43 protein-coding genes and 1 other annotated feature (2 of these 44 running past the window's edge) are annotated in these 57,671 nt (G+C 52.9%); of the genes, 7 read left to right on the top strand and 36 right to left on the bottom strand.

Translation table 11 applies throughout. The annotated features are described in order from the left end of the window. From BCV73_RS10090 to BCV73_RS10050, 9 genes are all read right to left on the bottom strand, one after another. On the bottom strand, positions 1-1,610 hold the start of the coding sequence (locus BCV73_RS10090) for an OmpL47-type beta-barrel domain-containing protein (RefSeq protein WP_089546985.1). The gene continues 1,675 nt to the left of window position 1, outside the view; only the first 1,610 of its 3,285 coding nucleotides appear in the window; it begins with the start codon at positions 1,608-1,610; its stop codon lies off the left edge, out of view. 14 nt (positions 1,611-1,624) lie between these two features. Beyond that, positions 1,625-2,626 carry a zinc-dependent alcohol dehydrogenase gene (locus tag BCV73_RS10085; protein ID WP_089546984.1) on the bottom strand — a complete coding sequence of 334 codons (1,002 nt, stop codon included), beginning with the start codon at positions 2,624-2,626 and terminating at the stop codon, positions 1,625-1,627. Positions 2,627-2,644: 18 nt separating this feature from the next. Then, positions 2,645-4,909, bottom strand: a complete 2,265-nt coding sequence (locus BCV73_RS10080) for a helix-turn-helix transcriptional regulator (RefSeq protein ID WP_089546983.1) — start codon at positions 4,907-4,909, stop codon at positions 2,645-2,647. A gap of 43 nt (positions 4,910-4,952) precedes the next feature. After that, the gene (locus BCV73_RS10075; protein ID WP_076166805.1) at positions 4,953-5,816 is read right to left on the bottom strand and encodes a carbohydrate ABC transporter permease; all 864 of its coding nucleotides are present in this window, start codon (positions 5,814-5,816) and stop codon (positions 4,953-4,955) included. Further along, a complete protein-coding gene (locus BCV73_RS10070; protein WP_089546982.1) occupies positions 5,810-6,739 on the bottom strand; it encodes an ABC transporter permease in 930 nt (309 codons plus the stop codon). The genes BCV73_RS10075 and BCV73_RS10070 overlap by 7 nt, the downstream gene beginning before the upstream one ends. A 22-nt stretch (positions 6,740-6,761) precedes the next feature. After that, positions 6,762-8,384 carry an extracellular solute-binding protein gene (locus BCV73_RS10065; protein ID WP_076166810.1) on the bottom strand — a complete coding sequence of 541 codons (1,623 nt, stop codon included), beginning with the start codon at positions 8,382-8,384 and terminating at the stop codon, positions 6,762-6,764. A gap of 263 nt (positions 8,385-8,647) precedes the next feature. Next, positions 8,648-9,736 carry a dihydrodipicolinate synthase family protein gene (locus BCV73_RS10060; RefSeq protein ID WP_089546981.1) on the bottom strand — a complete coding sequence of 363 codons (1,089 nt, stop codon included), beginning with the start codon at positions 9,734-9,736 and terminating at the stop codon, positions 8,648-8,650. Between the two features lies 1 nt (position 9,737). Further along, a complete protein-coding gene (locus tag BCV73_RS10055; RefSeq protein ID WP_089546980.1) occupies positions 9,738-10,754 on the bottom strand; it encodes an NAD-dependent epimerase/dehydratase family protein in 1,017 nt (338 codons plus the stop codon). Positions 10,755-10,920: 166 nt separating this feature from the next. Next, on the bottom strand, positions 10,921-11,838 hold the full coding sequence (locus BCV73_RS10050; protein WP_089546979.1) for an alpha/beta hydrolase: 918 nt from the start codon (positions 11,836-11,838) through the stop codon (positions 10,921-10,923). Positions 11,839-12,008: 170 nt separating this feature from the next. Between BCV73_RS10050 and BCV73_RS10045 the strand changes: the two genes are divergently transcribed. Beyond that, positions 12,009-12,554, top strand: a complete 546-nt coding sequence (locus tag BCV73_RS10045) for a TetR/AcrR family transcriptional regulator (RefSeq protein WP_089546978.1) — start codon at positions 12,009-12,011, stop codon at positions 12,552-12,554. Positions 12,555-12,729: 175 nt separating this feature from the next. Here BCV73_RS10045 and BCV73_RS10040 read toward each other — a convergent pair whose 3' ends face one another. The 7 genes from BCV73_RS10040 to BCV73_RS10010 all read right to left on the bottom strand — a co-directional run bounded on the left by BCV73_RS10040 (position 12,730) and on the right by BCV73_RS10010 (position 28,136). Continuing rightward, positions 12,730-14,115 carry a hypothetical protein gene (locus BCV73_RS10040; RefSeq protein ID WP_256992802.1) on the bottom strand — a complete coding sequence of 462 codons (1,386 nt, stop codon included), beginning with the start codon at positions 14,113-14,115 and terminating at the stop codon, positions 12,730-12,732. 24 nt (positions 14,116-14,139) lie between these two features. Beyond that, positions 14,140-16,341 (bottom strand): DEAD/DEAH box helicase, encoded by a 2,202-nt coding sequence (locus BCV73_RS10035; protein WP_089546977.1) that lies wholly within the window; start codon positions 16,339-16,341, stop codon positions 14,140-14,142. After that, positions 16,338-17,657, bottom strand: coding sequence for an ATP-binding protein (locus BCV73_RS10030; protein WP_089546976.1), 1,320 nt, complete (start codon positions 17,655-17,657; stop codon positions 16,338-16,340). Before BCV73_RS10030 ends, BCV73_RS10035 begins: the two co-directional genes overlap by 4 nt. A gap of 5 nt (positions 17,658-17,662) precedes the next feature. Further along, a complete protein-coding gene (locus tag BCV73_RS10025) occupies positions 17,663-19,384 on the bottom strand; it encodes a TerB N-terminal domain-containing protein (protein ID WP_089546975.1) in 1,722 nt (573 codons plus the stop codon). Between the two features lie 273 nt (positions 19,385-19,657). Beyond that, positions 19,658-25,909: an S-layer homology domain-containing protein gene (locus BCV73_RS10020; protein WP_179231944.1), complete on the bottom strand. Its 6,252-nt coding sequence runs from the start codon at positions 25,907-25,909 to the stop codon at positions 19,658-19,660. A 280-nt stretch (positions 25,910-26,189) separates the two neighbouring features. Continuing rightward, positions 26,190-27,248 carry a Gfo/Idh/MocA family protein gene (locus BCV73_RS10015; RefSeq protein ID WP_089546973.1) on the bottom strand — a complete coding sequence of 353 codons (1,059 nt, stop codon included), beginning with the start codon at positions 27,246-27,248 and terminating at the stop codon, positions 26,190-26,192. 12 nt (positions 27,249-27,260) lie between these two features. Then, positions 27,261-28,136, bottom strand: a complete 876-nt coding sequence (locus BCV73_RS10010) for a sugar phosphate isomerase/epimerase family protein (RefSeq protein WP_084203837.1) — start codon at positions 28,134-28,136, stop codon at positions 27,261-27,263. Positions 28,137-28,272: 136 nt separating this feature from the next. On the opposite strand from BCV73_RS10010, the gene BCV73_RS10005 reads away from it, so the two are divergent. Next, on the top strand, positions 28,273-29,160 hold the full coding sequence (locus BCV73_RS10005; RefSeq protein ID WP_089546972.1) for a helix-turn-helix domain-containing protein: 888 nt from the start codon (positions 28,273-28,275) through the stop codon (positions 29,158-29,160). A 221-nt stretch (positions 29,161-29,381) separates the two neighbouring features. Here BCV73_RS10005 and BCV73_RS10000 read toward each other — a convergent pair whose 3' ends face one another. From BCV73_RS10000 to BCV73_RS09980, 5 genes are all read right to left on the bottom strand, one after another. Then, positions 29,382-29,495, bottom strand: a complete 114-nt coding sequence (locus BCV73_RS10000; RefSeq protein ID WP_089546971.1) for a sporulation protein YjcZ — start codon at positions 29,493-29,495, stop codon at positions 29,382-29,384. Between the two features lie 114 nt (positions 29,496-29,609). Beyond that, a complete protein-coding gene (locus tag BCV73_RS09995; protein WP_089550187.1) occupies positions 29,610-30,338 on the bottom strand; it encodes a ThuA domain-containing protein in 729 nt (242 codons plus the stop codon). A gap of 54 nt (positions 30,339-30,392) precedes the next feature. Then, positions 30,393-31,997, bottom strand: coding sequence for an extracellular solute-binding protein (locus BCV73_RS09990; RefSeq protein WP_089546970.1), 1,605 nt, complete (start codon positions 31,995-31,997; stop codon positions 30,393-30,395). A 40-nt stretch (positions 31,998-32,037) separates the two neighbouring features. After that, positions 32,038-32,946: a carbohydrate ABC transporter permease gene (locus BCV73_RS09985; protein WP_089550186.1), complete on the bottom strand. Its 909-nt coding sequence runs from the start codon at positions 32,944-32,946 to the stop codon at positions 32,038-32,040. A 25-nt stretch (positions 32,947-32,971) separates the two neighbouring features. Next, positions 32,972-33,937, bottom strand: a complete 966-nt coding sequence (locus BCV73_RS09980) for an ABC transporter permease (RefSeq protein WP_076166856.1) — start codon at positions 33,935-33,937, stop codon at positions 32,972-32,974. Positions 33,938-34,169: 232 nt separating this feature from the next. Here BCV73_RS09980 and BCV73_RS09975 point away from each other — a divergent pair, with 232 nt between their 5' ends. Continuing rightward, a complete protein-coding gene (locus tag BCV73_RS09975) occupies positions 34,170-35,897 on the top strand; it encodes a sensor histidine kinase (RefSeq protein ID WP_089546969.1) in 1,728 nt (575 codons plus the stop codon). A gap of 11 nt (positions 35,898-35,908) precedes the next feature. Beyond that, a complete protein-coding gene (locus tag BCV73_RS09970) occupies positions 35,909-37,513 on the top strand; it encodes a response regulator (protein WP_089546968.1) in 1,605 nt (534 codons plus the stop codon). 58 nt (positions 37,514-37,571) lie between these two features. Here the strand turns inward: BCV73_RS09970 and BCV73_RS09965 are convergent, their stop codons facing one another. From BCV73_RS09965 to BCV73_RS09940, 6 genes are all read right to left on the bottom strand, one after another. After that, positions 37,572-38,144: a restriction endonuclease gene (locus BCV73_RS09965; RefSeq protein WP_256992801.1), complete on the bottom strand. Its 573-nt coding sequence runs from the start codon at positions 38,142-38,144 to the stop codon at positions 37,572-37,574. A 185-nt stretch (positions 38,145-38,329) separates the two neighbouring features. After that, positions 38,330-39,235: an RNA polymerase sigma factor RpoD gene (rpoD, locus tag BCV73_RS09960; protein WP_240913186.1), complete on the bottom strand. Its 906-nt coding sequence runs from the start codon at positions 39,233-39,235 to the stop codon at positions 38,330-38,332. Between the two features lie 302 nt (positions 39,236-39,537). Continuing rightward, positions 39,538-40,491 carry a LacI family DNA-binding transcriptional regulator gene (locus BCV73_RS09955; RefSeq protein WP_089546965.1) on the bottom strand — a complete coding sequence of 318 codons (954 nt, stop codon included), beginning with the start codon at positions 40,489-40,491 and terminating at the stop codon, positions 39,538-39,540. Between the two features lie 97 nt (positions 40,492-40,588). Continuing rightward, positions 40,589-41,272: a VOC family protein gene (locus BCV73_RS09950; RefSeq protein ID WP_179231943.1), complete on the bottom strand. Its 684-nt coding sequence runs from the start codon at positions 41,270-41,272 to the stop codon at positions 40,589-40,591. Positions 41,273-41,397: 125 nt separating this feature from the next. Beyond that, positions 41,398-43,083 carry a glutamine--tRNA ligase/YqeY domain fusion protein gene (locus BCV73_RS09945; RefSeq protein ID WP_089546963.1) on the bottom strand — a complete coding sequence of 562 codons (1,686 nt, stop codon included), beginning with the start codon at positions 43,081-43,083 and terminating at the stop codon, positions 41,398-41,400. 71 nt (positions 43,084-43,154) lie between these two features. Next, positions 43,155-43,418 (bottom strand) — a binding site (T-box leader). A gap of 85 nt (positions 43,419-43,503) precedes the next feature. Continuing rightward, a complete protein-coding gene (locus tag BCV73_RS09940; RefSeq protein ID WP_089546962.1) occupies positions 43,504-44,586 on the bottom strand; it encodes a glycoside hydrolase family 172 protein in 1,083 nt (360 codons plus the stop codon). Between the two features lie 202 nt (positions 44,587-44,788). Between BCV73_RS09940 and BCV73_RS09935 the strand changes: the two genes are divergently transcribed. Further along, the gene (locus tag BCV73_RS09935) at positions 44,789-45,691 is read left to right on the top strand and encodes a helix-turn-helix transcriptional regulator (RefSeq protein ID WP_089546961.1); all 903 of its coding nucleotides are present in this window, start codon (positions 44,789-44,791) and stop codon (positions 45,689-45,691) included. A 258-nt stretch (positions 45,692-45,949) separates the two neighbouring features. Here the strand turns inward: BCV73_RS09935 and BCV73_RS09930 are convergent, their stop codons facing one another. The 6 genes from BCV73_RS09930 to BCV73_RS09905 all read right to left on the bottom strand — a co-directional run bounded on the left by BCV73_RS09930 (position 45,950) and on the right by BCV73_RS09905 (position 52,599). Next, on the bottom strand, positions 45,950-47,320 hold the full coding sequence (locus BCV73_RS09930; protein WP_089546960.1) for a glycosyltransferase family 2 protein: 1,371 nt from the start codon (positions 47,318-47,320) through the stop codon (positions 45,950-45,952). A gap of 153 nt (positions 47,321-47,473) precedes the next feature. Beyond that, on the bottom strand, positions 47,474-47,779 hold the full coding sequence (locus BCV73_RS35400) for a hypothetical protein (protein WP_089546959.1): 306 nt from the start codon (positions 47,777-47,779) through the stop codon (positions 47,474-47,476). 142 nt (positions 47,780-47,921) lie between these two features. Then, positions 47,922-48,080 (bottom strand): hypothetical protein, encoded by a 159-nt coding sequence (locus tag BCV73_RS09920; RefSeq protein WP_256992800.1) that lies wholly within the window; start codon positions 48,078-48,080, stop codon positions 47,922-47,924. A gap of 214 nt (positions 48,081-48,294) precedes the next feature. Then, a complete protein-coding gene (locus BCV73_RS09915) occupies positions 48,295-50,010 on the bottom strand; it encodes an alpha-keto acid decarboxylase family protein (RefSeq protein WP_089546958.1) in 1,716 nt (571 codons plus the stop codon). A gap of 212 nt (positions 50,011-50,222) precedes the next feature. Further along, positions 50,223-51,002 carry an alpha/beta hydrolase gene (locus BCV73_RS09910; protein WP_089546957.1) on the bottom strand — a complete coding sequence of 260 codons (780 nt, stop codon included), beginning with the start codon at positions 51,000-51,002 and terminating at the stop codon, positions 50,223-50,225. Positions 51,003-51,174: 172 nt separating this feature from the next. Further along, complete coding sequence (locus BCV73_RS09905) at positions 51,175-52,599, bottom strand: aminotransferase-like domain-containing protein (RefSeq protein WP_089546956.1); 1,425 nt, start codon at positions 52,597-52,599, stop codon at positions 51,175-51,177. Between the two features lie 129 nt (positions 52,600-52,728). On the opposite strand from BCV73_RS09905, the gene BCV73_RS09900 reads away from it, so the two are divergent. Next, positions 52,729-53,661, top strand: coding sequence for a DMT family transporter (locus BCV73_RS09900; RefSeq protein ID WP_089546955.1), 933 nt, complete (start codon positions 52,729-52,731; stop codon positions 53,659-53,661). A 260-nt stretch (positions 53,662-53,921) separates the two neighbouring features. Continuing rightward, complete coding sequence (locus BCV73_RS09895; protein ID WP_089546954.1) at positions 53,922-55,169, top strand: stalk domain-containing protein; 1,248 nt, start codon at positions 53,922-53,924, stop codon at positions 55,167-55,169. A gap of 108 nt (positions 55,170-55,277) precedes the next feature. Here BCV73_RS09895 and BCV73_RS09890 read toward each other — a convergent pair whose 3' ends face one another. From BCV73_RS09890 to BCV73_RS09880, 3 genes are all read right to left on the bottom strand, one after another. Beyond that, positions 55,278-55,955 carry a M14 family metallopeptidase gene (locus BCV73_RS09890; RefSeq protein ID WP_089546953.1) on the bottom strand — a complete coding sequence of 226 codons (678 nt, stop codon included), beginning with the start codon at positions 55,953-55,955 and terminating at the stop codon, positions 55,278-55,280. Between the two features lie 101 nt (positions 55,956-56,056). Further along, positions 56,057-56,647: a TetR/AcrR family transcriptional regulator gene (locus tag BCV73_RS09885; protein ID WP_089546952.1), complete on the bottom strand. Its 591-nt coding sequence runs from the start codon at positions 56,645-56,647 to the stop codon at positions 56,057-56,059. A 66-nt stretch (positions 56,648-56,713) separates the two neighbouring features. Continuing rightward, a protein-coding gene (locus BCV73_RS09880) for an alpha/beta fold hydrolase (protein WP_256992799.1) crosses the window boundary here: on the bottom strand, positions 56,714-57,671 show its 3' portion. 86 nt of this gene lie beyond the right edge of the window; only the last 958 of its 1,044 coding nucleotides appear in the window; its start codon lies beyond the right edge, outside the window — the gene reads right to left on this strand; it ends in the stop codon at positions 56,714-56,716.

The following is a 57,671-nucleotide window of genomic DNA, read 5'->3' as shown; positions in this document are numbered from 1 at the left end:
TTCGCTTCATCCGCCGATGGCTCCGAACCGAGTCCCCCGCGAATCGTCGTCGATCCGAACAATTTGCCGTCTTTATAGGCAAGGCTCAGGACGCTTTGATCCTGCACGACGTTGCGGTGAACGCGGCTGTCCCCCGTAGCGGGATCATATACCGTAACCGATCCGCCAAGGGTACCGTAACCCGGGATGGTCGCGATATAGAGCTTGCCGCCTCCCGATGTCATATTCACCAGGCGTTCCTGCCCATTTTCCAGGACGAACGTCTTCTTCGGGTTTTCTGTCCCCGGCGGCTTGGTCATGTCGTATTCGAACAGCGCTCCTTCAGGATAGACGCCCATATACATTTTATCGCCGAGCGGATACACGCTGTCCGCCTGACCAATGGAGAATGCCGAGGAAGTCAGGGTATTCGGGTCGATAATCGAACCCCGGCTCGTTTGTACCCCGGTGACGAACAGATTCCCGTCCGGAGCAGACTGGATCCGGTTCACCACGCCCGGCAAACCCGGAACGACGGATGGCATCAGGTGCACTAGCTTGGTCTCGATGTTCATGATCGCCACTCCGCCGTCATAGCGGACGGTAACCAGGTTTTTACCCGGGAGGTCGGGGTTGTTCGGAAACTCTACCCAATCGGCTCCCCGGAATCCGCTGTTGTACTCCATTCCTGTTTCACTGACTTCATGCGTGGCAAGATCGAAGGTCTTCAATTTTTTGTCGGACATAAAATAAATTTTACCGTCCAAGGAATCGGTCTCGTGCAGTCCGGTCACGTTGTCCAGCACCGTATCCAGCCAGGAACCGGTTTGTGTATCATAAATGTACGCCGGACCCGGCACACCACTGCCATCCGTATAACGGGCGAACAGGTAGCGGTTGTCGATGGTGTCCAAATCGTATACCGTATCGTCCCCTTCCGGAACATTCAGTGACGCGGCAATGTCCGTCTTCTCGCCGGTTTCCAGGTTAACGCGGACAATCTGATGATGCGCCGTTCCCGCATAAATGTTACCGCCCTGATATGCGATGGAGCGGACATATTCTTGGGCAATGTTACCGATCACGCGGCCATAGTCCTTCGTTTGACCGGTGGCTGGATCGTACTGAATCACCTTGCCTCCAGGATACGTACCGACGTATACCCGGCCCGCCTCATCCGTTGTGATACAGATTGGCCACGATTCGCCGGCAAAGGAGGCGGCCTGTTCAACGGTATGCGTCACCGGAGAATATTTCCACAACCTGGCCCCGCTGCCGTCGGCCGCAACGTACAGCGTGCCGTCCGGCGCAACCGTATGCGCCCATGAGCTCTCCGAGGGCGGGATCGGAATGCTGCGCAGTAGCTTGTAATCCTCCAGGTCAATGACATTCAGCTGGCCCGGTTTCCCTTTAGACACGGTATACATGACCGGCCGTCCTTCTTCATAGCCTACGGTCCCGTTAAAAATCGAAACGGTGTAGTTCAGCGGCGGCAGCAGTTCTTCCGGGCTGCCATACACTTTCTGCGACAGACGGCTGTCTTCCGCCTTTGCCGTGCCGCTGCCTCCCATTCCAGTCCAGCCTGTTAACAATACAACACATGCCAATAGTGCAAACCATGACTTTCGCATTCACACATCCTCCTTCAGGATTCGTATTCGAGAATCGTTCCCAGACAATCCGTAGGATTCAAATAGTTGGCGTAAGCCGCTTCCGCTTCACCTAGCGGGTAGCGGTGCGATATGAGCGGCAGTACCGATATCCGTCCTTCTGCGAGGAGGCGGACGTATTCCGCTACGTTTCTGCCCTCGGTCCACCGCACATAACCGATCGGATAATCCCGGTTATCCTTCTCATATCCGCTGTCATATCTGCCGGGTCCGCCGGCCCGGGAGATGAGCACCTGTGCCTCCTTGCCGAACATCTGACCACGGGAAAACGTAGTGGTCAAGTCGCCGACAACCACGATATTGCCCCGGTCGCGAATCCAGGTGAGCGACCGGTTGATCAGCTCCTCCCCCGGCCCCCCTGCGCACAAGATGACACTGTCCGCCCCATGGCCGTCCGTGAGGATCTGCAGCTGCTCCTCAAGCTGTTCATGCCGGTTATACGCATGACGGATTCCTTGTTCCTGCAGCATCAGTACGCGCTGCGCGTTCAAATCGAGCGCTGCGACGCGAACTGCAGCCGCTGAAGCGATTTGGGCAATGATCTGGCCCAGAATGCCAAGTCCTACGACCACCGCCGACTCCCCGAACCGCAGATCCGCCGTCCGCAGGGCATGAATGGCTATCGCCCCAAGGCCCGCAAAAGCGGCTTCCTCCGGCAGGACGTGGTCCGGTACCGCGGCCACCAAATTGGACGGAACCGTGAGACGTTCCGCATGCCGGACGTAAGGGGCTCCATAGCAGGCCACCCTTTGACCGGGCAGCAAGCCGGTCACGCCTTCGCCGATTTCCTCGACGATGCCGGCCGCGCTGTACCCGAGCAGGGACGGATGATCGCCGCCCTTTTTCAGAAAAGACAGCTCCGTGCCGGGACTAATGGCCGAATATTCGGTCCGGATCCGGACATGCCCCCTCTCCAGAGGCAGGTCTTCCGTATCCGTGACTACAATGCTTCCTCGTAATGCGGCAACGGCTTTCATGACGATGGTTCGCTCCTTCTACCCCTCCCCCGCCATTTTCCGGTATTCGCTGGGGGAGATGCCGTAGTATTTTTTGAACGTCGTGGTAAAGGTTGACGCGTTCATGTACCCCGTCTTTTCCCCGATTTCCGATATGTTGTAATCGGTGTTCTTCAGAAATTCGCGGGCGTGCGCCAGCCGCACCTTGTTCAGGTATTCGACGTAGTTGATGCCGAACGTTTTCTTGAAATAGTTCGAAAAGTATTTCGGGCTCGTATCCAGCACCTCCGCCATATGGTCGAGGTACAGGTTGTTCATATAATGAAGTTCGATGTACTGTGAAATGAAGGCAGGATTCAGCTTGCTTTTCGGCTCGCCGCCGCGGCTGCCGGCAACCTTCTTCACCACTTCCAGGAGCGCCTCCGTGATTTCGCGGTGATCATATGCCTGCTCTACCCGCCGGATGAACCGGGACTCCAGCTGCATAAGTTCCTGATCGCCTTCCGCCGTAGCTTTGGCCGGCTTGATCAGATAGAGGAACATGCTTTTGGCCACATGGGCCAGATGGTAATGATGAATGTTCCGGCGTGCATTTTCATGAATAATGTCCGTCACGATTTGGATGCTCTCCTCGGTCAGTCCGGCCGTCAGGCAGCGGGCCAAATGATCCATTTTCTCCAGTGGAAAATAAACGTCACCCACATACTGTACCGCCGCGGTATCGATCACGGTCTGCGCCTCATCCTGTACGTTCCGGTAAAGCATCCCGTTCAAGATGTCCTGATAAGCGGACAGAAGATTCGGGACATGAGCCTCATACTCCTTGCTGACAAAGGAACGGAGCACATATCCAGGCAGCACATCGCGGTTCGCTTCCTGAATGAAGGCAGCCCAGCCGGATATCACCGTCTGCCGGTCGCCGCCTTGCGGTATGCCCAGCAGGATAAGAAACTGCATCTCCCGCTGGTGAAACACTGCTGTATAGCCCGCACCCGCCATGCTGCCAAGTTCCTTTCGAAGCAGCTCAGTCACTTGCCGGGGCTCCATCGCGGGATGAGAACGATCCCCCTTCTGGGAAAGCCTCAAATCAAGGGATGCCATCACAAAGCTGCGGTCCCGGAAGAAAAACGGCTCATACTTCAGCACATCCCGCGCGATGTCGCTGGAGCGTTGGCTTTCCAGCACCCGGAAGAACGCGTTCCTGCACATATCGGCCTCGGCTCTCTCCATCCGCTGCCTTAGCGCCTCGTTCTCGCGCTGGACTTTGACGATGCCGCTGTAGATTTTCCGAAAGTCATTCCCTTTGACGCGGCCCTCTCCGAACAGCTGAAGAATGCCTTTGACCGGCAGGTACAGATAGACGCTGAGCAGCCCTGACAGCATCACCGCGCTCACAATGGCGATAACCATAATGATCCGGCTGCCGCTGGCCACGGTATCGATATTCTGGAATTGATAAGGCATCTTATCAATGTAAATGAAATCGTTGTAATCCGACTGGTACACATGATACTCGAAGTCACCGCGGGTCAGCGAGTCTTCCTGAGACTGGTTAAAATAGACGTCGTTCAGCACTTCGACCAGGTCCCAGTTTTTTTCCGTGCTGAGCACGATTTTCCGGTCGCCGTCCAGCACGATCATGGACGATCCCGGAATCATGGAGGACATGTTCACATGCTGCAGCAGCTTTTCCGCATTGATCAGGATAATCACGTTTTTATCCGACAGCCTGTATTTGTTACCGTCCATGACGGCGATGAGCTGCCGGCTTTGCGGTTTGGACCCTTCCGTCTGCATCATGTAATCGGAAGAAGGAAATACCGTAAACGGACGTTTGGATTTGGAAAAGCTGCGCCAGTACGAGGCATTGTACGTATCGTGTCTGTACTTGTTCTGGAAGAGCAGCTTCATGTCGCTCGTTCCATTAGCCGTAATGGCCAGATCCTGGTTGTCGTAAAAAACGATGACATCTTCGATATAATCGACAGAAGAAATCAGCGATGCCAGATTATCTTGCAAATTATAGACCTGTGCCATATCCATGCGGCCGCCGTCTCCGGATTTGACCGGATCAAATGGCAGTCCGTGGATCGTAAAAATCAGGTTGTTGACCGTCGTAAAGCTGCTGTCGAACGCCTGGATGATATTTTTAACGACGAGCCGATTGTTTTGCGTAACTTTGTCATAGATGCCGGAAATGGATTTTTTGTAAACGACATAGCTTGATGCAGACATGATCATGATGACTAACAGCAGAGAGCAGAAGATTTGCAGTAGTCCCCGGTTTGCAAGCAGCCGATTCATTGGCGTCACCTCTCATGATGACAACTATTCCACATCCGTCCGCTTAACCCTTCTCGGAACCTAACATGACCCCTTTGGCAAAATACTTTTGGGCAAAAGGATAGATCAGCAGCACCGGAATCATCGACAGCACGATTGTGGCGTTCTTGACCGCCTGCGGTGCGAGGGCCGCCCGGTCCACGAGTCCGGCATCATTTTCGCTGTTAAAAATGAGCATATCGCGCAGGACCACCTGAAGCGGATACATCTCCTTGTCGTTCAAATAAATGAGCGGAAGGAAGAAGCTGTTCCAGTGGCCCATGAAAAAGAACAGGCCGATCGATGCCAGCGCCGGCTTGGAAAGCGGAATGACGATACTGAACAGAATCCGCGTCTCCGATGCGCCGTCGATGAGGGCCGCCTCACGGATCTGCGACGACATATTCTCATAGAAGCTCTTCAGTATGATCAGCTCCATCGTCCAGATTGCGTTTGGCAGCACAAGCGACCAGACCGTATCCGTCAGTCCCAGCTTCTGAACGACGATGTATGTGGGGATAATGCCGGGATTGAGAAACATCGTGACAATGATCCCCAGCATGAACACCCTCCGCCCGAAGAAATTGGGCTGGGACAACGGATACGCAGCCACCGCCGTAAACAGCAGATTGATGAAGGTACCCAATGCCGTATAGTAAATGGAATTCAGATAAGCTCTGGGAATCGTGTTGTTGCTCAGCACTTCTTTGTAGGCATCGAGATTAAAGCCTTTAGGAAACAGGAATACCTTGCCCTGAATGACCGAAGCCGTGTCGCTGAACGAAATGACCGTGATGTAGAGCACCGGATAGAGCGTCGCAATCGCGATGCAGGCCAGGATCAGGGCGTTGACGATGCTGAAGACCGATATTTTGCGTTCTCCTACCATAGCCCTTTCCCTCCGATCTTCCGGCTGATTGCGTTTGCACCAAGGAGCATCGTCATGGCCACCAGCGCTTCAAACATGCCGACCGCGGCGGCATAGCTGTAATTGGATTCGAGCAGTCCTTTCCGGTACACATATGTCGAGAAGACGTCGGCCACGTTGTAGGTCATCGGATTGTACAGCAGCAGTACCTTTTCGTAGCCGATTCGGATCATCGAGCCTGTTTTCAGGATGAACATAATGAGCATCGTCGGCATGAGACCTGGAATCGTAATGTGCCGGATCATGTGAAACCGGGAAGCGCCGTCAACACGGGCCGCTTCATACAGCGTCGGATTGATTCCCGCAATCGCGGCCAGGTAGATGATCGACTCGTAGCCGATCGTGCCCCAGATCTCGGAGATCACATAGATCGGACGGAACCAGCCGGGATCGACGAGAAAGTACTTTTTCTCAAAGCCGAACGCAGAAAGCAGCTGGTTGAGCAGTCCGTTCGTCGGCGACAGGAAATCGATGATCATGCTGCTGATTATGACGACTGACAAAAACGCCGGCAGGTAACTGAGCGTTTGCACCGATTTTTTAAACCACTTGGTCCGGACCTCGTTCAGCAGGATCGCCAGCAGAATCGGAAACGGGAAGCCGAAGATCAGCGTGTAAAATCCAAGCAGCAATGTATTGCGGAACAGCATCCAAAAGTCCTGATTGCTGAAAAATTTAACAAAATGCTTCAGGCCGACCCAATCGCTGCCCATCACCCCGGAGAATACGCTGTAGTCCTTAAAAGCGATAATCAAGCCGTACAGGGGACCGTAGCGAAAAATGATATAAAAGAGAATACACGGGATAAAGAGCAGCAGCAGTTCACGGTCCCGCCGGATGTGCTTCAGCGTTTCGTTCAAACGTCCCTTGTTCGGTTTCTTCATAAGTCTTCAAATCCTCATTGATTTATTTCGCCGCGTCGTAACGTTTTTGGGCATCATTATAAATTTTCATCAGGTCGTCCAGGCCCTGCTTGGCGATTTGCTTCTTGAAATTTTCGAACTGTGCGTCGCCGTAAGATTTATCCAGAATATATTTGGCGTTGAATTCCTCCGCCGCTTTCTGAAGCGATGTTTGCAGCTCCGCCATCGTGGAAATTTCATCATCGGTGAAGTTCAGGATCGGATCCATCGGTTCTCTCTTGTCCTCTTTCATGATTTTGTCCTGGGCTTCCTGTTCTTTTTCGGAGAACTTATAGTACACGCTGCGTTTATCCGGTCTGAGGTAAGCTCCTTCCAGCCACATGCCGTAGCGGTCTTCCAGCACGCCGATATCGACAAGCGGGAGATCCTTGAGCTCCGGATACACCGGACGGCCGTCCTGCCCCCATTCGAAGTTGACGCCCTCCACACCGACGGTCATCAGCTCGCCGCCCGAAGGACTGGTGAGGTAATCGAGCAGTTTAAGCGCCGCTTCCTTGTTCTTGTTGTTGGCAACGGCAATGCTGAAGTCGGATACTTTCGGAAGGGTTCTGACATGGCCCGTTGGGCCGACCGGGTTCGCGTATCTTAAATCATAATCCGGATTTTTGTCCTTCACCTGGTTGTAGAACAAGTCGAGTCTGCCGATCCAATCCCAGGTCACAAACGATTTGTCGGTCGTCATTTTCGTCGTCCAGGAATCCTGCGTATCCGTCAGAAACTCGGGATCCATCAGCCCTTCGTTGTACAGCTTTTTCATAAAATCAAGCATATCCTTGTGCTCCGGCTGAACCGTCGCATATTTCCACGTTCCGTCCTTTTCGTCGTAATACGCCGGATAGTTGTCGCCATTGCCGATGCCCCATCCGAAGGACCAATCTCTGAAGATGTTGGCCAATCCTTTGGAAGCATACGGATAAGAATCCGGGTAAATCTCCTTGAGCTTCTTCAGAGCCTGGTAGAATTCTTCTGTATTTGTCCATTCCTTGATGCCGTTCTTGTCAAAAATGTCTTTCCGGTACAGGAAGCCGTGATTGACATCCCGGTTAAGATCGTAGATCGGCCACGTATAAATGTTGCCTTTTTCGTCGCCAAACGATTTAATGACCCAGTTGTTTTCCTGCAAATACAATTTGGAGAAGTTCGGCAGCATGTCGGCATATTCGTTGATTGCGACTACGCCTTTTTGCTGGCCGATTTTTTTCAGTTCAGCCGGCTTCAGCCCGATAAAAATGTCCGGAAGTTTGCCGGAGGCCACCACAACCTTCAATTTGTCCTGATACGTTTGCGGGGAATACGTTTGGAACTCGACCTTGATCCCCGTACGCTTCTCCAGCTCCTGGACGATCAGCTTGTCGTCGCCGATTTTGGCCGAGTTGCTCGACAACATAAATTTAATCGTCGTCGGCTTATCAACCAGCGGCAGCTTTAATCCGCCGGTGTCGCCATACTGCTCGGTGCTGCTTCCGGCTCCGGCGCCTCCGGTTGTTGCAGGTTCCGCTGCCGGTGCTGCTCCCTCATTGGAAGTTTTGCTTCCACCGCTGCAAGCGCTGAGTACGAAGATGAGCATCGTGACTGCCGCAACCATACTGATCCACTTCTTTGCCATACTCTTTCCTCCTTCATGTTTTGGGGCTCATCTTGGGGGTGTTACGATTTTCGGTGTTCGTGATTCACCGGTAATCCCATCATAAAAACGCTTCCACCTGCGGTAAACAGCGTGATTTCCTTGGGCTTGGAATTTACCGAACCACGAGCACCGAAATGGCTGAAAATGCTGCTGCATCAAGCTTTTGAGCGGTGTGGAAAATGCTAAATCGGTAGAAATATATCAAATTCTCCGCTTTCGGGATGTCAGGTTTTTATCATTTTCTACGCGTGATTGGATTTCGTTTCCAGCCACAGGTTCAGTTGCCCGCGGACAAAATCGTCGTCGTTCAAATGGGGATAATCCCGATATATCCGGTCGATTTCTTCCGCCTGCCCAGGAGAAAGCGTCTCTTCCGGATTCAGGCACCAGATCCCTCGCATCAGCCCCTGCCTCCGCAGCACTTCGTGAATGCCCGGAATACAACCGGCAAATTGGTGGGCGGGATCGAAAAATGCAGCATTGGTGTCGGTCACCTCCACATTCCGTCTCAACCATTCTTCCGCAATGGTGCCTCCATCGCGAACCTGCTTGATTTCCTCCAGCAGCTCTACGGCTTTCCGCGTCCATACCGCCCAATGGCCGAGCAGTCCGCCGACAACCTTCTTCTCCACGAGCTCACCGTCCACCCGGAACCGGTAAGTCGTGAGTAGATCAACAATGATATTGTCGTCGTTGCCTGTGTACAGGGCGATTTCGTCGCGGCGGCTGGAATAACAGACGGCCCTGGCAACATCGAGGGTTTGATACCGGTTAAACGGCGCCATCTTGATGGCGACAACGTTGGGAATTTCGGCGAATTCCCGCCAGAAGTCAAAGCTGAAAATTCGCCCGCCCACGGAGGGCTGGAGATAGAAGCCGATGACGGGTATCTTTTGAGCTACTTCCCGTGTGCGCTCCAGCAGCTCTTCCTCGCTCCAATTCGCCAGTCCTCCCATGCTGAGCAGACCTGCATCATAGCCGAGCTTCCGCGCAGTTTCCGCCTCCCGGAGCGCTTGGGCGGTCGGACCGCATATGCCAGCCACCAAAATGAAGGGGCGCTGAAGCTGTGCGCGCTGGACCTCCTCGGCTGCCATCCGAAGGACAGGCTCGAACAAATCGACACCGGGGTCCCGGATTTCAAACTGGGTGGAATGGACGCCTACGGCGATTCCTCCTGCGCCTGAGTCTATATAGTAACGCGTCAATGCCCGCTGATGCCGCTCATCCAGCTTACGGTTTTCATCCAGTGCCAGAGGGTGGGCCGGGATGACCAGGCCGTCGTGCAGCGCTGCGATTTGCTCTGCGGTTAGCGAATGCTCCGGATTTTTCATATCAGAACTTCCCCTTTCTTTCCTGAAAATGCGTAGGTTTGCTCCATGTCGCCCCGCCCTGCCGAACCCAGTCCGCGATCCAGCCGATCATTTGCAGGAGGGATACCCTCGGATAGCCGAACAGCTGATGGGACTTCGACGCGTTGCTGAGCAGCGCAGTATCCGCCTCCGTCCCCGTAAACACCACTTCTTTGCCTAAACGGCGCGCCAACTCTTCCGCCGCCCAGCGGATCGACATCGTTTCCGGTCCCGTCACGTTGATGATCTGCGGCGGGTTGGCGCATTGGGTCAGGCAGCGCAGCGCCATTTCGTTCGCGTCCCCCTGCCAAATGACATTGGCGTAGCCCATCGTCACATCGACCGGCCTTCCTTCGTTGACGGACTTCGCCAGCTCCAACAGCACGCCGTACCGCATGTCGATCGCATAGTTCAGCCGGTAAATCGCCATCGGTGTACCGTACTGATGCGAGAAATACTCGAAGATCCGCTCCCTGCCGAGGCAGGACTGCGCATATTCTCCAACCGGTTCCGGTGGAGTATGCTCACTGGCTCCACCGCTGGCGACCGGGGTGAAGGGATACACGTTGCCGGAAGAAAACACAACGATCCTGGAATCGCGGTATTTCTCGGCGACCCTGCCGGGCAAATAGCTGTTCATCGCCCATGTAAAATGCTCCCTTCCCGTCGTTCCGAATTTATGTCCGGCCATGAAAATGACGTTCGGCACGTCGGGCAGCTGCCGGAGCTCCTGATCATTCAGCAAATCGCACGAAATCGTAGTCACCCCGGCATCCTCCAGTTCCTTGCGGGTCTCTTCATTCGAGAAGCGCGATACCCCGATGACCTTCTTGTTCATGCCCCCCATTCGTATCGCATTCGCGGCCAGTCTGGCCAGACTCGGACCCATTTTGCCACCAACGCCCAGCACGAGAATATCTCCTTCGACAGACATGAGGTCGGCAATGAGCGCTTCCGACGGCTGGGCCAGCCGTGCTTCCAATTCAGCTACATTTTTCATCCTTGTTCTTCCTCCCATTCAATCGTTTTCCACTTCATCATAAAGACTCGGCCTATATAAAGACAAATCTTTTAATTGTCTTTAAATTAGCGGGATTTTGGCGCAAAATAAAAGCGATACAGGTTCATTGCCTGTACCGCTAAGGTTCCGAATATTTAGCTGTTTGCTAAAGATTTTCTTTATAGAAGGCACCTAATTTTTCAACGGCTTTATTCACTGGCTCTGGTCTGTCGTACAGGTCATAATGGCTTGCCCCTTCAATAACGAACAAATCTTTTTTCACTGAAGCTGCTCGGTTATAAAGCTCGTGGCCATCCTTATATGATCCAAACGCTCCTTGTACACCACCGACAATGATTTGCAAAGGTTGAGTCAGTAAAGTTTCTGCCAAATGGAAAGCATCAAAGGCAATGATTGAATCTACACTGGTGAATTTCAATTTGTTTGGAGAGTTAGGGCTCTGACCTCTTGGTGTTCTATAGTAATCAACCGCTTGTACAAGATCCAGTTCAGTCATTCCCGCTTCTTCTCTTTCAGCATGACTGTTAGGAATCCACTGAACAACCAGAGGCTCGGCTCCACGTGCTTCAGCCGTACGTTGCAGGGCAACCTGCTCTAACATTTGGATTGGATCGTTTTCACGATATCCTCGACCTATATTCGCAACGGAAACTGCACCTACAGCTTTGATGCGCCGTTCTGTCATCGAAGCATTTACAGCATACCCGCCTCCTGCACAAATGCCTAACACGCCAATACGATCTTCATCGACATCATCCAAAGTCGTTAAGTAATCAACCGCAGACCGGATATCCTCAACACGTGAAGCCGGGTATTCAGCATAACGAGGCTCGCCATCGCTTTCTCCTTGATAGGATGCATCGAATACAATCGTTACGTACCCAAGCTCAGCAAGTTTCTCCGCATAAATGCCCGCCGTTTGTTCTTTACAGCTGCTGCCCGGATGAACGCAAACTATAGCTGGATTTTGTTTCTTGTCTTCAGCAAGTTCAGGTACATTTAAACTCGCGGCTATTTGCAGCCCATGTGCATGAAATTTCACATTCCTTTTGGTGACTGTCACCGTTAAAACCACCTTTATTCATATTTAATATACACTTGTGCGTATTAATCACCTCGTGTATATTTACTTTAAAATAAGGGGTCTGTTGATTCAATGACCACATCGCGCAATATGCGTGTTAATACACAAGTTGTTTTCATTGTGTACTATTAATGAAGGAGGACTGCTGCATGGTTAAAATAGATCGAAGAATTTTAAAGTCTCGGGAAGCTATTCAATCGACGTTTTTGCAAATGTTACTTCAGGAAGGGTTTGACGAAATTACGGTTAAAAAACTTACGGAAAAAGCTGACATTGGCCGAAAAACATTCTACCTGCATTATACTGATAAATATGATTTGTTAGACAAGATGGTGGACGACCATATAGCACAATTGCGAGTAATATGTGATCAAAAACAAGACATCGGGCTTATCGAAGGTTCGATATTATGGTTTTCTTATTTTGAGCAGCATAAACCATTTTTTGCAGCATTGTTTAAAAGTGAAGGTGCCTCAACATTTCGCAAAAAGCTATTGTCTTTTACTATGGCGGAGATAGACAAAAAACTTAATGAGGATTCGCTTCCGATTATTGATAAGCATATTTTTTTGAAGTTTTTAGGAACGGCAACCATGGGAGTTTTGGAATCCTATGTATTAGGAGAATTAGATAGTGATATTGAAGCTGTAGCAACGCAAGTTGTGCAGCTATATAAAACGCAATTAATCGGTTAACAAGATCGTTCATATCGTCAAACACGATGCCCAGGCATCCCCAAAAAAAAGGAGAATCTTCTTTAAAAGATTCCCCGCAGGTAAACATCTTTTATCGTTCTGGTGTTCGTTAGGCATTCAATCTTCCTTCCTGTTTAGTAGCTAATTGTTCTCATAACCATTTTCTCGAAAAAATTCAATCAGGCGCGTCTCCTGCTTCAGGCGAAGTCCTGTCCAAACAGATAAACCTGAATATTTGCCGCGGCCGCCCGCGCGGCACCTTCTCCATGCCGGCAATGGCCACCAGCCCATGATCGATCCACTGCAGCAGCAGCCGATGCGCGCTTCGTACCGTAATGCCGAGCAATGACGCCAGCTCATGGACCTTATAATCGGTTTGGCCGTACTTGGCCCGGTTATGAAGCAGCCGGCTCAAATACGCGCTGGTCATGCCGGCATCCACCGCATGCTTCATCAGCTCCGCATCGGTGAAAGACAGCACCACCCGGACCGGATCGGCCATCTCAAGCGGTCCGATCAGCGTCTCGTCCTCCCTGACGATAAAACAGGCATTCCCTCCTGCCTCCTTCGCCTTCCGCATCGCGGTTCGGGCATGGGTGCCGGCCAGACTGGCCGAACGGCCGAAGCCGATCCCGATGCTCAGCGAGATGCCGTGCGTCGTATTCACATCTTTGGCCAGCGGAATCGTCTTGTATCCGCCGCTTTCACGTTCGAAGATGCCCCGCGTCGTAAAAAATAGGTATTCGTCCCCGCCCTGGTGGGCCAGAAATCCGTCCAGCGATTCCACATAGTCGAGCACCATGCGGTGGATGTCCAGCTTCAGCTTCTGGACCTCATGCTCATTGCTCCGCTGCATGGCTACGCGTTCGAAATGGTCGACGTTGATCATCCCGACGACGATTTGGGACTCTTTGCTGCGCCGGGTCTCCGTTGACAGAAGCGCCCGCTCGAGCGCGACGACGATGTCTTGATCGGAGGGAAGCAGCCACTCGGAAGGGATGCCCCTTTCCTCCAAGCGCTGAGCCACTGCCTGCTGTCCTGTAAAAACGACGGAGCATCCGCCGGACTCAAATCCGGCTTGATGGAATGCAATCAGCTTATCCGGCGACGCATATACCGGGCCGTCATACACGTTCCACCGTTCATCCGTCATCCCTAAATCCCTGCACGCTCTGCGAACCATCGTTTCGGTGAGCGTATCCACCGAGATTCCCCGGTCAAGCAGGCCGCGCTGATGCGCCGCGAACAGCGCCTTATAGAGGCCCGCATCGGTTAACGGTACGTAATGGGCTGGAACGGTTACCCGTGGGTTTTCCTTGACCTTCCTATGAGACAACGGGTCGGACAGGAGCAGCACCTCCGTCTCACTGGCTAACCGTTCCGCCAGCATTGACGCCTCCGCCGCATCCTCAAATACCCGGGGAACGGCTTCAAAAGAAGGAAACGTCTCGATCACGCGCAGGATCTGTTCAACCAAACGTTTAGGCCCGATGATTCCGATCGGGATCTGATGAGCGGCCTGCAGACGTTGATAAAAATGATTCTCCTGGTTAGCTGGCAATTCTTGTCCCCCCGTTCGTATCCATTAGGAAGAAAACTCCGCTGGCTCTCCCAATATTCCTTCTCTCAGCCCTTTGAGGTCCAGCCCATCGACGACGAACGCGCGGCGAACCAGATCCGGAGCGACAAATTCATCGTACTTGCCGAGGTACGGGGCTTCTTCCGGAGCGAGGAGCTGTTCTTCGCCGCACCGGGAACATTCGGCCGCGATCTCCTGAATCAGCGTCCCGGCATCGCTGTTGCCGGCGACGACCATATAGTAAGGCTCCATCGGCACGATGGATCTCAAGGAGAGGCGATCCGCCAAGTGGTGCTTCAGCATCCGTTCCAGTGTGCGGAACTGCTTGCTGCCGACCCACGGCAGCACAAAGAGCGAATCGCCGCCGGCCGGAATGACGATATCGCGAAGCAGTCCGCTTTCTCTAGCCAGGCGCCGGGCTCGCTCCAAACGATTCACCGCCTGTGGCGACAAGTACGGATAAATCGCGGAATCGGCAAGCACTTCTCTCATTTTCCGCATCACTTTCGTGTGAATGTCGCCGCCCGATCCCAGCCACAGTGTGTCCACCTTACCTTTGGCCGCCTTAACATACACAGCTTTGTGCTTGGTGTCCACCTCCACCACTTTCCACAGCTTCCCGGCCAAGGAGAAGCAATAACCGGGCGGCGGTACCGTCGTGATAGAGCCGATTTCCTCGGAGCCGTTATACACGACGTGGTCCTCGTCATCCTTAAACACCGCATAAAAACGGTAGTTATTCACGATCTTCTCCCCCGTCAGCCCGATGATGAGGGTCTGTTCTTCGGTCCATTGAATGTGGTCGGTCTGGATCAGGTAGCTGAGAAACACTTTGAACTCATCAGGTGTCACATGTTTAAACGAAGGAAGCGTAAGGACCGCACGCGCCAATTCGGCGGGTTCACATTCCCCTATGCTCTTCAGCATGCTCATTGTCTGGTGGTACAGGGTCCCGACAGGCATCCGGCGGATATCATGAGGCTCCACCCATTTATAGCGCACATAGAGTTCAATGACCGCGATGGCCCGAAGCAGGGTCCAGGGCATTCTGGCCGGAAGCGGTGCTTCTTCATCTACTTCCTCCTGTACGACAAACAGCATTTCCGAAGCGGAGTCGCCCCTGCGTCCGGACCGGCCAAGCCGCTGGACGAAGCTGGAGGCGCTGTACGGCGCGCCGAGCTGCACCACCCGCTCCAGCTCTCCCAGGTCAATGCCCAGCTCCAGCGTCAGCGTTGCCGCCGCCACGGCCGGACCCGGCCCGATCTTCAGCGCGCTCTCGGCTTCCTCCCGCAGCATAGCTGAAATGCTGCCGTGATGCACATAAAAGACGTCCGGCTGGCTGCGTCTGGCCGCGACCCTGCGCATTTCCAGCGTCGTCAGCTCGGCATCGGACCGGCTGTTCGTAAAAATCAGCGCTTTCTTCAGGTGCGTCGTCTCGTAAATATACTCATAGTACGCTTTGCGTGCGTTTTGCAGCTGCTCCGCCTGCTCCTCGTCCCTCGCATCGGGAAACGAAAAATGGTCGACCCGAAGCCGCAGCTTGCGGCCGCCCGGCGATGTGACCACGGATACTTGCTCGGGACTACCCGCACCGAGCCAGGCGGTCGCCGAATCGTAGTCGCTCAAAGTGGCGGACAAGCCCACTCGTCTAGGACGGCAGCCCGCCATCCGCTCTAACCTGGTGATCTGGCTCAGCACTTGAATCCCCCGGTCTGCACCCATAAACGCATGGACCTCATCGATAATGATGTACCTGAGGTCCTGAAATAGCGCCGGGATCGCATTCGGACGGTTCATCAGCAGCCCTTCCAGCGACTCGGGGGTAATTTGCAGAATGCCCGAAGGATTTCGCATCAGCTTCGTTTTCTCCGCCTGAGATACGTCGCCGTGCCAGTGCCATACCGGGATCCGCGATTCGATCAGCAGGTCCTTCATCCGCTCAAACTGGTCGTTAATGAGCGCCTTGAGTGGTCCAATGTACAAAATCCCCACAGATTTCGCCGGCCGCTCGTGCAACTCGGACATGGCCGGAAAGAAGGCCGCCTCCGTCTTGCCGGAAGCCGTACCGGCCGCGATCAGCAGATGATTGCGCGTATCGAAGCAGATATTGAGCGCTTCGACCTGTGCCGGACGGAGCGTCTCCCACCTTTTTTTGTAAATATACTCCTGAATGAAAGGGGCAAGCTTGTAAAACGGGTTACCGCTCATAGTTCGAACTCCGCCAAAAAGTCGCTGACTTCGTCCGGATCGGCATCCGCCGGCTTCACGCTGCGCTCCCCGACCAGCTGCTCAAAGGTAATTCCCGGATTCTGATGCAGGGTATGAAGCAGATCCATATAATCGCGGATCACTTCGCGCGGGGTCAGCAGCTGATCCGCTCCGAGCCGGCCGGCCGCATTTTCCATAAACGTAATAATTTCGCCGCTGCCGACACCAGGCTCATATCCATAATGCATGGCATGAATCCGCGTCAGCTTTTCCAACAGGATGAAAATTTCTTCACTCGACAGCATCTCCAGCTTAATGATCGGTCCGGAGTAATTGGCGAAGCCGCTTCCCGCATACCGTCCTTCGATCAGGCGGGAGCGCAGCGCTTCGTAGCTGAAGAGTCCCCTGCGCTCATCTTCCACAAACTGGGGCGTTCCCCCGATAAAGATGCCGAGATGCTCGGCTTTCCCCTGCATCGTATCATTGAACATCGTCAGCAGCTTCTCATAGTTGCTCTGCCGGGAAACGCTGTTCGTAATTTTGTACAAATTGACCGCTTCGTCGATGAAGAGCAGCAGTCCTTTATATCCGATTTTTGCCGTAAACTCCGCCCACAGCTTCATGTAATCGTACCAGTTGTCGTCATCGATGATCACGCCCACCTCAAGCTCGCGCCGCGCTTCCGTCTTCGTCGGAATTTCACCGCGAAGCCAGCGCAGTGCCGCCTGCTTACGGTCGTCGTCCCCCAGCTTATAACCGTTCCAGTAGACGGACAGGACCTTGGCGAAATCAAACCCGTGCACCAGGCTCTGCATCTGCGAAGTCACCGTAAAGATCCGCTGCTCCACCTCTTCATGGAGTCCAGCGTCATTCGGACGGAGTCCCTTCTCCTGCATCGCGGACTGCTGCAGGCCGGCGATCCATTTCTGGAGGATAGCCTCCAAAGCTCCCCCGTCCGGCCGCGTGCGGGTAGATAAATGGGTCATCAGCTCACGATACGTGGCCAATCCCTGGCCTTTCGTTCCCACCAGCCGCCTTTCCGGAGACAAATCGGCATCCGCCACGACAAAGTCGCGGTCCATGGCATAATTGCGGAAGGTCTGGAGCAGAAAGCTTTTTCCGCTGCCGTAACGGCCGGTAATAAATTTGAAGCCCGCTCCTCCTTCGGCGATGTTGTCCATATCCCTTAGAATGGCGTCCACTTCGGCCCGACGTCCCACGGCGACATGCTCCAGCCCTACGCGGGGCACGACGCCCGCCGTCAATGAATTCACGAGCGCAGTGGTCAGCCTTTTGGGTATCTTCACTTCATTCATTCGTTTCATCCTTTCAAGTTCTCAAAGCAATCCATATATTCCTGGGCGATTCGGTCCCCGTCAATGACCAGGTCGCCGATCGTCTCCATGGCCAAGTCATTAATCTCATCGATGATCAAACCGGGCATCGTCCCGTGACGGTCAGCCACTTGGTTTAAGTCTGCATTCGGAGTTGATCCTGTCAAAACACGCAGCGCCTCCAGCTGGTATGGTGCCAGCATCTCCGCAAAGCGGACCCATTCCTCATCCAGCCCGGAGGTGTCCCAAGCTGCCGAGTCGGCATTCGTCGCTTCGACGGATTCTGAGGGCCCCGAATCAGTACTTGCTGCATAATTATCGTCTGCCAGAAGTTCCGGACTGTGATCCGTTTCCGTTATGGGGGCAGGTTCCTGATCGGAGCTTACATCTGTAACCAATACTTGGCCAGACCCCAACTCCAACCGGGGATCCGTCTCCGGAACGCTTGCAGGTTCCCTAGACTCTTCAGAATGAAGAGCAACGACAGGATGGATGGTCAATCCTTCACCAGACGGATCCGAATAGACGGCGCTCGACTTATTTGCAGGGGCAACCGTTTCCTCGTCTTTCTCCTCTGTCGTGCCCGGTTCTTCAACGGTGAGCATGCTACGGACATATTCAGTGTCCTTCTGCAGTGAAGCGAGCTTGTCCGAATCGATCACAATCGCCGGTCTTTCCTCCTGGCGGCCGGTCAGCTCACGCTTCAGATAAAGCTCCACTAGACGCTCGACCGATGGTGCGATTTCTACACTTCTTAGACGTCCCTTAAATCCGCGGTGTTCCCGCAGCTTGTTTTCCGTGTACCGGATAATTTGCGTCACCCAGCTCCGCAGTGGAGCATGGTTGCGGATCGGAATGGTGGTCACCGGAAGTAGACGTCCATACAAACGGGCATCGTACACCGCTCTGTGGAACAAATACCTTTCAGTCGTTTTTGGCGGAATATCCGGTGCAAACAATTCCTTCCATTGATCGTTTTCCTTTTCGCGCAAATAACCGGCAGCCAGCGATACGATCCGCGGAATATGATAATCTAAATCCTCTTGGCCCGCTTCCACATAAAACCTGCTGTCCTGAACATCATAATCGCTTAAAATAAGCAGCAATTCCATCGGAATCTGCAGCAGTTTGTCTTGGAACAAACGAACGAGCTCCAAATCCATCAGCTCATGGGACAGCAGGCTTCCCGCCTTTTGCGTAATTTGAACCAACGGAATATCAAGCTTGTGAATAAGCACAAAGTCGGCGGTCCATTCCTTTAAATAATGATCCAGCCTGGGGAACTTGTCCCGGTAAGCCGTCCAAATCTCATCCAGCAGCCTGTATCCTTCCCTGGGATCGGTCCAGCCGACTTGATGAATCAGCTCATAAACGTATATGAAGACATAGGACAGATCCGTCTGATGATAACGACCCTGCCGCACTTCGCTCCTCCAGTAAAAATACCATTTCCGCTGAGCCTCGGTCATCTGCTGATAAGTCGCCCAATAGCTCATAAATGGAACAAATGGGGCCGGATCGCCAGTTTCATCCGCTCTTCCAAGCGCTTCCTCAGCAAAGGCCTGCTCCCGGCTCTCCATACTAAACGTTATGGATTTCGACGGAGTGATGGCCGCTGGATCCCGGGCGGGAATACGCATTCCTTCACCGGCATCTCCGCCCAGGTCGATTTCCGTAAATTTAATGGGTCCTCTATCGTTATTGTTCACGTATATCCATCCCTAACCGGTGATTTCCAAGCTAAATCCGAACCAGTCTATCTAGATTTGCAAGACTAACATCATGAATTAAAAATATTATATCATGGCAGCCCCGAAACTTTATGGAATTTCAATTTCATTGTATGTGTTGATTATAGAACGCACGTTCGCTGGTTTCAAGGCCGGAATCGAAACGCACGCAAGCCGGCGCCAAAATTTCTGGCGCCGGCTTGCGGCAGGCAGGAAGGCTTAACCGCCGTTTTCCCCCTCTTTTTAGACATGCTATTTTTGCGCGATGAGCGTGTACATCATTTTCGCTGTTTCTGCGCGGGTGACTTGACCCTGCGGATCGAACTTGCCGCCGCCTTTACCGTTCATCAGACCGAATTGACCGGCTTCCGTAACAGCCTGCTTCGCCCATCCGGATACGTTTTGCATGTCGGCAAAGCTGCTGGATGCAGCCGATTCGCCGCTCCAGTTCACCGCTTTGGCCAGCTTCACCACGATGGACGCAGCTTCCTCGCGGCTGATCGGATCCTGAGGTCTGAATTTGCCGCCGCTTCCTTGGATGAATCCGAGTTTTGCTGCCTCAGCCACCGCGCCGGCGTAATAGCTGTCCGCCGGGACATCCGTAAAGGCCGAACTTCCCGAAGCTTGCGAAGTGGTGCCCATCATTCGCATCGCCAGCGTGAGGAAATCCGCACGGCTGACGTTCAGCTTAGGCCCGAATCGGTTCTCGTCGATTCCGTTAACCAGATGTTTGGCCGCCAGCTTGCCGATGTATTCGTCCGCCCAGGAACCGTTCATATCCGCAAATTGTTTATGATACTCAAGCACAGCGAACGGAGCAAGGTGATCTGCCGTAAAGCTGACCGTTCCACCGCTGAAATGCCCGCCAAGATATTTAGGCTGGCCGCTGCCCAGCTCATAAACCCCAGCGTAATCGGTATCCAGTTTTTGCAGCTGCTCAGGGGTGGGCTTACCCTCAACCGTCACGGGGCCGCTCAGATTCTGGATCTCGGATTCAGCCTGACCATTGACCTTGACCAGCTTAACTGTGTATACCGGTCCGGCAAGACTATAGTCGGATCGGGAACCAATGGCATCTCGTACAGCTTGGCTGGCTGTACTGTTCATCGTCGCATCCATACGCAGTACCAGCTGATGTGCATCGGTCAGCGAGCCCGGCCAAGATGCCGCAGGCACCGTAACCGTCATGTCAGGTCCGGCAACGATCAGCGACAAACCGTTTTGTTTGGCTTTGGCCACGCTGGCTGCAGGCAGGGACAAGGAAGCCGCCTGTTGTCCTTGGCCGTTCGCTCCGTCAAGCGTGATGACGATTTTGCCATTCGTACTTTCGGTCATTGCTTGGTCCAATGCCTTCACATCGGCTTGATAGCTTCCGTTCGTGCCCGGCTTCAGCACCACGGTTCCCTTATTGCCGCCTGTTCCCGGATTAGAAGGTATTTCAGGGGAAGTGGCGTTTCCGTTGCCCGGTTGTGACGGCGTTGTTCCGCCGCCATTTCCGCCACCGTTGCCTCCACTGCCGCCCCCGTTGTTTCCACCGTTGTTTCCTCCGTTACCCCCGCCAGGGTTGCCGGAATTGTTTTTCCCGGTATAGAAGCCCCAAATATCGGAGAGCGTGCTGCCGCTGTGCGCGTCTTCCGCTTTTACATACCACTGCTGGTAGCTGTCCGCAGGCAGCCCGTTCCATAACGCAGATGCCTGGGACCCGCTAGCCACTTCACGGCTGCTTCCGATTTCGCTATCGGTGTACACTTTGACGCTGATGTAATCCGTCGCAACCTGTTTGGTTTTCGGCTGGAGATCCAGGACCAGGTCAAACTCGTCCTTGCCCGGATTTTCCTGCGGATCATAGTAGTTATAATCGTTCAAATATGGCGAATACGTTTTGATGTGAAGCTTGTTGTTCTTCATATCGAACTGCATAAGACGGATGTAACCCAGCCCGCCCTCAGGCGCTCCCTGGTAATCGGCGAGCATCTGATAGACGTTGCGGTCCGGCACGCCGTCGCCGTTGTCATCAAGCTCATCCACTTTCAGCTCCGCGTCGTGATAATGCCCGGACAGCGCAGCGATGACATTCTTGTTCGGCTTCACGACTTTTTCGAAAATTTGGTCCGCAATCGGTGCGCGGTTATTCGATACGAGCATGTACTCATGCAGGCACAGGATCGCTTTGCGTTCCGGATACTTGGACACCACTTCGTTCATCCATTCGATTTCGTCGTCCCCGAGACCCCAACCCATGTAGACGATGATAAAGTCGTTTCCGTTCGAAGATACCAGGTCGTAATGACCGCGGTTGTTGTCATAGGAGCCGGCAAACGTCGAGTTGTTCTTGAACCGGTCTTCCCCAAAATACTCTTTGAACTTCGTATAATCGTTGTCCTGATGGCCCACGTCGTGGTTACCGGCCAGTACGCCGTAAGGAATGCTGGCATTCTCCAGCACCTTCATGTCCTTGTCGGCTTCGACCCACTGATACTCTTCATAGGATTTGTCGACGACGTCGCCCGTGTGAATGACGTATTGAATATTCATTTTCTCCTTCTGGGCAGCGATCCAGTTGACGATATCCTGATAAATTTTTGGATAGCTCTGCGAATAGTACTGAGTGTCAGACATCCAGACGAACGAGAAGTCGTAAGGATCTTCCTGCTCCGGCGAAGGCTTGGTGCCTGCGGCCGCCCCCTCCGCCGCCGCGGCGATTTCGTCCTGCACCATGACGTCGATCGCTCGGCCGGACGCATAATCTCCCGCCTTCACGGTTGCGTTCAGCTCAAAGTCTTCGGCTCCGGCGATCACATGATCAAGCTGGATCCATTTGCTCTGCGAAGGACTCCAGGCATACAGGCTGACCTTGCGGCCTTCGAGCGATTTTCCTTTCCAGTGGATATCCACGCGGTCCGTCGCTTTCACGGATGGGTCAAGCTTCACTTCGAATCGCTGGTAAGGGAACTTGTCTACCGACTCGTTCACCAAATATTTGCCGTCTTCCGCACTGATTTTGGCGTAATCTCCCGGATTCATTTGCGTTTCGCCTGTAGGAGCCATTTCCTTCGGAGGCTCGGTCACTGAAGCGTTCAAGTACCCTGTAAAGTCCTCCGTCCGGCTGCCGTCGTATTTATACCCCTTGTAAAAGAGCACATTCAACGGGTCCTGGCTCGGGTCCTGCACCTTGACGGTCAGATTGGCGCTGCTTCCCACGTTCGTCTGCCCTTGCTGCGGGCTGACCAGTTCCGGAGCCAGTGGATTCTCGTCCGGCACTATGAATTTTACGGTCCGTGTGGTTTCATTGCCCGCTTTGTCCACCGCATGTATGGTCAGCGAATGTTCTCCGCCTTTCAGCGATCCGGACGAAGTTTGATACGGAAGCTTGATGCTCTGATCGTCCAGCTTCACGTCAACCTTGTCCACACCCGCATAAGCGTCCTCGATTTCGGCATCCAGCGTAAACTCACCGCGGTATTCCTTGCCGTTTTCGATCGATGGCTTGATCTCCGGAGGCGTATTATCCACGATGACGGCAGCCTTATATTCATCCGTTCCGTCCGTCACTTTGATTTCGTGCGGGCCGTCTGCCGCTTCGAGCGTGTTCCAGGCGTAAGCCTTGGACTTCAGCTGGTCGGCAGTCAGGTTAAACTTGAACCCAACAGACTCGTTTTTCCCGGCGGAATCCCCCATTTTGATCACTTGATCCTTAACGCCATAGGCCGGATCCCAGATTTCGGTTCCGTCCGCCAGCACGAGCCTTACGTTCTTGATCTCAAAATCGTCCTTGTTCTCTTCCGGACGGTCGTCAAACGGGCCCGTTTTGGAACCGGCGCGAACATAAATGATATTGTCCTCGTCCGCCTTGAGGCGATCGGCGCTGATCGGGAACGAAAGCGTCGTATACGTTGTGATCGGGTCCAGGAACGTATACAGGATCGATTTGTCTCCGAGCTCTGCTGGTCCCATCGTCACTGCATTTTTGAAGTAGTAGTCGACATTGACCGCATCGAAAACAAAGTAAGCGTCATGCTCAAGCTGGGTGAACGTGTTTCCAACCGCAACCGGTTTGCCGTCAATGCTCAGCTGCAGTCTGTCCGATCCTAGGGATTCGGCCGTGCCTTTAATGGTGCTTGTCCCCTTAATGATCTGTTGGTCCTTCACGTTCAGCCGCAGCGGAGAAGAATCCGGTCCACCCGTAACGTCTACTTTGACCGGATCGGTTTTCGTTTCGTTTACGCCGTCCGACGCAGCAAAATAATATTCGATGTATTTTCGGCCGATCAATTCGGCAGAGGACAGCTTGTAGTGGTACATCGTATCGTTGAAGTCCTCGGACAGATTATGCAATGTATAATCGCTCTGCTTGTCGGAGCGCACGTATACCTGAACGGACCGGACTTCCGTGTCGTCCTGCGCATCGGCGATCAGTTCGAGGCTCTTCGACTGTTCGATTTCCTTAACCTTCGTTACATCTTCGATCGTCGGAGGATTGTTGTCCTCTTCCTGATGGACCGGCTCACTTGGAACTTGAGAGGTCGCTACCGATCCTGGCGATGCCGATTGAGTCCCGGTACTTGCCTTGATCATTGTCGTGCTGCCGTTCTGAGGGTAAGCATAATGCAGCCCCATATTTTCCTTGGTTTCGTCGCCTTTGGTGCCGTTCTCGTACAAGGTATCCGCGTCATAATAAGCCGCCGAAATTTCCTTGCCGGTATTCGTTTTAATGACAATCGCGCGGCGCCCGGAATTGGACATCCCGTCGCTCTGAATCATAAACAGGTTTTGGTTTTCTACCAGATTCGTTTTGTAGAAATCGTTGAATTGTTCCGCCGTGTATGACTGGTTGGCGCTGTTTTTGATCCAGAAAACGACCGTTCCCTTCGATGGGATGACAAAGTCCTCCTTCGTCGATGGCCATACGACATCACCGGCCGCCCCTTTATCCGGGTAGCGGTAATACAGCTTATAGTTTTTAAAAGATACCGGCTGGTCCGTATTGTTGTACACTTCAATCGCTTCGTATGCGTCTGTCGACGTCCCAGACACGTTCGTAGTATTCGGGACAAGCTCCGTGACCAGCAGCGGAGGTGCCTTAGCCGGATCAAACTCGGGCAGGTTCACCTTGGCGGAGTATGCTTTCTCCGTCTGGTTGGCTGCGATGCGGTAATCGATTTGGGACTCAACCAGCGCCGCGGCTGGAATGGTCGCCTTATAGTCTCCCGTACCTTGAGCGTCTGCCATCGGGATCACCGTATATCTCGCTTGGCCAGGCGTTTTGTAAAGGAGTTGAACAGGAGTCGGAGTGCCGTCACTGTTCTTGCCCGGATTCTCAACATGCGCCTGAATCTCGAGGTCCTGCACTTCGACGGACGTTGGCGGCGTATGGCTGATGACCGTCTCGCTTCCTTCCGGCACCTCAACCGGAACGAGCTGTGCGGAGTCAATCGTTCCCGGTGTCGCCGGGACTTGTCCGGAAGCAGGCATCACCGCCATTTGCACGCTGCCTTCGGCCGGATGCTGAAACAGGATGCCCTGATTCGTCTTGACATGCTGGGCTTCATAAGAAGCCGTCACAATGATGCTGCCTGTGCTGTCCTTAATAGACAACGTTCTAGCGTCACTATTGGCCATGCCACCGCCGCCGTTGATCCGGAACAGGTTCTGTCCCTCCAACAGGCTCGTTTCGAAATTTACGTTAAAGCTATCCTGGGTCTCGGCATCGTTCTTGCCGTTCATAATCCAGAATACTGCCGGGCTGTGCGCAGGAATGATCATATCCCCATCCGTGACCGGCTTCCAAGTGTTTGTATTATTGTAGAAGAATGAATAGTCCTTGAAATTGATGGCCTGATCCGTGTTGTTATAAACTTCGACATATTCGTAAGCATCAGCCGAAACACCAGCCACGTTGGCTGTATCCGGAACCATCTCGGTAATCAGCAGCGGCAGCCCGGCTGCGGAAATGTTCGCTACCGTATCCTGCCCGGTGCCTGATTCTGTTTCGCTGGCCTTAATTGGCGCGCTATAAGCGATTGTCTGCAGCACCTTGGACTGCTCGTCCAGCAGCGTTATCGAATAATTCAGAATCGTGCCCTTAAGCGCCTCTGCTGGAATAATTGCATTGTATGTATCCTGCTTGCCTTCGACCTGTACCAACGGTACCGATGCTTCGGTGTTCCCGTCCACCGCATAATTCACGACGCCTGACCAACCAGCCGCGGCTGTTCCTGTGATGACTGCGCTCACCGTGAAATCCTGATCGGCCAAAACTTCAGCAGGTGCCTGATGATCGATCTGCAGCGTATTTTGCGTTTCCTGACCCTCCTGCGGAGTCTCCGTGTTCGTGCTGTTGTCTGCTGCGGGGGCGCCGGGATCGTTCACCGGCTCTGCCGTAACGACAGGCGCCGTTTGATCGTTCAGGCCGTCTGCATAGCTGACGGGTGCTGCTGCGCTGATCAGCATACTGCCAAGCATCACGGCGGACACGCTGCGCTGCAGCTTACTAGTCCTCTTCAATGGGTAAGTCTCTCCTTCACTCATGAAATGTTGTCTGCATCCTGATGTATGCATACTTCAGTGTAGTGAGTTTTTATTTACGCCATGTCATTGGAATGTAAAGGGATCATTAATCTCATTAAATTTGCAGTAAAGTAAAGCGGTAAAGGTGAGGCTTACTCCACACTTGACGCAGCAAAAAAGGACTGCAGCAAAAGCCTGCAGTCCTTGTCACGTCATGCAACAGCAAACGAAATGAATGATAAACATTCATCCGCCTTGATAAGTTGGATTCAACGGGTTATGCCTGCACCGCAGGGCCTGCCTCCATCACTTCCCGGATCAGCACCTTGCTGCCCGTCTTGGCGCTTTCCAGCGCAGCCAGCACCATGGCCATGCTGTAGATGTTGTCGCTGCAGTCCGTTTCCGGCTTGCGCCCCGCTTCAAGCGCCGCGAACATTTCGTCCAGGCAGCCGTGATGAAACGTGTTGCGCATGGAATCAAGCACGCCGGGCACGCGCGTATATTCGCGGATAAACTTGCCGTCCTGATCCCCTTCGGCTACGACTTCAGCATAAGGTTCGCCGTGCCCGTCCCAAACAGCCGTCCCCTTTTCTCCTGTGACACGCCAGGATGCTTCCCAGGATGTCGGCATCCCCTCGGCGCACCAGGAGCCGCGGTAGTTGAACACCGTGCCGTCGGACATCTCAAAGATACAGATGGCCATGGCATTCCCCTCATACCAGGATCCCGGAGGATTAAACTCGTGACAGTATACCGAGACCGGGTTGGCTCCCGTAATGAGTCGGGCCTGATCAAACGTATGGATTGCCATGTCCAGGAGCAGCGGGCTGGCCATCGCTTCCCGGAAGCCGCCGAAATGGGCGCCGATAAAGAAGTCTGCCCCGATAAATCCCGTCCGTCCGATCGTTCCCTCGGCAATCAGCTTGCGGAAGGCCCGGATGCGCGGGTCGTAACGACGATTCTGCATCACGGCATGCGTGCGCCCGGTCCGCGCCGATCTCCGGACAATGTCCAGACAGTCCTCCATCGTTTCAGCCAGCGGCTTCTCTGCAAATACGTCGCAGCCCAGCTCCAGGGCCGTCGCGCTCACACCATGATGGCTTGAAGGTATGGTCACGTCAAAAACGAGATTAGCTCCCGTTGCCTGAATCGCTTCCTTGACATCTGTAAATACCGGGCAGTTCAGCGACTTGCGCTCAGCCATCGCCAGCGCCGCTTCCTTTTTAATATCCACCAATCCGACGATCTCGGTGTCTTCCCGCCCGGCCGCGTAATCGACCCAGGTATTCGCCATGCCGCCGCAGCCTGCGACGACGACTTTGTACTTCGCAGTCATCCGCTTGTCCTCCTACACCGGATTCGGGATGAAATCCCCGCCCCGGCACCGTTTTAAATAATTCAATGCGTGAACCTGGCCCGTCATCTCCAGTTCGCCCCTGTAAACCGGGTCATGCCAGCCTTCGATGTCGATCGTTCCCTGATATCCGTTCTGCCGCAAAATGGTGATGATGTCCGCCCAGTTGCTGTCGCCGAATCCCGGCGTCCGGTGCCAGACGAACGGCTGATTACCGTGAACGCCGTGCTCTCTGACGACATCCCATGCGATCGTGGCGTCTTTTCCATGCACATGGAACACTTTCGGGGCCCATTTGCGAAGCTGCGGGATCGGATCGATCAGGCTGACCATTTGATGGCACGGCTCCCATTCCAGTCCGAGATTGTCCGCCGGCACAGCATTGAACATCATTTCCCACGCAGCCGGACCATGGGCGATATTCCAGTCCCCGGTCTTCCAGGTGCCGTCCATGTCGCAGTTCTCAAACGCCAGTTTGACGCCTTGGCCTGCCGCCCGCCGCGCCAGCTCTCCAAATACCTCTGCAAATTTCGGGATGGATTCGTCAATGGGACGTCCCGTCAAACGGCCCGTGAAACCGGATACAATTTCAGTGCCGAACAAATGGGCATGATCGATCAGCCGCTCCCACGTCGCCAGCGTATCCTCATTGTTGCCTTCTCCAGTTAAAGGATTGCCGAACACACTGATGGCCGAAATGACAAAATCATGTTCATCCGCCAGCTCTCTCACTCGCGCAGCAAGCTCCTTCAGATCGGTCCCCCCCGAGGTTTGCCAAAAAGTCAGATTAAACGATTCAAAGCCGTGCTTGACGATCTGCGGGATCACCCGGACTGCGTCAGAGCCGCCGACCAGCGTTCCGATACGCATGATATTGGTATCCAATATTGTGATCACTCCTATATTGACATATAGTATTCGTAACATCACCATTATAGCGGGGAGAACCGCCGTTTTCTCTAACCGATCTTGTGGAATACTAGTCTGATTTTGAGGGGGTGTGGAAATGACCTATCCCAGGGACCTATGGGAAGATACCGCGCTGGAGAATACCGCTTATCCGTTCCAGCTTTTTCAAAACCGCTGCCTTGCCGCCCGCGCCGGCCACTGTATTCTGTACCTGCACTGGCACGAGCATTTTGAGCTGCTTGTCATGAAGCGCGGCAGCGCCGTGTTCCATATCGACAGCCGCCCGTATGCTGCAGCTGAAGGGGATGTCCTCATCATTCCCGGCGGGAGCCTTCACGTAGGCTACTCCCTCGCCGAAGGCGACGTCCATTATGACTGCATTGTCGTCAATGCTTCCCTGTTTAATGACTGGCTGCATGATCCTATACATATTCAATACGTCGCCCCCTATCTGGAAGGCAGGCTTCGGTTCCCTGTAAAAATAAGCTGTTTTGAAGAAGGGCATCCCGGTCATTTGGCCCACTTGGAGGAGATCATCCGGGAACTAAGCTCCAAGCCTCCGGCTTACCAGCTGACCGTGAAATCCAGACTGCATCTCTTCTTGACGCTGTTGGCCAGGGAGAATAATCCGAGCCTGCTCGAAGCAGAGGCACATAACGCTTATTTTCCCAACCGGGAGAGGTTTAAACAGCTGATCCGGCATATCGAATCGAACTTTTCGGATAAAATGACCGTTGAGCAGGCGGCCAGGCAGGTCAGTCTGAATCCGTACTATTTCTGCAAGCTGTTCAAGCGGCTGACGGGCCGCACTTTTGTTGAATACGTTAACATTTGCAGAGTTAAGGAAGCCCGGCGGCTCCTGACCGAAACCAACGAATCCGTGACGGAAATCGCTTCGCGTGTAGGGCTTGATAATCCGAATTATTTTACGAAGCTCTATAAAAAGTACATGGGGACGACACCAACCAGGGAAAGAAAAAGCTGAATAGGATTGGCCCCGGTGCCAAAACTTCATTTGGTCCAAAGAAAGCAGGTGCGATCCGTTTGCAGATTTACGTAATGAAGATTATGTAAACATCAGGGCAATGACACAGGGTTGTTCGCACAGACTCCCTTGTTATACGTACCCAACTTTTCTTCGGACTTCCATTTTCAGCTGCCGTACAAATGCAAAGGGCCTAGCTGATAGCTAAGCCCTTTGAGAGATTAATAGATAAATGCCTTGGTGATAATGACCAGGAGAATAAACAGAACGAGAATGGCAGCTACGCTGTTCCCCCACATTCCGCCGCCGTATCCAACACCAGCTACTTCACTCATGAGCGAGTCCCTCCTTCGCATCGGAATACATCACATTCTATGATTTCATCCTGGGAGAGGAGCGGGCTAAGAGGAAGGTTCCCGCCAATATGTGCTGTTGTAATGCAGGGTGCTTTATCCCTTAACCTGGATAGGCTCCAGCGGCGACCGGTTGCCGTAGACCGGAGCCGCCGCACGGCTGGGAGCAGCCCATTGCACGGCGTTTGTGATCACCCGCTGAATTTCCTCGTTATGATAAGTCGGATAGGTTTCATGTCCCGGCCGGAAGTAGAAAATTTTGCCCCGTCCCCGGTAGAACACGGCTCCGCTGCGGAATACTTCCCCGCCCTCAAACCAGGACACGAACACCAGCTCATCGGGCGCCGGGATGTTAAAGTGCTCCCCGTACATCTCCTCTTTCGGCAGCTCGATATACTCGCCGAGCCCGGCGGCAATGGGATGAGCCGGGTTAATGACCCAGATCCGTTCCTTGTCGTCCGCTTCGCGCCATTTCAGCTGCCCGGTCGGCGTTCCGAGCAGCCGCCCGAATATTTTGGAGGCATGGCCGGAGTGAAGCACGATGAGCCCCATCCCGTCCATGACCCGGCGGTACACTTTGTCCACGACCGAATCCTGGACTTCATGATGGGCAAGGTGACCCCACCAGACAAGCACATCCGTCTCCGCAAGCACCTCATCGGTCAATCCGTGCTCCGGTTCATCCAGCGTCGCCGTTGCAACGGTCAATCCGGCGTTCCCTAGAAATCCGGCAATCGTGCCATGGATGCCATCCGGATAAATCTCGCGGACGGCGGCATGCCGCTGCTCATGACGAAACTCATTCCAGACCGTAACTTTCATAATGTTCAGCACTCCTTCGAAAAATTTGATACTGACGGTCTGGAATCGTACGGCGCGCTATTTTACGCTGTTGTAACGCTCATAGGCATCCGTCCGGATCGTCACCAGCCGTTCCAGACCCATCTCATTCAGCTTTTTAATGTAAGCGTCCCACTGCTCATCGATACCGCCCTTTGTAATCCACTGTGCGCGGGTCGTCCGCACATACGTATCGATATCGGTCGTGAGCGTCGGGAGCTCCTGAAACTCCTCAGCGGTATACATGACATTCGGGAACGGGGTCGTAACGTAATCCTTGCCCAGTTTGTCGATGGTCAGCTTGAGGCCGTCCCCGTTGCTCGGGTCGAGGATAATATTTTTCTCAAAGCTCGGGCTCACGTATTTCGGGCCAAAATCACGAACGGAGGACTCCCAATACCACGCATCCGCACTGGTCCCTGCCGGCGGATTCATCAGGGCATAGGTGCCGTCGTCGTTCTTCTTAATGACGGTGTCGATGGCGCCCCAGAAGTTTTGGATGCTGGCTTCGTTCGTATAGAACTGGTCCGCCCAGCGCGCTGCCGCTTCCGGATATTTGCAAGTCGTGGTGATCAGCAGCTCGTTACGCCGGTAGCTGAGCCCGTTCGGATCGCCGACTTGATAACGCTTACCGTCCGGTCCGGATATCGTCGGAATGGTGACATATTCGTCCTTCCATTTGCCGAACACCGCATCCGGCGTCCACTGATGGGTGAAGCCGACCAGCGATACGTCCGGATTTTGCTGCTTGGCCGTCAGCATTGTGTTGTCCTGGGTAAACAGCTCCTGGTCGATCAGTCCTTCCGAGAACAGCTGATGCGCCCACTTGATCGCTTCCTTGTATTCTTCGGACGTCGGATAATACACCGGTTTGCTGTCTTTGATCATCATGCCGGTACCATTCAGGTCCGTAATGCCGAATGGATTGAGCAGGTCCATGCTGATGTCGCCGGATCCGCTGTACGGAATTTCGTCCTTTTTACCGTTTCCGTTCGGATCGTTTTCTTTAAAAGCCTTCAGCACTTGATGCAGCTCATCAATCGTCTCGGGAACCTGAAGCCCAAGGCGGTCCAGCCAGGCTTTGTTGATGACCGGCTGATTCTGCGTCACCGGACGGGACGGCAGCCTTGCGGGCAGGGAGTACATTTTGCCGTCCGGGAAAGTGCTGAGCTTCTTCAGCTCCGGCGATTCCTCCATGGCCGCTTTCAAATTCGGCATGTACTTGTCAATATAATCGTCCAGCGGCTGGAAGAGGCTGAGATTATTCACGATATCCGAGTCGGAGAAAGCGATGTCGCCAAAGACAATATCAGGCAGCGTGCCGCTGGCCAGCATGATCGATTTCTGCTCGCCCCAATCGTTGGAAGACATGACCTGCCAGTTGATCTTGATATTCGTTTCTTTTTCCAAATTTTGCAGCCAGGTGTTCTTCGTGAATGTGTCGCCCATATTTCCCCACCGGACGGTCAGCACGTTCAGCGTAATCGGCTCCTTCACGATGGGAAGGCCTGTTTGATTGAAGCTGTCGCTGCTTTCGGCCGTTTTGCCGCCGGAGTCGCCACCGCTGCACGCCGTCATACCGACCAGCAGCGTGGACACCAGCCCCAAGGTAACCAACAGTTTACCGGCTCTTTTTTTGCCCATTCCAGAAATCCCCCTAATATTTATTAAATGGCCTTGCCGTTTATTCCTTGACCGCTCCGATCATCACCCCTTGGTTGAAGTACTTTTGCACGAACGGGTACAGGCACATAATCGGGAGGGTCGATACGATAATCACCGAATACCGCATCATGTTCGCCAGCCGCAGCGCGATATTGGCCGCTTCCCCGCTGCCGAGGTTCGACTGCATTTGATTCGTGATCAGGATGTTTCTCAGAATTAACTGCAGCGGATACAAATTAGGATTTTTCAAATAAATCAAAGCATTAAAATAGGAGTTCCAGTAGCCGACGGCGATCCACAAAGCGAGCACGGAGATGACCGCCTTGGACAGCGGCAGCACGACCAGGACATAATAGCGCAAGTTGCCGCACCCGTCGATCTGGGCCGCCTCCCACAGGTCCCCCGGAATGCTGGTCTGGAAAAAGGTCCGCGCTACGATGATGTCGTAAACGACGACCGAAAATGGCAGCACCATTACCAGGAAAGTATTGTACATGTGAAAATCCCGGATAGTCAGGAAGGTCGGAATCAAGCCGCCGCTAAAAAACATCGTGAAAATAAAAAACAGGGAAATCGCCTTACGGCCGACCAGGTCTTTACGGGACAATGCGTAAGCGGCCGATACGTTTACGATCAGACCGACCGCTGTGCCGACAACCGTATAGAGAATGGTATTGCGGTATCCGATCCAAATGTTCTCATGCTTCAGCAGCTCTTTGTAGCCGTCGAGCGTAAAGCCTCGCGGAAACAGCCATACCTGGCCGTTGCCCACGGCCGAGGGGTCGCTGAAGGAGGCGATGACGATAAAATACAGCGGATAGATGAGGACGATCAGCAGCAGCACCGCGACGATGTAGAGCAAAACTTCCAGAACGCGGTCGGATGACCGGCCGCCGGCCCTTCCGGTGGCGGTGCTTGCCGCCTGCATGGCTTCCACGGTGTTATTCCCTCCCTTACCACAGACTGTTGCTGCTGAGCTTTTTGGAAATCTGGTTTACCAGGATCAGCAGCACAAAGTTGATCAGCGTATTAAACAGGTTGATGGCCGATGAGAAGCTGTACTGGCTGCTGAGCAGACCGATTTTGTACACGTACGTGGAGATGACTTCGCTGGATGAGATGTTCAAGTTGTTCTGCATCAGATACACCTTCTCAAAGCCGACGCCCAGCAGCCCGCCCATCCGCAAAATAAACAGGGTGACGGCCGTCGGGATCAGCATCGGAATATCGATGTAACGGATTTTCTGCCAGCGGCTGGCCCCGTCTACGGTTGCCGCTTCATAGAGGCTCGGATCTACGGCTGACAGCGCCGCAATGTAGATAATGCTGTCCCATCCCGCATGCTGCCACACATCCGACCAGACATACACGCTGCTGAACATCCCGGCCGATCCCATGATATTGGGTGCCTCCGCACCGAACAGCCGGTAGATGCTGCCGATCAGGCCGCTTCCTGGAGACAGCAGGATCAGCATCAGGCCGACCATGACGACGGTAGAGATAAAATGAGGCATGTACGTCACGGTTTGAAAAAATCGTTTAAACCGGTTCGCCCGCATCTGATTGACCATCAAAGCCAATACGATCGGGATCGGGAAGGTCACGATGCTGTACAGGCTGATGATCAGCGTATTTTTGATCGTGACGTTAAATTGGTAGGAATGAAAAAATTTCTCGAAATACTTCATCCCTGCCCAGGGACTTCCCATAATGCCCAGCGCCGGACTGTAATCCTTGAACGCAATGAGGACGCCGTACATCGGCTTGTAGGAGAACAGCAGCAGCAGGATCGCCGCCGGCAGCAGCAGCACGTACAGCCCCCAATTCCTTTCGATTCTTCCCCAGGTTCGCCGGAAGCCGGATGACTCTGATTTCAACGCAGGTCCCCCCTCTCTCCTTTCTTTCGGAACAAGACTCATTATAAATGGACTTGAGGAGCTTAATCGGACCTCTTGCCGCCGTTATCCGGACTCCCGGGTACGGAAAAGTCTGTCCGCGCAGCCACGCCAACCGTCCGATCCGGACGTAAGGATGTCACTTTCCGGACTTTTGGAGCGGATGCGCAGTATTTCGCATTTTGTTACAGGCCGGGGTTATATATAATGAAAAATAAAGCGCATTCATAAGAGGAGGCGTCAGAACAGAATTTTCATGCGGCTAATCATCCACCGTACCGGCAAACCTTATCCGGTCAAACATTATGTCAACATGCTGATTGTCATTTTATTTACGGCGCTGGTCCTCGATTTTTTGATCAGCTATGCTTCGATCTCCATCGTCAAGCAGCAGTCCGGCCGGAGTCTGCGGGACACAGCAGATCTGTACATCAACCGGATCAACCATGATTTCGCCTACATCAATCACTACATGGGCTGGTCGCTGGCCAATGACCAAATCATCGAGACGATGGATGAGAATGCTTCAGGTTCGGCCGAATTTCTAAAGTCCAACACCCAGCTTCATCAGCGATTTACCGAGCTGCAGAGAAATTACGGCCAGGCATATCAATTTTTCATCTATCTGAAAAACAAAGATTTTTTCCTGAACTGCGCTCCCATAAGCATCGGGTATCCCGATTATTTGGAACTGAAGCGGCAGATCATTTCCTATTCCGAGGACAAAGATGTATACGACAAGTTTTATTCCCGCTGGACGCCGGTCCTTGTCCGGAATAAATACTATATTGTCAATATCGTCCCTTATCATGACCGTTATTTGATCTGCCTGATCTCTGCAGACGAACTGATCCGTCCGCTGCAGCGTATCGACATGGGGAAGAACGGCACCGTCTCTCTTGTTGATGAACAGGGGATCAATATTTCCACACCGATCCGCGTGGACGAGACGCAGGCGCTGGATACCGCCAAGCCTTCTCCCTTCGGCCTCGCCCACTCCCGGGCCGCCGTGACCAGCCGGTTCTCCGACGCCTCATTCAGCGTTCAAATGATCGCCAGATACGGTACGTTCGAAAAAATTATGATCGCCCAGCTGGTCATCATTCTACTGGCGCTGATGATCGCGATCGTCCTCTGCATCGTCATGCTCTATTTCAACAAACGGGTGCTGCGGCCGATCCAAAGCTTCTCGGATACGCTCGCCCGGTGGAACGAGGAGAGCGCCGCATTGGATTTTAAAAACAGCAAGATTATCGAACTGGAGCAGGCCAGCCAGCAGTTCAAGCATCTGATCGGACAAATCCGCAGGTTCAAGATCGATATGTATGAGCAGGAGCTGGAAAAGCAGCGGATCCAGCTGGATTACATGAAGCTGCAGATCAACCCGCACTTTTTTCTCAACTGTCTGACGAGCATGTACAGCATGGCCCAAATGCAAATGTATGGCGAAATCGAGCGAATGGCCATGTCGACGACCCAATACTTTCGCTACATCTTTCAGAACGGGCACAACTTCGTGCGGCTGCAGGATGAAATCGAACATGTCCGCATTTATCTCGACATCCAGCGTCACCGGTACAGGAACGCATTCGCCTATCATATTTCCCAAGATGCAGAAACCGGAGATATCCGCATTCCCCCCCTCGTGCTGCAGACCTTCATTGAAAATGCCGTAAAATATGCCGTATCACGCGTCACCGAGGCGAACATTACGTTATCGGTCAGCAGGGAAAAGCGGGATGATCTTGCCAAAATCACGATCTCGGATTCGGGACCGGGCTTTCCTCCGGACATTTTAGAACAGCTCATGCATGGTGGGCCGCTGAACGCGGAGAACGGCAACCGGATCGGTATGATGAACACGATACAGCGCCTTGAGCTGCTCTACAAGGGTCAAGCACGCGTCTCCTTTTCTAACCGCCAGGGAGGCGGAGCGGAAGTAACCATGACCATCCCCGTATCGCCGCCGGAAGCCATTGATTAAGGAGGAATCGCATGAACGTGTTACTGGTGGATGACGATTATTTTGTCGTAACGGCGCTCGAAAGCAAAATCGACTGGCAGGTACTGTCCATTGAGCAAATTTACACTGCTTATAACGTTTCCCAGGCGAAGGCAATTTTGCAGCAGCACGCCGTAGACATTCTCATATGCGATATTGAAATGCCGCAAGGCAGCGGCCTGGAGCTGCTGGCCTGGATCCGGGAGGAGCGCTACCGGGTGCAGGCGATATTCCTGACGAATTACGCGGACTTCAACTACGCCCAGAAAGCGATCGAACTGCAGAGCTTCGACTATTTCCTCAAACCGATCGAGTTTGACAAATTAGCCCTCATTATCCGCAAAGCGGCAAACAAAGCGAGCGAAGAGCGGTCGATTGAGGAGGCTGCGCGCGAGGGGCTGCTGTGGAAAAAAAACCAGAACCGCCTGCTGGAGCTGTTCTGGCGCAAACTGATCACGGGCAAAAGCTTTCCTTCGGAACCCCGGGCCATTCAGCGTGTTATGGAGGAACAGCATTTGCCTTATCAGCTGTCCGACCGGTTTACGCCCCTGATCATCAAGGTGTTTCCTCATGACGGGAGTCTTGGCAAAAACGACAAGGACCTGTTTGATTACGCCCTGCTCAACGTGCTGAACGAACTGCTGCGGAGTCCCTTGTACAAGGTCGAAACGGTGCTGGAATACACGGGGAACCACTGGATTGTCATTTTACAATGGAGCGCCGAACCTTCTACCGATCAGATTGAAGACACATGCGCCTCCCTCATCCCCAAAGCCAACCGGTTCCTGAAGTGCGATGTATACTGTCATCTGGGACTTACTGAGAGCTTGGCGGCGGTGCATCCTATGATCCGGCAGCTGATTCATTTCAATGAAGAAACGATCAACATCCGTAATCAAGTCTTCCGTCTCGATCAACGGCCGGTGGGCGAAGCGGCTTATATCCCGCCCGATCTGGAGCTGCTGGAAAGACTGCTGAGCGATGGTGACGCATCCGCATTTAGTGCGGAGACAAGCCGGTATCTGCATGAATTGACAGGGCGGCAGGCGCTGAATGTGTCCGCACTGCGGCAGTTCCGGCTTGATTTGATGCAGATGATTTACTCTTTTCTGAAGCAGCGGGAAATCCAGGCCCATAAGCTGTATTCCGGGAGTACCAACGATCAGTTGTTTCAGCAGTCGCTCCAATCGATTGAAGATATGGAGCAGTATATCGCCTATCTGGTCGATACTGCTCTGGCGTACCGGACGTTTGCGGAAAAGCTCAACTCGGTCGTGGAGGAAATCAAGCTGTATATCAGCAAGCATATCGGGGAAGATCTGACGCGGAACAGCCTTGCCGAAACCGTCTATCTCAATCCGGATTATTTGGCGCGTTTGTTTAAAAAGGAAACGGGTGTGCCGTTAGGCAATTACATTATCGAGACCCGAATTCAGATGGCAAAGCATTGGCTCGCCACATCACAAATGCCTGTTCATATGATCGCCGGAAAGGTTGGCTACGCCAACGATTCTTACTTTTCCAGGCTGTTCAAGCAGGAATGCGGCTTGACTCCTTACGAATTTAGGCTCAAGCAGCAAAAAGACCGCCTGGGGTAGGCGGTCTTATCAACAGCATGCACTCGGCTGTTTCCTTCTGTCAGATCAAGGGCAGCGGTCAAGTCGCCGGGCTGAACTCCGTCCGTTCTTCTTCCTCGGCTGCTTCGCTTCCCACCCACAGCTCCACCAGCCTGTCTCCATTGTACAGCTCGATGTTCAGTTCATCGGCATACTGGTACGCGCCCGCCGTGAATTCCCCGGTCGTTGCTACATATCCGCCGACGGCACCGCGCTTCACCATCTGGGAATGGACCACGGCAATGGGGCCGTAATCCACCGGATTCCGATCGTCAGTACAAACGGCAAGCCCCAGGTACAAGCCATGGTCGGTGTGCTCCTCGATATCGATTCCGTAATTACGTGATGCTCGGGTGACATAGGTCCGTCCACCCCTTACCGCTTCCATCATTTCGGCGATAAACGCCTCAAACTCCAGGGACCCTTCGTCCTTGCTATCACCTTGTTCCTTTTTATATCGATGATATAAGCCGATTTTTAGCGTTTCTTTCATCTCGTTATGGGTGGTCAGCGTATCGATCGCACTGGATCGGTAATGCATCATCATCCCTTTCTGCCGGAGATAGAGCAGCAGCCAGCAGACATTGGTCACGATTAATATACTGATGATCACAATCTTCCAACCTCCTTCTATGAAAATCAGTGTTACCAGTGCCGATCGTTTTCAGACCTTCAAGCCACGGCCAAACGAGAAAAGCTGCCTGCAGTTAGACCTGCAGACAGCTTTCAAATGAATATGATGACATATGAAATGATTCATGAATTCCAAATCGAATGAATTCGCTTAGACTCTATCGTTTACTCGATATAATCCTTCAAGCGTTTGCTCCGGCTGGGGTGTCTCAGCTTCCGCAGCGCTTTCGCCTCAATCTGACGGATGCGCTCACGGGTAACGCCGAATACCTTGCCGACCTCTTCCAGTGTGCGCGTGCGGCCGTCTTCGAGGCCAAAGCGCAGACGGAGCACGTTCTCTTCCCGCTCTGTCAGCGTGTCGAGCACATCGCCCAGCTGTTCCTTCAGGAAGGTGAACGCTGCAGAGTCAACCGGTGCCGGGGCATCATGATCCTCAATAAAGTCACCCAGCTTGGAATCATGCTCGTCCCCGATCGGGGTTTCGAGCGAAACCGGATCCTGCGAAATTTTCATAATTTCACGGACCTTCTCTACGCTGAGCTCCATCGCAGCAGCGATTTCTTCCACTTCGGGTTCGCGTCCAAGCTCCTGCACCAGCTGCCGCGATATACGTGCCAGCTTGTTAATCGTTTCGATCATATGGACCGGAATCCGGATCGTTCTTCCCTGATCGGCTATGGCCCGCGTAATCGCCTGTCTGATCCACCATGTAGCATAGGTGCTGAACTTAAAGCCTTTCGTGTAATCGAATTTATCTACGGCTTTGATGAGCCCCATGTTGCCTTCCTGGATCAGATCCAAGAGCTGCATGCCGCGGCCCGCATATCTCCGGGCAATGCTGACAACCAGCCGCAGGTTCGCCTCGACCATAATTTTCTTGGCTTCCTCGTCCCCTTCAGCGACGCGCTTGGCCAGTTTGATTTCTTCTTCCGTGCTCAGCAGGCCGACACGGCCAATTCCCTTCAAGTACATACGCACAGAATCATCGTTCTTCATGCCCGTCGGCAGCAGCTCGACGTCAGCATAGGGCTGGTCTTGCTCCTGTTGATTCGACTCGGCTTGATTTCTCATCACTTCATCGCGTTCACGTTCTTCCATCATCCTGTACGTTCCTCCCCCTGAAAATAATCTCTCTGTATCGCTTGATACGGCTTTCTGAGGTGTAAAAAATATTGACAATCACCAATCGTTGTGATACGATAAATGGTAATAATGTGATTAATTTTGGAGTACACATTATAATATCATATACGCACTTACATTTCAATATGTTTCATAGAATTTAGCCTTTTGGATTAAATTACATAAAAATCACATAATATAGACCCGCCGGAGTAACGCTGATGTACTCCTGCGGGTCTTTTTTGTTGGCCTTATCCGGATGAAGAACGGTATATGATCCGATACGGGATCTGCACCTTTTCCCTGGAACCACGGGTCACGAGCCTTAGAGCCTCCTCACCTGCCCGGAAGAGCTGATGGTCTACCGTGGTAAGCTGAAGGACTTGGCCAATCGGCTGATTTTCCTGTCCGATGATGGCGATATCGTCCGGAATACGCAGCCCGGCAGAGAGAACAAATTGGTGGATTCCGGCTGCCACCTCGTCCCCGTTGGCATACACGGCGGTCGGCCGGACTTTTCCTTCAAGAAAGTGGCGGGCTGCATCCATACCATCCTTCAATGTGGTGCAGCCATCCAGGCACCGGCATGGCGGGACTTCCCCAAAAACGTCCCGGTAAGCCTGCATCGTCAGCCGGGTGCTGATGCTGGTCTCCCCTCTTGCCGTCGTGAACGCAACATCGGCGTGCCCCATGCTTTTCAGGAAGGAAAACACCTCGAGCGTCGCGGCATACCGGTCAATGTAGGCGCAGCCGATATCCTCCAGTTCCGTATATTCGCACGCTACGATGTGACCATATCCCGCAAAGGGGACGATGGACGACCAATCGTTGGCACGGGACGTAATGATGATGCCGTCGAGCAGTTTAGTTTTCAGCATGGTCAAATACTCCAGCTCTTTCTCCGGATCATATCGGGTTGGAAGCACAGTGACGGTGTAATCTTCCTCAACCGATTTGTTCAATACACCGCTTAGCATCCGGTCGAAAGCCGGGTTGTTGTTGTACGGGATGATCACGCCGATGCTGCGGGTCCGGCCGCGGATCAAATCAACTGCATTGCGGTTTGGCGTGTAATCCAGTTCGTCGATGGCTCGCTGCACGGCATCTCTTTTCTCAGCGGAAACGTACGGATGCTGGTTGAGAACCCGGGATACCGTGGATACCGAAACACCGGCCCGTCTGGCGATTTCGTGAATGTTGGCCATAACTCCCTGCCTTCTGACTTTTTACATTTCGAATAGTTCCTTTATTATATCACGCTGACTCCGATCCTCATTACGATCGTGGACCAGCCGCAGCGGATTATTCATCCCGGGACTGGATGTCGTACTGATCGGCCTGCAGCATAAGCTGCTCGTTGCCTTGTGCCTGAATGACAACCCGTGTCCCGCTGACAATCGGTGCTCTTCCGTCCGGAAACCAAGGCCGTTCACGGTCCACCACGATCAACAAGCCCTCGGCGTCGCCCATCGCCGCAAATTGCCGCCCGTCACCGCTCCACATGGACAGTCCCAGCGTCGTTTGAATCTGTTCCACGGCAGCGGCCACTTCATCAACAGGCAGCCCGATTTCACTGATCCGCAGCAGCTGGCTGCTTGTGAAGTCTTCATTTTCGGCGTTATCAAACGAATGGTGGGCAATGAATTCAATCAGATTCTCATCCGGATCGTAAAAATACAGGGCGTCGGCATTCCAGTTCCCGAAATGAAATTGATCCCCGTCCTGATCGCGGAACAGCGTAATTCCACGCTGAGCTGCCCATTTTTTGGTAGACTCGAGCTGATTCGTCGGAATCGTAAAAGCAATATGGTACATCGATTTTTCGCCGGGCACTGCTGCCTTCTGAAGAATGAGCTGGCTGCCGCCGGCTTGAATGGTGACGTTATCCGACTGTTCTTCGGCCACTGGGAGACCGAGCTTCCCGGCGTAAAATTGCTTCATCTCCGCAAAATGCCGGGTATTTATCGTAAGTTGTTGGATTTTCATCGTAACGACCTCCATGTGCTTCTGGTTTTCAAGGAATTTCTCTGCGGCAGCGTACGCAGCATTTCTAAAATGCGCCATACCCCGTTCACCGCGGGGAACATGACCTGGCCTACTTACGTCGTAGGTCAACGCGATGCTTCCCTCTTCCATGAATCTTTCAGCGAAACGATCCGGTTAAATACCGGTACCGGACCGGTCAGATCTTTGTGATCCAGGCAGAAATAGCCTTGGCGGATAAACTGGTATCTGGCATCCGGTGAAGCTTTTTTCATCCATGGCTCCATGATCGCTTGCCTGTAAATGATTCGGGAATCGGGAGACACCAGCTCTGCCCAATCATTGTCCGATTCCGCCACGGACGCGGCATCTTTCAGCAGGCTGCCGTACAAGCGGATCTCGGCGGGAACACCGTGTGCGGCGGACACCCAATGAATCGTCGATTTCACCTTTCTGCCGCTGAACCCGGTTCCGCTTTTCGTCTCGGGATCGTACGTGCAGTGCAGCTCGATCACTTCACCGGTCTCCGGATCCTTGACGGCATGATGGCATTTTAAATAGTACGCCCCCTTCAATCGAACCTCACTTCCCGGAAACAGGCGATGAAAGCCCGATACCGGATGTTCCATAAAATCGTCCCGCTCGATATACAATTCTCCGGAAAAGGGGACATCCCTGCTGCCAAGCGCCGGATCGGCATCGCTGTGGTGGAGATGCAGTATTTCCACCTGATCCTTCGGATAATTCGTGATGACGACTTTAAGCGGATCAAGCACAGCCATCACAGCGACAGACTTATCCTTTAAGTCCTGGCGGATGAAGTGGTCGAGCATCGCGGCATCCATCGTGCTGCTCCCCCTCAGCATGCCCACTTCCTGCATGAACCTCCGGAGGCCTTCCGGCGTAACGCCTCTTCGCCGCAGTCCCTTCAAGGTCGGAAGGCGGGGATCATCCCATCCGTCAACGAATCCGCCTTCGACCAGCTCCCTGATGTACCTTTTGCTCGTGACCATTCCGGAAACGTTCAGACGTCCGAATTCCCGCTGCTTCGGGGGTTCCGTTACTTCCAGCTCGCGCAGCACCCATTCGTACAAGGGTCGGTGATCCCTGAATTCCGCGGAGCACAGCGAATGCGTAATGCCTTCGATCGCATCCTGGATCGGATGGGCAAAATCATACATCGGATACACGCACCACTCACTCCCTGTCCGGTAATGCTCGGCGTGGATGATGCGGTACAAGGCCGGGTCCCTCAAGTTGATGTTGGGCGAAGACATGTCAATTTTGGCCCGCAGCACCTTGGCGCCGTCCGGGAACCGGCCTTCCTTCATTTGACGGAACAGGGATAGATTCTCCTCCACCGTCCGTTCGCGATAAGGACTGTTTCTTCCAGACTCCGTGAGCGTTCCGCGGTATTCCGTCATTTCCTCCGCCGACAAATCGCAGACATAGGCCTTTCCTTTACGGATGAGCTTCAAAGCCGCTTCGAAGATCTCTTCCGAATAATCCGAGCCAAAGTACACCGGCAGGTCCAGACCAAGCCACCGGACATCCTCCCGGATCGCGTCCACGTATTTCATGTCTTCCTTTAGTGGATTCGTATCGTCAAAGCGCAGATTCATCTTCCCGTGAAATGCTTCGGCAATGGCTGCGTTCACGTGAATTGCATAGGCGCTTCCGATGTGCAAATAGCCGTTCGGCTCCGGCGGAAACCGGGTCGCGATCGGTCTGGAATACGTTTCGTTCTCCACATCCTCCATCACGGTTTTCGTTAGAAAATCCACGGCTTCTTCTTTCCTTACCTTTCCTTCCATCAACTGTCCCCTCCTGCTCTTATATCAATCAAAAAGAAAACAAAAAAATCCCGCCTCCAAGACGCTGACGTCTTGGGGACGAGATTGTATTTCGCGGTGCCACCCCGGTTCGCGGATCTATCGCTACATCCGCCTCTTCGGGTACGGCATGCACGCATGCTTATACCCTAGCTCTGTAACAGGAGCTCCTGTCGCACCATCCGAAGGAATGAGGACCCCTCTTCCAATGCGCCGCTCGGAGGCTTGCTTCAATGACGGGCGGCCTGCTCCTTCACAGCTGCCGGAGCTCTCTGCAAGGCTGCCCGTTCATCTACTCTTCTCTTCACCGCGTTTTCGTTCCGTTTTGATTTTGACCATATTAACATCATTTTCGGCCAATGTAAACCGCATTATGCATGCTTTAACCGGAAAGGGCGGGGATTAAATAACCTCCAGGCCATCGTTATCCGGCAGCGGTGGATGCGTGGTGTGCGGCTCGGATTGATACCAGAAAGCGACGGAGGCGATATCGTCCTGCAGCGGCAAATAGCGGCCGCCGGAACGCCAACCGAGCGCCTGGATCGTTACCTTCAAGTCCTGTTCAAACCGGATCGGGTCCATCACATGCCAGCGGTACATCCCGAATCGCTGCTGGCTCCGGTATAGGCCGTCCGGTCTGATTTGCTGGTGAAAGCCCAAATAGGCAGTGGAAAACGCACCGTACTGTCCCTGTGGATGCTCAAAATTCCAGGCGCCGCCAAAATAGTCTTCGGTCCCGGTGCCGCAAATCGTCGGGAAATCGCGGTCGCCGTCCATATAGAACTTGATCTCGCCTTCTCCCCACCACCCCGTGTTGTTCACCTGCCAGGCGATGTACGTGCCGACGTACTGTCCCCTCCCCTTCACGCCATCCAGAAGCACATGGTCCTGCTTGTACGGCAAGGGGTTGCTCCGGCGCCATTGCGCGTGAAAATAGGCCGCATCCTCCGGCACCTCGGTCAGCGTATAGGTGAACTGGTAATACAGCACGACGGGTTTGTCCATCCGGTTCTCTACCGTAACCCGGGCTTTCTTGCGAAACGGCATCACCCAATAGCTGTTCATCCCGCCGGCGGGATTGACTGCCACAGGCAGGGAGTTGACATTGCTCCGCTCGCACCATCCATTGCAGAAGAAGTCGCCGACAGGCACTTCTATGGAAGGATCCTGCTCATCATCCCAATAAAAGCGCAGAATCATATGACGCCAGCTGTCCGGAAAGCAGGTCAGCCAAATATGCTGTATGGCTCCGGGACCGTCGATTTCTGCGGCGGTAAACACCTCACCCGGTTTGATCTCCACCGATGGAGATATTTTCCATCCCTGACCCAAATCCCGCCCGGCATTCGCTCCGGTTCCCTGGGTGGCCATGCCGCCCTTTCCTTTAGCTCCCGTCACATTTTCCGCACTGATCGATCTCGTTTGTGCGGAGGACATCCGGAATAAATTACCCAGGCTCATATTCAGTCCGTTAAAAGGTTCCATACTCATCTCTCCTGTCATTGGTCAAATCGGATTTGCATTAAAGCGGTTACAAGTCATTCTACAGGCGTTTCCCCTCTTTATCGATGTTGGGACTTGTTATTTGTTATCCATTCTTGCTATTGTCAGAATAAAGAACCGCCGAGCCGCTGAAAGAGCGGAAACCCGGATACGGGACCAATAGTGGAGGGAGCTGTCAAAGCGTATGGACCGGCAACATCTGCTGCAAGCCTTGTCCCCCTACGTGCGAAGGGCGTGGCATCACAAAGTTGACCGTATGAAACTGGCGCCGCGGATCATTTTTGATTACGAACTGCTGTATGTTGAACAAGGCGAGCTCGATATCCGGATTGGCGGGGATTCACTGACTGTGTATCCAGGCGACCTGCTGCTGTTCAAGCCCGGTATTGAGCATGAATTTGTCCGTTCCAGGGGACCCTGCTGGATGCCCCATATCCATTTCGACGCCCTGTATTATGAAGACTACGAGGAGGTGCCGATCAACTTTAAGCTGCGGGCGGAATGCAGCCAACAAGAGCTTTCGTGGCTCCGGCCGGATTGGCTGGGTTCCGTGCTCGAAATCCCCCATCTGATCCGGGTACAGAACAATGCGGAAATTCATCAGGAGCTGATGCGGCTCATCCACGCCTACGAGCGCCGGGATGCCGAATTTCCGCTGCTTCAGAAATCACTCGTGCTGGATATTCTGTATTTGGTCATTAAGGGCCTGAAGGCGGCCGGACATGGCCGGCTCTCGCTGCATCAGGCCGCGATGGAGCGGGCGGTGACCCACATCATGGAGCATTACAATGGCATCATTCGGCTGGAGGACTTATCCAAAACGGCCTGCCTGAGCCTGTATCACTTCTCGCGCGTATTCAAGCAGACGTATGATGTGTCCCCGCACCAATTCCAGATCCGGTACCGGATGGAGCGGGCCAAGGAGCTGATGATGTACAGCCGGTTATCCTTGTCCGCGATCGCCGAGCAGGTTGGCTACAGCAGCATTTACGCTTTCAGTAAAGCGTTTAAGTCCGCCTGCGGCATCTCCCCGAAAAAATACATGAGCACCCATGCCTCCATGGGTGCTCCGGAAATCCATCATTAAGCCGCTGACACATAAACGCGCAGCAGCCTTTGATTTACTTTGCCGTTGTGGCAGCTTGAACCAGCTTGTCCAAAGCTCCGCTTCCGAGTTCCCCCAGCCTCCATACGGCCACACTTTATCCTTGAATTCGGCGGCGTCTTGAGCCAGCTTCCACTGAACGGACAGCGTCCGGTCTCGGTTACTTACGTTACCCGCTGCTTCAGCATTGTGCTCGATGTCCTTGAACTGTCCAGCATGTTTTCGTCCTAAAAAGGCTAATTACTTCCATACACGTCTAAGCTTAAACATTTCCTGAATATAACCCCATACCGAAACTGGACTCATAATCATTTGATATAACAATACATAAGCAATAAAACCTAAGTAGTTTTTCCGGATTTTCAAATCTAATGCTTTAAACACACGTTTCTGATACAAATATAAAATCAAATTAACCGCAAAGGTTAGTGGAAGAACCAGAACCGTCATAACACCGACAATATAATAGTAACCAAAAAAGGCTAGTATTAGGCCGGGTAACCAAACTAATGTATATACAGCATCTAAATATGGCATTACAAAATTGCAAAAAGTTAAATATCTTGTATACGGAGAGGGTTGGCTCCAAGGCTTCACAAGCTTCAAAGCTTCAATCATACCTCTAGCCCAGCGACTTCTTTGCCTAACGAAATGTTTGAAATTTTCTGGCACTTCTGTGAATGCAACCGCCGTAGGTTCAAAGTAAACTCTCCAATTGTTTGAAAGGAATCTCCAAGTTAGCACTATATCTTCCCCGATCGCATCTGGCCATCCTCCGACTTGCTTAACCGACTCTGTTCTGTACAACGAGAATGCTCCTTGTGCTACTAGTGTTCCTTGAAACAGCCCCTGTAATCTTTTGATACTGGCAATTCCTAAAAAGTAGTCCCACTCTTGAATTTTTGCCAAGAATTTCCCCCGACTGTTCCGAACCAAAACAGCACCAGCAACCGCGCATACATCGGTAGGTGAAGATAAAAACCGTGCTACTATATTTCTAAGTGCTGATTTGTGAAGAAGCGTATCTGCATCCAGTGTAAGCATTAATTCCGTTTCAACATGAGCAAGAGCGCTATTTAACGCAAAATTTTTCCCAGGTTTACTTTCGTGAATAACCGTAAGATTTATTCCGAACTCTTTTCCAGCAGCCTTAGCCACTTCAGCGGTTTGATCTGTAGAGTTATTATCGATTACAATGACATTGATTTCACCACTATAGTCCTGATTTGCAATGTACCGTAGCGTGTTTTTTATACCTGCTTCTTCATTGTAACAAGCTACTAATATTGATAAATGTTCTGATGGATCAGAATTTTTCGCTTTCGGCTGTTTATCTAATAAGAGGCTTGAAACCATAAAGGCGTTCATATATCCCGGGATATATGAAATACCGACAATAATCAAAATGGCAGCTGGTATTGTAATAAGTACACCGAGATCGCGGATCCACGGAATGGAGACGAATATTGATAGTATTACCCAAAGAGCAGCTAATCCATGGCTTAAATAAAATTTAGCTTTTACTGATACGTATCGTTTATATTTTTTTGGTGTAGGTGGTATATTGGTATTGGCAATTTTTGGATTGTTATGTTCAATGATCTTGCTCATTTTACTCTCCGTTTCTATTCTTTCACATTGTCAGAAAAGTAAGGCCTAGCGCCGCCTATGGCGACCAGCTAGTCCAAGGTAACAAAATGATAACCGGGTGCCGAAGCTTTTCGCAGCGATCAAATCCCGATTCATTCAAACTCCGGTTATCCGCTATTTAGCCTTCACGATCCCACCGTGGTTGATAAATTTCCGGATGTATTTCTTTTTTTGCTGAAGGGTCTCCCCCCTTCCTAATATGTAAAAACCAACTGTGGGTATAACTGCCTGCTGTCCAATCTTGACGCAACCATCTTGATCAGCGCTAATTGCCGGTTTAGCATTTCTACAAACTTCGAACCGCCCACCGTTGTTTGTGAATGAAATCGTCTGCCAATATGGATTTCCTTGTAGATACTTCCTTAGTCCATCCAGCACATGTCCACCCTGTTCTTTGCCAGAACCGCGAGCACCAGCCATCCGGCCGGTTTTCTGGGCGAGAAGTCTTTCATCACTTTCATAGATATCTCCTTTGACACACTCTTAAGTCCTACCAAAAGAATAACGTGTAACGCCTATTCAACAAATGACAAAAAGATGTCAATTTTTCGACATTCAAACTTTAATCCCAGGTCCCGGGCTGGATCGATTCGGACTGCCGGCATCTTCTCCATCGGTGAAATCCTTTAGAGCTCTCCGACTTCCGCTGCTCCAGCAGCAGTTTAACCCCTCTGATCAAATAACGGTAACGTAATTCATCCTCATGACTAAGCTTACGCATTTCTGTAAAATAACGTTCGAACATCCTAATAACCACTCCATTTATCTATGTGTATAGAGCTAACTTACTAGATTCAACTGTACAAATTCTGAACATGCCCATAAACCGGTCAAAATCAGCGATTTTACCTCATCTTACCGGAATCGATACATACACAAAAAAAGTGCTGCTGGAAAGTTCATCAAGAACCTTCCGGCAGCACGGATTCCATGCTTTATTTCTGCCCTTTTTTCGCCTGCTCCTCCATGTAATTGCGCATCCGCTTCATATATTCCGGCGCATCCATCGGGTCGGCGGCGATCATTTCAATGATGCAGAGCTTTCCGGCCCGCTCCTGATCCGCCTGAGCGAACGCCTGCTCAAGCTCCCCGTTTGTCCGCACCGTCGCCGTAAACGCCTCTCCGCCGAAGGCTTCGGCCAGCTTCGTGTACGACCAGCGCGGAATCTGGTTGTAGCGCTGATTCTCCGTCTTCACGTTCAAGTATTTTTCGATGGTGTATCCGTCATTATTCAGAACGAAAATGATCGGCTTGCAGCCGTAATACAGCATCGAGCTGATCTCCTGCGCAGTCAGCTGCAGCGAGCCGTCCCCCGTAAACAGCAGCACCCTGCGGTCCGGAGCGGCAATGCAGGCACCATAGGCTGACGGCGTGGCATAGCCGATCGACTGCCACCCTCCCTGCGTAATATACGTGACGTTCCGGGGCAGCCGAACATAAGCCATGCCGTTATAGAACGTTCCCGTCTCGGCGACGACGATGTCGCCTTCCTTCAGCATGCGCTGAATCCTTGGATAATAAGTCGAGGCGAGCAGCGGTGCTTCGGGTTCACCCGTAACTTGATCATACGGAAACGCCCCCTTGCCGGCGGCGCCGCTGCCTTTATAACCGATCTTTTGCAGCTCAAGCAGCATGTCGGCAGCCAGCACATTCGGGAATTCAGCCCCTCCCACCTTGATCATCTTGGGCTGAATATCGACGGTAACGAGCGGATTCAATTTGGCGGTGTACGTGCCCGTATTGCTGTCCGCCCACACCATCCCGACCGCGATGACGCAGTCGGCTTGTTCCACCGCCGTTTGTACTTCAGACGAACCAAACGAGCCGCCGTACACCCCGATATAGTTGGGGTGCGACTCATCGAAAGCACCTTTACCAAACATCATCGTCGCCACCGGAATATTCATGGCATCTGCCAACTGGCGCACCGCCGTTTGAAGTCCAAAACGCATCGCATTCACGTCAACCAGCAGAACCGGCTTGCGGGCCCGCTCAAGCAGCTGGCGCACCTGATCCGCCGCTGCTTGAAGAGTCGTCAGGTTGGACGACGGTTTTGGCGGTGTCGGTTCTCCCCTTGTCATGACCGGCTTCGAGACCAAGTCGTCGGCGATCACCAGATAGACCGGCTTTTTCTTCTCCCTGGCGATCCGGATAGCCGTCGGAATTTCGATCTCGGCATTCTCCGGCGTGACGACGGCCGAATAGGCCGTAATTGGCTCATACACCTTGCGAAAGACGTCAAAATTGCCGTCCATCAAGGTGTGGTGCATCAGCTTATGCTCCTTCTGATCCTTGTCCGGAGGGGATCCGACGATATGAATCAGCGGAATATGCTCGCTGTTCGCCCCGGCGATCGCGTTGCAGGCGCTGAGTTCACCGACGCCGAACGTCGTAATCAGCGCCGAAATACCTTTGATCCTGGCGTAAGCGTCCGCCGCGTATCCCGAGTTCAATTCATTTCTTCCATTGATAAATTCAATTCCGTTATACTTCTCCAGCGTATCGAGCAGGGTAAAATTATAGTCTCCGGGCACGCCGAAAATTTCGGTGATTCCCTCAAGCTTTAAGCAGTCAAACAAATACTGGCCGAGACTTTTCCCTGTGGTGCCAGATTTCTGATTGGTACTTCCCGTCGCCGTCATGTTACCCATTCTTCGCTCACTCCTTATCCATTTCTTGGGCTGTTTCTGTATAACATTACCCTTTCCGTGGACAGGTTATTCTACACGAGGATTCAAATCGCTTTACAGAATGGAACATAAGGAAGCTCTGTCGTTGATGCTGATGCTTTTTCATCTACAAAAAAAGACCTCGGCATATGTCGTATGCCTCGGTCTGCATTACAAGGTTGCGAATCCTCAGGTTATGCGTTGTTCTTCAGCGGGAGCCAGGCGAGCACGTCTTGAATTTTGGCGTCCCAATAGCCCCATTCATGGCTTCCCGGGCCCTCTTCGTATGTATAGTCCAGACCCGACTCCTTGCATGCTTCACGGAACATAACGTTGTCCTCGTACAAAAAGTCCTCGGTGCCGCAGCATTGATACAGCATCGGTTTCGGTCCTTCCGACTTCGTGCACTGCTCCATCAGCCAGAACAAGTCTTCCTCGCGGTTTTTTTCCGGCTTGTCGCCATAGATCAGCTTGTAGTCCGTGAAAAGGTCCATATTTTCCGGAACTTTGAGACCATTCATCGCACCTGACAATGAAGCGGCGGCCGCAAAGCTCTCCGGTTTGCTTAGCGCCCATTTGAACGCCCCGTAACCTCCCATGGACAGCCCTGCAACGAAATTGTCCTCCCTTTCCGCCGATAGCGGGAAGAAAGAGCGGGCAATGCTTGGCAGCTCCTCGCTGATGAACGTCCAGTACTTGTTCCCGTAAGCCATGTCCGTGTAGAAGCTGCGGTGGACCTGAGGCATAACGACCGCCAGTCCCGTCGATGCGACATAACGCTCGATCGACGTTCTGCGCAGCCAGATGGAATCGTCATCCGACAAACCGTGGAGCAGATACAGCGTCGGATGCTTGTCCGCAAATGTGTTATTCTGCATCCCGATCTGATGGCGGGTCTGCTGCGGAAGAATGACCGTCATGGAAGTACTGAGCTGCAGCACGTCCGAAAAAAAGTGACATTGAATCAAAGCCATGATATAAGTCCACCTCTCTATAATCGATCCATTGGATCGGCTGCCGTTTCTTCCCGCCTGCTCCATTGCCTGCTGCAAGCGGGTACCGGTTGTTCGGCCTCCATCATTATTGTAACGCGTCATGGCAAAAAGTTCATGATGATTTTTGGGTGTAACGAAGGTGTGATCGAGGCTATCTATTGTCCATGCTGCCCGCCAAGTTTGTCAGAAGCCGCATACCGGTTCGAATCTGCTCTTCATTGACAAAGCTGTAGCTGAGCCTGAACCAGGACCGCATTTCGCGCTTCGGGTCAAACACCGCGCCTGGAACGAACGAAACCGCCTCCGCGGTGGCGCGCTGCCATAACATGTCCACAGAAAGTTGATCCGGGAGCTTCACCCACAGGTTGAGACCGCCTTCAGGCACAGTCCACTGCCAGCCGGTGTCCCGGAGTGACTCGATCATCAGATCCCGCCGGATCTGAAGGGCAATCCGCAGCTTTTCCAGGTGATTCTGCATCCGCTCTGATCCGAAATAGTGCAGAAACAGCTTCTGATTGACGAGCGGCGAGCCGTTATCCGCAAGCGACTTCAAGGTTAACAGCGGCTGGATGACCGAGCTTCGGCCCACCACAGCACAGATCCGAAGACCTGGAGCTACGTATTTGCTGAAGCTGCTCAAATAGATAACCCATCCCTCCGTGTCATAGGTAAACAGTGGTAACGACGGAGGCTCTCCGAAATAAATGTCCCGAAACGTGTCGTCCTCAACGAGCAGGCACCGATATTTCTCGGCCAAGGCGACCAGCTCTTTCCGCTGACCGGCAGGGACCGAGTAGCCCGTTGGGTTATGAAAGGTCGGATTCATATAGAAAAAGCGGGGCTTGTGCCGCTTCATCATCTCCTCGACCTGGTCAAGGTCGTATCCGCCAGGCGAAATGTCGACGGGGAGAAAACGCGCCCCCTGAGCGCGAAAAATATCCAGTGCCGCGCTGTAAGTCGGACGCTCCACCATCACGGCGTCCAGCGGACGAATATAGAGCCGGGCTAACAGATCAATAGCCTGCTGCGCACCGGATGTAATGATCAACTCGTCCGCCGATATACTCACCTTGAGCCTTCCTGTCATGTAATCGCCCAGAAAATCCCTCAGCTCGGCATCCCCCTGCAAATCGGAATAAGTGCCGATCATTTTCGGATAGCGGTCAAACACCTCTTTGACATATTGGGACAGATACAAATTGGGCAGCAGATTGGGATCAATCAGCGCCTGCGAAAATTGATAAACGGAAGGCACGCGCTGAATGTCGGACATCTCGTTCCGATAGGTCCGGGCAGCAGCGGAGCTTTTTTCATAGGTTGGCAGTCCCGTGATTTCATGCATCGGAGCAACATAATACCCCGATTTTTCCTTTACGTAAGCCTTCCCCTCTTCCTTCAGCAGCTGGTAGGCGCGAAAAACGGTGAGCCGATGAACCTGCAGCTCCCCGGCCAGCATCCGGATCGAAGGAAGCTTGTCATGGGCTGCAAGTTCTCCCCGCTGAATCCTGGCGACAATATGATCGTAGACCTGCCGGTACAGCAGCGGATGATCCTTCTGTGTCGTCTGCAATTTCATTTTCCCTCCGGACATCAAATGGGTTGTAGACTCATTGTACTATAAACCCGCGTCCATCTGTTCTGTGATCATGCATCTGTTCTGTAAGCCTCCTTGTATGATGGGAAGACAACCAAAGGAGGATTTAGCATGATACTTGTCAACTACTTGCTAATGTGTCTTATTTTTGGCACCACGTTTCTGGCCATTAAAATCGGGGTGGACGCGTCCGCTCCGCCCTTTTTCTCGGCGGGACTGCGCTTTTTTGCGGCCGGCTTGGCGCTGTTTTTGTGGATGGTTTGGCGCAAAAAGTCCCGTTCCCGTCTTCTGCTGCGCAAAGAAATGCTGCTGAGCGGCATCCTGCTGACCTTCGGCACTTTTGCGCCGCTCTATTGGGCCGAGCAGCACGTTTCTTCCGGATCCGCCGCCGTCTTCTCGGCTACAGGTCCGCTGATCATTCTACTCATCCAAATGCTGGTCTTCAAAGCAAAGAGCACGACGAGGACCGTCGCCGGCTGCCTTCTAGGTTTCGCGGGCGTCCTGCTGCTGCTGCTCTCGGACATCTCTCCCTCCTCCGGAGGCGCCTGGATCATCGGCGGACTGGTCATCCTTGCCGGGGAAATCTGCTACGCCGCAGGAACGCTGTATTCACGAAAGGTGATCCAACGCTTCCCCGAAGCGTCGCCCATTGCGCTGAATGCGGCGCAGATGATGCATGGCGGATTCCTTCTGCTTGTGCTATCTCTGCTGACTGAGCCCATACATGCCGCAGGGCTGCCCGCCGGTGCCGCACTCGGTTCACTCGTTTATCTGATCGTTATGGGATCCATGGTCGCCCACAGTCTCTATTATTGGCTGGTTGCCAAGACGAATCCCGTTTTTCCGTCGACTTGGCTGTACATCTCGCCCATGATCGCCATGGCGGCAGGGGCCGTGCTGTATCATGAACGCATCACCTGGCTCTCAGTCGTCGGCATGATTACGATTATTGCCGGAACGCTGATCAGCAATCTGGACAGCATTCTGCGGGTGATCCGCAGGCCGGTACAACTGACGACAGACGTAACGACTGTCCGCGATTAGCAGCATTTTTTTATCCCCAGTAGAAATCAACATCTGGTAACTTCAGCAACCGTGGCAAACCGTGTGCAGATATGCAAATTTTTTTCTTCTTTTCGACCTATAACGTATATGTAAAAAAAAGGAACTATGGACCTCACTTGCACATCCAAATCGAACTATAATCGGAAGCGTCCGGGAATAATCGGCCATTTTACACATACACATGGTTGTCGTCGCCGAAATGTCGTATCTGTAACTTATTTGGGAAAAGGAGAGGAAAGATGATTCAAACCGTAAAATCGAAAACCGGAGCAGCTACGCTCATCATAGCGTTCATTTCCTTGCTCTTGACGGGGATTTGGAGTGGCACATCGGCTCATGCTGAAGCCGCCTCACCAATCAAAGTCGCCGTGGATACAAAGTGGGTCAACTTATCAGTGGACCCAGTGGTGGATGGGGGAACTACCCTGGTGCAAATGCGCCCGCTGTTCGAGTCGATGGGAATTTCCCTGAACTGGGACCCGCGTAATCAAACCATCACAGGCCAGAAAGATTCGCTGTCTTTTACCCTGCAGCTGAACAGCAAGGAAGCTACTGTGAACGGAAAAAAAGTATCCCTGGATAAACCCGCGCGGAGCGTCCGTGGAAACACGCTTGTACCTCTAAGATTTGTCGGCGAGGCGACTGGCGGATTTGTCGTATGGGATGCCAAAAATCGCGAAATCACAATATTTTCGGAACAAATGCTGAAACAGCTTGGACTGACCAAAGAACAGGCGGCGGAGATTCTTGCGCACGCAGGAGATACGACAGCAAAACCGCCGGCTGGCACGGAACCAACGGAAAACGACGGCGATGAATCAGCACCGGCCGTACCGGTACAGCTTGATAAGCTTCAAGGAATGTATGTTGGCATGCGCTTGGACCCAGGCGGTTATGAGTGCGGAGGAGCTTGCTGGGATTATTACACCTTCCTTTCAGGCAAAAAGGTTGTCATCGGCGAGCCGGCCACCGGCGGCCCGGAAACCATCGATTGCTCGAAGCTTTCATGCAGTGATTATTCCATTACCAATGGTAAGCTGGTTTTGGGTAACGGAACAACCCACACGATTCGGGTATCGTCCTTAGGAAACCTGTACATTGACGATGTGCTTCTCGAGAAAGTAACGCCGGTTGCGTCCAACCATAAACTAAGCGGCAGTTACGTGTATAGGGGTTATTCGGGAATGGCTGGAGTAAATTCGGCCTCCTCGGCATGGGAGGAACGATTGACCTTCCAAACCGACGGTACGTTCAAAGCCGACAACTTCACGCTTGGAACACAGGAGGCTGGTTCCGGAACAACCAATACCTCCGCGGGGTCTAGCGGAACGGGAACGTACAGCATTTCGGGCAATACGATTACCCTCAAGTTTTCTGGCGGTACAGTTGAACGTTACGTCTTTTTTATCCACTCCGGCAAAGATGGAAAACCAAATGTTCAGGATGTTCAAATCGGCAGCCGGAATTTCTTCGTTGATGCGGAATAAGCTCTATGCAGCTGTTTTTGCATAAAATCACACAATCAAAAACGGCCGATCAGGGTTTATCCTGGCCGGCCGTTTGCCGTCTAACGATATTTTGCGTTGAATCATCTCTTAAATTAAGCCCGCCTCCCGTAGAAATGATCGTACCACCTCGGTTTGGTAGTTGATCCGTATGTTCATGTCGAGGCTCCAGCACGTTTCAACGGTTACCGCTTTGGCCTTTAGCCGATCAGCCGCGGCTGTCCGGGAAGAGCCTTTCAGCTTGTGCATCCGGATATGAAAACGATGAGAACGGCGGACCACCCTCCCGTTCATATGCTTGATCACCCTCCGGACAGCGGGTACAGCCGGGCTACCTGAATCCGTAATCAACGTCTGTCCCAGCACGTCTGCGCTCGCGGACGACAGGCCGTTGGCTTCGTGAAGATCCAGGTACCAGGCAGGTTTATACTTTCGCATGATTTTATACAAAGCACGCGACATTTCATGCGTAGTGCGGCCTGACGGACCTCGCGGGAACGTCCGGTTCAAATCCGGCTTGCCCCGGATTCGTTTTTTGAAGGCAGGCCGGTTGGCAATAGGGACTACGATCAGCGTGCCCCGTTCAATCGTCCAATCGCCGTTTTTCAGCTGTCTAACCAGCTTCTGCGCAGCGCGAATGCTCCCCACTTCCCTGCCGTGAATGCCTGCCACGATCATGAAAACAGTACCAGGAGTATCACCGTCAAAAATGTGCATCGTTGTTTCAAACGAGGTTCCTTGGGCGAGTTTGCGACTTTCGTACAACATAGCCTTCACCACCTCCGATACGGTATCCTATGCTAGATTGATAGGAGGTGTACAGGCAGGAGTTGTCCGGAAGTTATGAATTTAGCTCCATTCCATTACGATCACCTTTTCAGCATCTTCATCAGCATTTCCGCCGACGGTGTTCCATACGGCTTCTCATCCGCTTCTTCGACGATCAAGGCGTTCACGATGTAAAAATACCAGTGAAGCAGCTCGCGAGGATCGCCTTCGGCAAACTCCCCGGCTTCCTGCCCCTGCACGAACAAAGGAATCAGCGGCTCGATCATGGCATCCGCCGAGTGCTCCTTCAGAATGTCTGCGGCGTCCTTGGGAATGGCGTCAAGGCTGCGGACGGCACGGAGAATGAGCATAAAAGCAAATTTGTTCTCGCTGAGCATATTTTCCGTCAGCGCTTGAATCTGCTCATATGGCGTGCCCGGCAGGCTCGGCACATTCCCCGTCTCTCTCCGCCCTTCCTCCATCAGCTCCTGGACGATGCTGGTAAACAGCTCATCCTTGGACGTGAAATAACGATAAATCAGCCCCTCGCTGACGCCGGCTTCCGCCGCGATCATGCTGGTCTTTGTTCCTGTAAAGCCGCTGCGGGCAAAAAGCTTTGTCGCGGCCTGCTTGATTTGACTTTTCCTCTCATCCCGGATATGGGCCAGCTGTTCCTTATTTAATGGCGACAATAGACTCCGAACTCCAATCTCTCAAAAAATAATGTATCCCTATTGTACCATGACGTTCCTTTTGGATCACCGTGCTTGCTTCATTTCCCCAGCCACCGCCAAGGGGAGGACTTTATTCTGCAGAAATGCGAAAAACTGTTGCGGCCGGGAAAAGCACGCCAAATGGCCGGCCTGATGGATGAGCACGAATTCTTTGTAAGGGGCATCAATGCGGCCGCAATACGCTTTGGCCGTTGCCGTCGGCGTAATAAAGTCCGAATCCCCTTGAACAATAAACACAGGCAGCTCGAAGCGATATCCGATCTTGTCAAAATCAAAATGGACCATGTCTTCATGAAGAGCTTCAGCGGAAAATTTCATACCTTTAAACATATCCGACATGTCCCTCATCGTGTGTTCCGGAGATGACAGCATCGAAGGCATGATCAAATCCGTGATCATGTTAGGCACACCACGTATTGCCTTCACCATAAGCCGGTTGCGTGTATCGACATCCCTGCTGTTCCAGGTAGAAGGATCGGTCCCCATACGCTCGAGCAGTTCGGCTCCCTTCTTGCTGCCCGTAGTTCGGAATGCCTCCAGCAGCAATCGATGCCCGACGTGTTCGGGATCGGGAGCGTTCTGATCCGTCCCTACATAAGCGTGGTATAAATCCGGACGGTGCGCAGCCATCATGATGCCGGTAAGGCTGCCGACCGAACTGCCAACCAGAATTAGCTTTGTCTGCTGGAGCTTGCCGCATAGATATTCGGATAACTCGATCCCGTCCTCCACCAATCGGTCGAAGGTCAACAATCCGCTGCCTTGTTTGCCATTGCGCCGGAAGGTCTTCCCCGCACCCCGCTGATCCCACTGCACGATCGTAAAATCCTTTTCCCAGGAACGCAGCAGTGGACTGAAGATGGAGTACACCGATCCCGGCCCTCCATGAATAAACAGCAGTATCGGATTGCGCCGGTTTTCTCCCCGGATGGTCACCCATTGTTCAATCCCGCCAATACGCACAAAGCCGGATTCAGCGATT

The organism is Paenibacillus sp. SSG-1 (genome assembly GCF_002224835.1).
Taxonomy (GTDB): Bacteria; Bacillota; Bacilli; order Paenibacillales; family Paenibacillaceae; genus Paenibacillus_AQ; species Paenibacillus_AQ favisporus.
Note: the sequence above shows the minus strand (reverse complement) of the source record. Positions and strands in the feature narration are given on the sequence as shown.

Coding starts and splice junctions, on each gene's coding strand:
- BCV73_RS09910 (WP_089546957.1), bottom strand. CDS start 51,002: ATGGCTTTGATTCAATGTCACTTTTTTTCGGACGTGCTGCAGCTCAGT.
- BCV73_RS10060 (WP_089546981.1), bottom strand. CDS start 9,736: ATGAAAAATCCGGAGCATTCGCTAACCGCAGAGCAAATCGCAGCGCTG.
- BCV73_RS10035 (WP_089546977.1), bottom strand. CDS start 16,341: ATGAGCGGTAACCCGTTTTACAAGCTTGCCCCTTTCATTCAGGAGTAT.
- BCV73_RS09935 (WP_089546961.1), top strand. CDS start 44,789: ATGGACCGGCAACATCTGCTGCAAGCCTTGTCCCCCTACGTGCGAAGG.
- BCV73_RS09955 (WP_089546965.1), bottom strand. CDS start 40,491: ATGGCCAACATTCACGAAATCGCCAGACGGGCCGGTGTTTCGGTATCC.
- BCV73_RS10005 (WP_089546972.1), top strand. CDS start 28,273: ATGACCTATCCCAGGGACCTATGGGAAGATACCGCGCTGGAGAATACC.
- BCV73_RS10080 (WP_089546983.1), bottom strand. CDS start 4,909: ATGAATCGGCTGCTTGCAAACCGGGGACTACTGCAAATCTTCTGCTCT.
- BCV73_RS10065 (WP_076166810.1), bottom strand. CDS start 8,384: ATGGCAAAGAAGTGGATCAGTATGGTTGCGGCAGTCACGATGCTCATC.
- BCV73_RS10000 (WP_089546971.1), bottom strand. CDS start 29,495: ATGAGTGAAGTAGCTGGTGTTGGATACGGCGGCGGAATGTGGGGGAAC.
- BCV73_RS09975 (WP_089546969.1), top strand. CDS start 34,170: ATGCGGCTAATCATCCACCGTACCGGCAAACCTTATCCGGTCAAACAT.
- BCV73_RS09890 (WP_089546953.1), bottom strand. CDS start 55,955: ATGTTGTACGAAAGTCGCAAACTCGCCCAAGGAACCTCGTTTGAAACA.
- BCV73_RS09930 (WP_089546960.1), bottom strand. CDS start 47,320: ATGAGCAAGATCATTGAACATAACAATCCAAAAATTGCCAATACCAAT.
- BCV73_RS10055 (WP_089546980.1), bottom strand. CDS start 10,754: ATGAAAAATGTAGCTGAATTGGAAGCACGGCTGGCCCAGCCGTCGGAA.
- BCV73_RS09905 (WP_089546956.1), bottom strand. CDS start 52,599: ATGAAATTGCAGACGACACAGAAGGATCATCCGCTGCTGTACCGGCAG.
- BCV73_RS09900 (WP_089546955.1), top strand. CDS start 52,729: ATGATACTTGTCAACTACTTGCTAATGTGTCTTATTTTTGGCACCACG.
- rpoD (WP_240913186.1), bottom strand. CDS start 39,235: ATGAGAAATCAAGCCGAGTCGAATCAACAGGAGCAAGACCAGCCCTAT.
- BCV73_RS09945 (WP_089546963.1), bottom strand. CDS start 43,083: ATGGAAGGAAAGGTAAGGAAAGAAGAAGCCGTGGATTTTCTAACGAAA.
- BCV73_RS35400 (WP_089546959.1), bottom strand. CDS start 47,779: ATGGCTGGTGCTCGCGGTTCTGGCAAAGAACAGGGTGGACATGTGCTG.
- BCV73_RS09950 (WP_179231943.1), bottom strand. CDS start 41,272: ATGAAAATCCAACAACTTACGATAAATACCCGGCATTTTGCGGAGATG.
- BCV73_RS09990 (WP_089546970.1), bottom strand. CDS start 31,997: ATGGGCAAAAAAAGAGCCGGTAAACTGTTGGTTACCTTGGGGCTGGTG.
- BCV73_RS10085 (WP_089546984.1), bottom strand. CDS start 2,626: ATGAAAGCCGTTGCCGCATTACGAGGAAGCATTGTAGTCACGGATACG.
- BCV73_RS09915 (WP_089546958.1), bottom strand. CDS start 50,010: ATGGGTAACATGACGGCGACGGGAAGTACCAATCAGAAATCTGGCACC.
- BCV73_RS10015 (WP_089546973.1), bottom strand. CDS start 27,248: ATGACTGCGAAGTACAAAGTCGTCGTCGCAGGCTGCGGCGGCATGGCG.
- BCV73_RS10070 (WP_089546982.1), bottom strand. CDS start 6,739: ATGAAGAAACCGAACAAGGGACGTTTGAACGAAACGCTGAAGCACATC.
- BCV73_RS10030 (WP_089546976.1), bottom strand. CDS start 17,657: ATGAATGAAGTGAAGATACCCAAAAGGCTGACCACTGCGCTCGTGAAT.
- BCV73_RS10010 (WP_084203837.1), bottom strand. CDS start 28,136: ATGCGTATCGGAACGCTGGTCGGCGGCTCTGACGCAGTCCGGGTGATC.
- BCV73_RS10075 (WP_076166805.1), bottom strand. CDS start 5,816: ATGGTAGGAGAACGCAAAATATCGGTCTTCAGCATCGTCAACGCCCTG.
- BCV73_RS09970 (WP_089546968.1), top strand. CDS start 35,909: ATGAACGTGTTACTGGTGGATGACGATTATTTTGTCGTAACGGCGCTC.
- BCV73_RS09920 (WP_256992800.1), bottom strand. CDS start 48,080: ATGCGTAAGCTTAGTCATGAGGATGAATTACGTTACCGTTATTTGATC.
- BCV73_RS09940 (WP_089546962.1), bottom strand. CDS start 44,586: ATGGAACCTTTTAACGGACTGAATATGAGCCTGGGTAATTTATTCCGG.
- BCV73_RS10045 (WP_089546978.1), top strand. CDS start 12,009: ATGGTTAAAATAGATCGAAGAATTTTAAAGTCTCGGGAAGCTATTCAA.
- BCV73_RS09980 (WP_076166856.1), bottom strand. CDS start 33,937: ATGAGTCTTGTTCCGAAAGAAAGGAGAGAGGGGGGACCTGCGTTGAAA.
- BCV73_RS09985 (WP_089550186.1), bottom strand. CDS start 32,946: ATGCAGGCGGCAAGCACCGCCACCGGAAGGGCCGGCGGCCGGTCATCC.
- BCV73_RS09895 (WP_089546954.1), top strand. CDS start 53,922: ATGATTCAAACCGTAAAATCGAAAACCGGAGCAGCTACGCTCATCATA.